General features: G+C 67.1%; 50 protein-coding genes, 3 pseudogenes and 1 other annotated feature (2 of these 54 only partly in view). Of the genes and pseudogenes, 33 read left to right on the top strand and 20 right to left on the bottom strand.

The window, feature by feature from the left end; translation table 11 throughout:
• The 5 genes from ssuD to A3M1_RS0118020 form a co-directional block, all read left to right on the top strand.
• Positions 1-515, top strand: the 3' end of a protein-coding gene (gene ssuD / locus A3M1_RS0118040; RefSeq protein WP_018390394.1) for an FMNH2-dependent alkanesulfonate monooxygenase. It extends 673 nt beyond the left edge of the window; the window shows 515 of its 1,188 coding nt (coding positions 674-1,188); its start codon lies off the left edge, out of view; the stop codon is at positions 513-515.
• A complete protein-coding gene (locus A3M1_RS0118035) occupies positions 512-1,975 on the top strand; it encodes an FAD/NAD(P)-binding protein (RefSeq protein ID WP_018964026.1) in 1,464 nt (487 codons plus the stop codon). Before ssuD ends, A3M1_RS0118035 begins: the two co-directional genes overlap by 4 nt.
• Positions 1,976-2,222: 247 nt before the next feature.
• A complete protein-coding gene (gene tauA, locus A3M1_RS0118030) occupies positions 2,223-3,227 on the top strand; it encodes a taurine ABC transporter substrate-binding protein (protein WP_018390392.1) in 1,005 nt (334 codons plus the stop codon).
• A gap of 189 nt (positions 3,228-3,416) precedes the next feature.
• On the top strand, positions 3,417-4,190 hold the full coding sequence (locus A3M1_RS0118025) for a taurine ABC transporter ATP-binding protein (RefSeq protein ID WP_018390391.1): 774 nt from the start codon (positions 3,417-3,419) through the stop codon (positions 4,188-4,190).
• A complete protein-coding gene (locus A3M1_RS0118020; RefSeq protein WP_018390390.1) occupies positions 4,187-5,092 on the top strand; it encodes an ABC transporter permease subunit in 906 nt (301 codons plus the stop codon). Before A3M1_RS0118025 ends, A3M1_RS0118020 begins: the two co-directional genes overlap by 4 nt.
• Positions 5,093-5,109: 17 nt before the next feature.
• On the opposite strand, the gene A3M1_RS0118015 is transcribed toward A3M1_RS0118020, so the two are convergent.
• Both A3M1_RS0118015 and A3M1_RS27210 read right to left on the bottom strand, forming a co-directional pair.
• Complete coding sequence (locus A3M1_RS0118015) at positions 5,110-5,838, bottom strand: ABC transporter ATP-binding protein (RefSeq protein ID WP_018390389.1); 729 nt, start codon at positions 5,836-5,838, stop codon at positions 5,110-5,112.
• A gap of 241 nt (positions 5,839-6,079) precedes the next feature.
• A pseudogene (locus A3M1_RS27210) lies at positions 6,080-7,273 on the bottom strand (IS3 family transposase).
• Positions 6,834-6,948: a sequence feature (AL1L pseudoknot), on the bottom strand. It overlaps the preceding pseudogene by 115 nt.
• Before the next feature lie 871 nt (positions 7,274-8,144).
• Here A3M1_RS27210 and A3M1_RS0117990 point away from each other — a divergent pair.
• From A3M1_RS0117990 to A3M1_RS0117955, 8 genes are all read left to right on the top strand, one after another.
• Positions 8,145-9,527, top strand: a complete 1,383-nt coding sequence (locus A3M1_RS0117990) for a hypothetical protein (protein ID WP_018964027.1) — start codon at positions 8,145-8,147, stop codon at positions 9,525-9,527.
• Between the two features lie 32 nt (positions 9,528-9,559).
• Complete coding sequence (locus A3M1_RS0117985) at positions 9,560-10,375, top strand: DUF4239 domain-containing protein (RefSeq protein ID WP_018390386.1); 816 nt, start codon at positions 9,560-9,562, stop codon at positions 10,373-10,375.
• Between the two features lies 1 nt (position 10,376).
• Positions 10,377-11,264, top strand: a complete 888-nt coding sequence (locus A3M1_RS0117980; RefSeq protein ID WP_018390385.1) for a hypothetical protein — start codon at positions 10,377-10,379, stop codon at positions 11,262-11,264.
• Between the two features lie 12 nt (positions 11,265-11,276).
• A complete protein-coding gene (locus A3M1_RS0117975; protein WP_245261736.1) occupies positions 11,277-12,194 on the top strand; it encodes a CDP-diacylglycerol diphosphatase in 918 nt (305 codons plus the stop codon).
• 339 nt (positions 12,195-12,533) lie between these two features.
• Positions 12,534-12,815 (top strand): metal-sensing transcriptional repressor, encoded by a 282-nt coding sequence (locus A3M1_RS0117970; protein WP_018390383.1) that lies wholly within the window; start codon positions 12,534-12,536, stop codon positions 12,813-12,815.
• 7 nt (positions 12,816-12,822) lie between these two features.
• Positions 12,823-14,028 carry a nickel/cobalt efflux transporter gene (locus A3M1_RS0117965; RefSeq protein WP_018390382.1) on the top strand — a complete coding sequence of 402 codons (1,206 nt, stop codon included), beginning with the start codon at positions 12,823-12,825 and terminating at the stop codon, positions 14,026-14,028.
• A gap of 3 nt (positions 14,029-14,031) precedes the next feature.
• Positions 14,032-15,351: an MFS transporter gene (locus tag A3M1_RS0117960; protein ID WP_018390381.1), complete on the top strand. Its 1,320-nt coding sequence runs from the start codon at positions 14,032-14,034 to the stop codon at positions 15,349-15,351.
• A gap of 25 nt (positions 15,352-15,376) precedes the next feature.
• Entirely contained in the window at positions 15,377-15,814 is a 438-nt protein-coding gene (locus tag A3M1_RS0117955) for a YqaA family protein (RefSeq protein ID WP_018390380.1), read from the top strand.
• Positions 15,815-16,150: 336 nt separating this feature from the next.
• On the opposite strand, the gene A3M1_RS0117950 is transcribed toward A3M1_RS0117955, so the two are convergent.
• The 4 genes from A3M1_RS0117950 to A3M1_RS25155 all read right to left on the bottom strand — a co-directional run bounded on the left by A3M1_RS0117950 (position 16,151) and on the right by A3M1_RS25155 (position 18,969).
• Positions 16,151-16,573: a cupin domain-containing protein gene (locus tag A3M1_RS0117950; protein WP_018390379.1), complete on the bottom strand. Its 423-nt coding sequence runs from the start codon at positions 16,571-16,573 to the stop codon at positions 16,151-16,153.
• Positions 16,574-16,749: 176 nt separating this feature from the next.
• Entirely contained in the window at positions 16,750-17,649 is a 900-nt protein-coding gene (locus tag A3M1_RS0117945) for a hypothetical protein (RefSeq protein ID WP_018390378.1), read from the bottom strand.
• Positions 17,650-17,887: 238 nt separating this feature from the next.
• Positions 17,888-18,499, bottom strand: a complete 612-nt coding sequence (locus A3M1_RS0117940; protein ID WP_018390377.1) for a YigZ family protein — start codon at positions 18,497-18,499, stop codon at positions 17,888-17,890.
• Positions 18,500-18,585: 86 nt separating this feature from the next.
• Positions 18,586-18,969 (bottom strand): LysR family transcriptional regulator, encoded by a 384-nt coding sequence (locus A3M1_RS25155; RefSeq protein ID WP_018390376.1) that lies wholly within the window; start codon positions 18,967-18,969, stop codon positions 18,586-18,588.
• A 300-nt stretch (positions 18,970-19,269) separates the two neighbouring features.
• On the opposite strand from A3M1_RS25155, the gene A3M1_RS26950 reads away from it, so the two are divergent.
• Both A3M1_RS26950 and A3M1_RS26945 read left to right on the top strand, forming a co-directional pair.
• On the top strand, positions 19,270-19,818 hold the full coding sequence (locus A3M1_RS26950) for a hypothetical protein (RefSeq protein WP_018390375.1): 549 nt from the start codon (positions 19,270-19,272) through the stop codon (positions 19,816-19,818).
• Positions 19,819-20,038: 220 nt separating this feature from the next.
• Positions 20,039-20,092, top strand: a pseudogene (locus A3M1_RS26945) (hypothetical protein); the annotation flags it as partial.
• A gap of 95 nt (positions 20,093-20,187) precedes the next feature.
• Here A3M1_RS26945 and A3M1_RS26940 read toward each other — a convergent pair.
• The 3 genes and pseudogenes from A3M1_RS26940 to A3M1_RS0117910 all read right to left on the bottom strand — a co-directional run.
• A pseudogene (locus A3M1_RS26940) lies at positions 20,188-20,349 on the bottom strand (IS5/IS1182 family transposase); the annotation flags it as partial.
• Between the two features lie 16 nt (positions 20,350-20,365).
• Positions 20,366-21,865 (bottom strand): tripartite tricarboxylate transporter permease, encoded by a 1,500-nt coding sequence (locus tag A3M1_RS0117915; protein ID WP_018390373.1) that lies wholly within the window; start codon positions 21,863-21,865, stop codon positions 20,366-20,368.
• Complete coding sequence (locus A3M1_RS0117910; RefSeq protein WP_018390372.1) at positions 21,865-22,326, bottom strand: tripartite tricarboxylate transporter TctB family protein; 462 nt, start codon at positions 22,324-22,326, stop codon at positions 21,865-21,867. The genes A3M1_RS0117915 and A3M1_RS0117910 overlap by 1 nt, the downstream gene beginning before the upstream one ends.
• 90 nt (positions 22,327-22,416) lie before the next feature.
• Here A3M1_RS0117910 and A3M1_RS0117905 point away from each other — a divergent pair, with 90 nt between their 5' ends.
• The 12 genes from A3M1_RS0117905 to A3M1_RS0117845 all read left to right on the top strand — a co-directional run bounded on the left by A3M1_RS0117905 (position 22,417) and on the right by A3M1_RS0117845 (position 36,111).
• Positions 22,417-23,400, top strand: a complete 984-nt coding sequence (locus A3M1_RS0117905; protein WP_018390371.1) for a tripartite tricarboxylate transporter substrate binding protein — start codon at positions 22,417-22,419, stop codon at positions 23,398-23,400.
• Positions 23,401-23,420: 20 nt separating this feature from the next.
• Positions 23,421-24,752: an LLM class flavin-dependent oxidoreductase gene (locus tag A3M1_RS0117900; protein ID WP_018390370.1), complete on the top strand. Its 1,332-nt coding sequence runs from the start codon at positions 23,421-23,423 to the stop codon at positions 24,750-24,752.
• Positions 24,753-24,782: 30 nt separating this feature from the next.
• Complete coding sequence (locus tag A3M1_RS0117895) at positions 24,783-25,922, top strand: ABC transporter ATP-binding protein (protein WP_018390369.1); 1,140 nt, start codon at positions 24,783-24,785, stop codon at positions 25,920-25,922.
• Positions 25,919-27,652: an iron ABC transporter permease gene (locus A3M1_RS0117890; protein WP_018964028.1), complete on the top strand. Its 1,734-nt coding sequence runs from the start codon at positions 25,919-25,921 to the stop codon at positions 27,650-27,652. Before A3M1_RS0117895 ends, A3M1_RS0117890 begins: the two co-directional genes overlap by 4 nt.
• A gap of 14 nt (positions 27,653-27,666) precedes the next feature.
• On the top strand, positions 27,667-29,226 hold the full coding sequence (locus tag A3M1_RS0117885; protein ID WP_018390367.1) for an FAD-binding protein: 1,560 nt from the start codon (positions 27,667-27,669) through the stop codon (positions 29,224-29,226).
• 8 nt (positions 29,227-29,234) lie between these two features.
• Positions 29,235-30,623: an LLM class flavin-dependent oxidoreductase gene (locus A3M1_RS0117880; RefSeq protein ID WP_018390366.1), complete on the top strand. Its 1,389-nt coding sequence runs from the start codon at positions 29,235-29,237 to the stop codon at positions 30,621-30,623.
• Between the two features lie 23 nt (positions 30,624-30,646).
• Positions 30,647-31,720, top strand: a complete 1,074-nt coding sequence (locus A3M1_RS0117875; RefSeq protein WP_018390365.1) for an ABC transporter substrate-binding protein — start codon at positions 30,647-30,649, stop codon at positions 31,718-31,720.
• A gap of 58 nt (positions 31,721-31,778) precedes the next feature.
• Positions 31,779-33,374: a rhodanese-like domain-containing protein gene (locus A3M1_RS0117870; RefSeq protein WP_018390364.1), complete on the top strand. Its 1,596-nt coding sequence runs from the start codon at positions 31,779-31,781 to the stop codon at positions 33,372-33,374.
• Positions 33,375-33,397: 23 nt separating this feature from the next.
• Positions 33,398-33,937, top strand: coding sequence for an SDR family NAD(P)-dependent oxidoreductase (locus A3M1_RS0117865; protein ID WP_018390363.1), 540 nt, complete (start codon positions 33,398-33,400; stop codon positions 33,935-33,937).
• A 77-nt stretch (positions 33,938-34,014) separates the two neighbouring features.
• Positions 34,015-34,961 (top strand): IS630 family transposase gene (locus tag A3M1_RS25995; RefSeq protein ID WP_085930261.1). Its coding sequence is split into 2 segments (ribosomal slippage): positions 34,015-34,354 and positions 34,354-34,961, totalling 948 coding nucleotides; the frame shifts between segments, so codons are not numbered across the junction.
• Between the two features lie 39 nt (positions 34,962-35,000).
• Positions 35,001-35,216 carry a hypothetical protein gene (locus A3M1_RS27205; protein WP_081620334.1) on the top strand — a complete coding sequence of 72 codons (216 nt, stop codon included), beginning with the start codon at positions 35,001-35,003 and terminating at the stop codon, positions 35,214-35,216.
• A 361-nt stretch (positions 35,217-35,577) separates the two neighbouring features.
• Positions 35,578-36,111, top strand: coding sequence for a GNAT family N-acetyltransferase (locus A3M1_RS0117845; RefSeq protein ID WP_018390361.1), 534 nt, complete (start codon positions 35,578-35,580; stop codon positions 36,109-36,111).
• 142 nt (positions 36,112-36,253) lie between these two features.
• On the opposite strand, the gene A3M1_RS0117840 is transcribed toward A3M1_RS0117845, so the two are convergent.
• The 4 genes from A3M1_RS0117840 to A3M1_RS0117825 form a co-directional block, all read right to left on the bottom strand.
• On the bottom strand, positions 36,254-36,469 hold the full coding sequence (locus tag A3M1_RS0117840) for a cold-shock protein (protein ID WP_013165949.1): 216 nt from the start codon (positions 36,467-36,469) through the stop codon (positions 36,254-36,256).
• Positions 36,470-36,744: 275 nt separating this feature from the next.
• Positions 36,745-36,957, bottom strand: coding sequence for a cold-shock protein (locus A3M1_RS0117835; RefSeq protein ID WP_018390360.1), 213 nt, complete (start codon positions 36,955-36,957; stop codon positions 36,745-36,747).
• A 259-nt stretch (positions 36,958-37,216) separates the two neighbouring features.
• A complete protein-coding gene (locus A3M1_RS0117830) occupies positions 37,217-37,543 on the bottom strand; it encodes a glycine zipper domain-containing protein (RefSeq protein ID WP_038196864.1) in 327 nt (108 codons plus the stop codon).
• 193 nt (positions 37,544-37,736) lie between these two features.
• Positions 37,737-40,016 carry an NADP-dependent malic enzyme gene (locus tag A3M1_RS0117825; RefSeq protein ID WP_018390359.1) on the bottom strand — a complete coding sequence of 760 codons (2,280 nt, stop codon included), beginning with the start codon at positions 40,014-40,016 and terminating at the stop codon, positions 37,737-37,739.
• Positions 40,017-40,197: 181 nt separating this feature from the next.
• On the opposite strand from A3M1_RS0117825, the gene A3M1_RS0117820 reads away from it, so the two are divergent.
• Positions 40,198-42,192, top strand: coding sequence for a hypothetical protein (locus A3M1_RS0117820; RefSeq protein WP_018390358.1), 1,995 nt, complete (start codon positions 40,198-40,200; stop codon positions 42,190-42,192).
• Between the two features lie 143 nt (positions 42,193-42,335).
• Here A3M1_RS0117820 and aspS read toward each other — a convergent pair whose 3' ends face one another.
• Complete coding sequence (gene aspS / locus A3M1_RS0117815; protein WP_018390357.1) at positions 42,336-44,123, bottom strand: aspartate--tRNA ligase; 1,788 nt, start codon at positions 44,121-44,123, stop codon at positions 42,336-42,338.
• A 151-nt stretch (positions 44,124-44,274) separates the two neighbouring features.
• Positions 44,275-44,745, bottom strand: a complete 471-nt coding sequence (locus A3M1_RS0117810) for a DUF992 domain-containing protein (protein WP_018390356.1) — start codon at positions 44,743-44,745, stop codon at positions 44,275-44,277.
• 138 nt (positions 44,746-44,883) lie between these two features.
• Between A3M1_RS0117810 and rnd the strand changes: the two genes are divergently transcribed.
• Positions 44,884-46,077 (top strand): ribonuclease D, encoded by a 1,194-nt coding sequence (rnd, locus tag A3M1_RS0117805; RefSeq protein WP_018390355.1) that lies wholly within the window; start codon positions 44,884-44,886, stop codon positions 46,075-46,077.
• Here rnd and A3M1_RS0117800 read toward each other — a convergent pair.
• The 5 genes from A3M1_RS0117800 to A3M1_RS0117780 form a co-directional block, all read right to left on the bottom strand.
• The gene (locus A3M1_RS0117800) at positions 46,013-47,029 is read right to left on the bottom strand and encodes a hypothetical protein (RefSeq protein WP_018390354.1); all 1,017 of its coding nucleotides are present in this window, start codon (positions 47,027-47,029) and stop codon (positions 46,013-46,015) included. The two genes, rnd and A3M1_RS0117800, sit on opposite strands and share 65 nt — an antisense overlap.
• A 394-nt stretch (positions 47,030-47,423) precedes the next feature.
• Positions 47,424-48,941, bottom strand: coding sequence for a Ppx/GppA family phosphatase (locus tag A3M1_RS0117795; RefSeq protein ID WP_018390353.1), 1,518 nt, complete (start codon positions 48,939-48,941; stop codon positions 47,424-47,426).
• 4 nt (positions 48,942-48,945) lie between these two features.
• Positions 48,946-51,150: an RNA degradosome polyphosphate kinase gene (locus A3M1_RS0117790; RefSeq protein WP_018390352.1), complete on the bottom strand. Its 2,205-nt coding sequence runs from the start codon at positions 51,148-51,150 to the stop codon at positions 48,946-48,948.
• A 103-nt stretch (positions 51,151-51,253) separates the two neighbouring features.
• Positions 51,254-51,991: a DnaA ATPase domain-containing protein gene (locus tag A3M1_RS0117785; protein ID WP_018390351.1), complete on the bottom strand. Its 738-nt coding sequence runs from the start codon at positions 51,989-51,991 to the stop codon at positions 51,254-51,256.
• Positions 51,992-51,993: 2 nt separating this feature from the next.
• Positions 51,994-53,121, bottom strand: coding sequence for an AI-2E family transporter (locus A3M1_RS0117780; RefSeq protein WP_018390350.1), 1,128 nt, complete (start codon positions 53,119-53,121; stop codon positions 51,994-51,996).
• A gap of 200 nt (positions 53,122-53,321) precedes the next feature.
• Between A3M1_RS0117780 and A3M1_RS0117775 the strand changes: the two genes are divergently transcribed.
• The 4 genes from A3M1_RS0117775 to purN all read left to right on the top strand — a co-directional run.
• Positions 53,322-54,062: a trans-aconitate 2-methyltransferase gene (locus tag A3M1_RS0117775; RefSeq protein WP_018390349.1), complete on the top strand. Its 741-nt coding sequence runs from the start codon at positions 53,322-53,324 to the stop codon at positions 54,060-54,062.
• An 80-nt stretch (positions 54,063-54,142) separates the two neighbouring features.
• Complete coding sequence (locus A3M1_RS0117770; protein WP_018390348.1) at positions 54,143-55,291, top strand: benzoate/H(+) symporter BenE family transporter; 1,149 nt, start codon at positions 54,143-54,145, stop codon at positions 55,289-55,291.
• A gap of 200 nt (positions 55,292-55,491) precedes the next feature.
• Complete coding sequence (gene purM / locus A3M1_RS0117765; RefSeq protein WP_018390347.1) at positions 55,492-56,571, top strand: phosphoribosylformylglycinamidine cyclo-ligase; 1,080 nt, start codon at positions 55,492-55,494, stop codon at positions 56,569-56,571.
• Positions 56,572-56,581: 10 nt separating this feature from the next.
• Positions 56,582-56,781: the start of a phosphoribosylglycinamide formyltransferase gene (gene purN / locus A3M1_RS0117760; RefSeq protein WP_018390346.1), read on the top strand. Its footprint extends 454 nt past the window's final position; the window shows 200 of its 654 coding nt (coding positions 1-200); its start codon is at positions 56,582-56,584; the stop codon falls past the right edge of the window.

The raw sequence follows: 56,781 nt of genomic DNA, 5'->3' as shown, positions 1-56,781 counted from the left end.
TCGCCGAGGCTGAGGGCCGAAAGGTCTCCTTCGGCATCCGCCTGCATGTCATCGCCCGCGAGACCGACGCCAAGGCGTGGGAGGCGGCGGAGGAACTGATCGGACATCTCGACGATGCCACCATCGCGGCGGCGCAGAAAGTGTTCTCCCGCCTCGATTCGGTCGGCCAGTCGCGGATGCAGGCGCTGCATGGCGGGCGGCGTGATAAGCTGGAAGTGAGCCCGAATCTGTGGGCCGGCGTCGGGCTGGTGCGCGGCGGTGCCGGCACCGCGCTGGTCGGTTCAGGCGAAACAGTGGCGGCGCGCATGCAGGAATATGCCGATCTCGGCATCGACAGCTTCATTCTCTCCGGCTACCCGCACCTCGAAGAGGCGTACCGGGTGGCCGAACTGGTGCTGCCGCGCCTCAGGCTGAACCATGGCATCGCGCAAGGCCCCACCAGCGTCAACACCGGCCCGTTCGGCGAGACCATCGCCAATGACTACCGGCCGGCCGCCCGCGCTTCTGCCTCATGAGCGGGGCGGACGCGCCGGCGCAGCCAAGCCGCGTGCCAGACCTTCACGTGCCGGTGGCGATCATCGGCGGCGGCTTTTCCGGCGCCGCTGTCGCCTGGCACCTGCTGCGCCTGCGGCCGGCGCTTGAGCGGATCGTCATCATCGAGCCGCGCGCCGAACTGGGGCGCGGCCTCGCCTATTCCGCCGCCGACCCCAGCCACCGCATCAACGTGCCGGCGACGCGGATGTCGCTGATCCCGGACCAGCCGACCCATTTCAACGACTGGCTGGAAGCGACCGGCGCTCTCGACGCCGACCCGGCGGCGCGGCGCAGCGAAGGCCGCAATTTCCCCGCCCGCGCGGTGTTCGGCGCCTATGTCGCCGAGCAACTGGCCGCGCTCGGGCCCCGGCTGGTGCATGTGCGCGCCTCGGCGCAGACGGTGGAAGCAAGCGGCGACGGCTACCGCATCCACACATCGGACGGCGCGAGCGTGGAGGCGGAGATCGTCGTGCTGGCGGTGGCGCATGCGCCGCCAAGCCCGCCTTCCGCCCTCGCCCGCGCGCTCGCCTCCCATCCCAGCTTCGTGCCCGACCCCTGGCAGGCCGGGGCTCTTGACGCCGTGCGGCCGGACGACCGGGTGCTGATCGTCGGCACCGGGCTCACCATGGCCGATATCGTCGCGAGTCTCGAACGGCTCGGCCATCGCGGGGCGATCGTCGCCCTCTCGCGCCGGGGCCTGCGCTCGCGCGGCCATCCGGCGCAGGTGCACGAGCCGTTCGGCGACTTCGCCACCGACCCGGCGCGCAGCGCGGGCGCCCTCGTGCGCCGCATCCGCGCGGCGGTGGCGCAGGCGGAACAGGCGGGCCAAAGCTGGCACTGCGTACTCGACCAGGTGCGGCTGCAGGGCAGCGTCATCTGGCACGCGCTGCCGCCGCCTGAGCGCGCGCGCCTGCTGCGCCATCTGCGCCCGTTCTGGGACGTGCACCGCTTCCGCATCGCCCCGCAGGTGGAAGAGGTGCTCGACCGGCGGATCACTGAGGGCACGCTCGATCTGCGCGCGGCCTCGCTGCGCGAGGTGACGGTCGGGGACGACGCCATCCATGTCACCTTGCGCGCGCGCCGCACGGGTGAGGTGACGCAGGCAGCGTTCGACGCCGTCATCACCGCCACCGGCCCGGCGCATGGGCGCGTCTTCGCCGACAATCCGGTGCTGGCGTCGCTGGAGCGCGCCGGCCTCGCCCGCCCGGACACGCTGCGTCTCGGCATCGAGGTGGCGCCGGATGGGCGGACCATCGGCGCGGCGGGCGTGCCGGTGCCCGGGCTCTTTGTCGCCGGCCCGCTGGCGCGCGGCACGGTGGGCGAGTTGATGGGCCTGCCTGACGTGACGAATTACGCCATCCGCATCGCCGGCGAGGTCGCCGCGCAGCTGGGCGCCGACGAGGTTTTGGGCGGCGCGGCAAGGCCTTACGCCTCTGCGTGAGCGGCGGAATCTAATAATCTACTCATTGAATAGATTTCTATTGACCGCGTGTTCCGGCTCTGCTCAGATGAATGTGCCGACGTTGCCGCAGCGCCTTCCGCCAGCCCGCCAACGTTCCGCAACGGGGGCACTTTCATGACCTGGACCTGTCGACGCCGCTGATCGCGGCCCTCCAGCTTCACCCGATATTTCAACGGCCGACACGCGGGCGCCGCGCGCCCCGACGGCCCGTCTATGGATATGACCGATGACCACTCTTTCCCGCCGCGGCCTTCTCGCCGCCACGGCCGCGCTCGGCCTTTTGATCGCGAGCCCCGCTTTCGCCGCCGATGTCACCATCGGCTACCAGACCGGGGCCGACCCGGCCAAGGTGGCGCAGGCCGAGGGCGCCTATGAGAAGGCGACCAAGGCCAGCATCGACTGGCGCAAATTCGACAGCGGCGCCGATGTGATCGCCGCCATCGCCTCCGGCGCGATCCAGATCGGCTATGTCGGCTCCTCGCCGCTCGCCGCCGCCGCCAGCCGCGAGGTGCCGATCGAGACCATCTATGTCGCCGCCCTGCTTGGCGAGGCCGAGGCGCTGGTGGTGCGCAACGGCGCCGGCATCGCCAAGCCCGAGGACTTCAAGGGCAAGAAGGTGGCGGTGCCCTTCGTCTCCACCACGCATTACTCGCTGCTGGCGGCGCTGAAGCACTGGGGCGTCGATGCCAAGAGCGTCGAGATCCTGAATCTGCGCCCGCCGGAAATCGCCGCCGCCTTCACCCGTGGCGACATCGACGCCGCCTATGTCTGGGACCCGGCGCTGGGCAAGATCAAGGAGACCGGCAAGGTCTTCGCCTCCTCGGCCGATGTCGCCAAATGGGGCGCCCCGACTTTTGATGCCTGGATCGTGCGCAAGGACTTCGCCAAGGCGCATCCCGAAATCGTCGCCGAATTCGTCAAGGTGACGGCGGAGTCTTACGCCGACTACGCCAAGAACGGCGCCAGCTGGACCGCCGCCTCGCCTCAGGTGCTCGCCATCGCCAAGCTCACCGGCGCCAAGCCGGAGGAGATTCCCGAACTGCTGAAGGGCAACAAGTTCCCGCTGCTGGCCGACCAGCTTTCCGAAGGGCTGCTCGGCGGCGGCTCGGTGGAGGCCATCGTCGCCACCGCGAACTTCCTCAAGGAGCAGGGCCGCATCGAGGCCGTGCTCAAGGACTACGGCCCCTATGTCAGCCGCGCCCCGGCCGAGCAGGCGGCCAAGCTGAACTAATCGGCCCTCCTTCTCCCGGCTGATCCCTCCGTTCCCGAGCGTCGTGGTGCGTGAGTTCCTCGACGAACCTAAGGCCCGGTCTCCGCTCCCCCAAGGTGCCGAGGTCGGGCCCCTTTTCCCGTCGCACCCATTGGCCTCATCGGCCTGACTGTTCACCTCATTGGCCTGATCGGCCTGACTGTTCACCTCATGAAACTGACCATCCACCAACTCAGCGTCCATTTTCCGCAGCCGGACGGCGGCGAGGCCCCGGTGCTCGACGGCATCGATCTCGCGATCCCGGCCGGCGAACTCGTGGTGCTTCTCGGCGCCTCCGGCTGCGGAAAGTCGACGCTTCTCAATGCGATAGCCGGCTTCCTGCCGCCGACCGAAGGCGAGATCTGGGTCGAGCAGCGCAGGGTGAGCGGGCCGGGAATCGACCGCGGCGTGGTGCTGCAGACCGACGCGCTTTTCCCCTGGCTGAACGCCCGCGACAATGTCGGATTCGGCCTGCGGCTACGCTCTATCCCCTTGAAAGAACGACATAATCGCGCCGAGGAAGCTCTCGCTCTGGTAGGGCTCAAAGGCAAGGGCGACCACGCGACCTGGCAGCTCTCAGGCGGCCAGCGCCAGCGCGTCAGCCTCGCCCGCGCGCTTGTCGCCGATCCGGAAATCCTGTTGATGGATGAACCACTTGGCGCGCTCGACGCGATGACGCGCGAGCAGATGCAGGACCTCGTGCTCGAGGTGTGGCAGCGCACCGGCAAGACCATCCTCTTCGTCACCCACGGCCTCGACGAAGCGCTCTATCTCGGCACGCGGCTGGTGGTGCTGGCGGGAAAGCCGGGCCGGATCGTGCATGACGAGCCGCTCGCCTTCGGCCGCCGCGCCCTTGAAATCGGTAGCAAGGTCAAGTCCTTGCCCGCCTTCGCCGCCGCCCGCGAGCGGCTGCGCGCGGTGATCTTTTCTGGAGCCCCGACATGAGCTTCCTGTCCCCCCTGCCGGTCGCCGACATCTCCCTGCCGCTGATCGTGCCGGCGGAAGGCTTCCCCTTCGACGACCAGTTGCGCGCCCGCCCGGAGGCCAACCCCCAAGCGCGAAAGGCCGGACGGCGCAGCGGCGTTCCGGCGCGGATCTGGATTCCGCTCGCCACCCTCGCCGGCATCCTCGCCTTGTGGTGGGGGGTGACGGCGTATGGCGCCGTGCCGGCGCTATTCCTCCCCTCGCCGCAGACGGTCGCCACCCGCCTCTGGCGCCTTGTCACAGAAGGGTTTGTCGACGCCACGCTGGCGCAGCATCTGGCCGCCAGCCTCTTCCGCGTCTTCGCCGCGCTGGCGGCGGCGCTCGTGCTTGGCGTGCCGGCGGGCTTCGCCATCGGGCTGTCAACGGTCGGGCGCGGCATCCTCGATCCGATCGTCGAGTTCCTGCGGCCGATTCCCCCGCTGGCCTATCTGCCCCTCGTCATCATCTGGGCCGGCATCGGCGAGAGTGCGAAAGTGCTGGTGATCGCCCTCGCCATGCTGCCGCCGATCATCATCGCCACCGCCGCCGGGACACGGGGGGTGGACGGCAATCGGCTCAATGTCGCGCGGGCGCTGGGCGCCACCCAGGCGCAGCTGCTGCGGCTGGTGGTGCTGCCCTCGGCCTCACCGTCCATTCTCACCGGCACCCGCATCGCCCTCGGCGCCGGCTGGTCGACGCTGGTGGCGGCCGAGCTGGTGGCAGCGACGCGCGGCGTCGGCTTCATGATCCAGTCCGCCGCCAATTTCCTCGCCACCGATGTGGTCGTGGCCGGCATCTTCGTGATCGCCGGCGTGGCCTTCGTGCTGGAGCTGGCGATCCGCCTGGTGGAGCGCGCCCTCGTCGGCTGGGCCGCCCATGCGTGATCGCGCGCCCGCGACGTTCAGATGGCGTGAGCGGCGTAGAGCTCGGTGAGCACGCCCGCTTTCATCCGGGCGAGTTCCGGGTCGCGCCGGTCGGGCGGACGGGGAAGCCCGACAGCGAGCGTATCGCGCACCACGCCGGGATGGGCGCCCATGGTGATGACGCGATCAGCGAGGAACAGCGCCTCGTCGACATCGTGCGTCACCAGAATGAGGGTGATGGCGTGCTGGCGCGCCAGGGCAACCAGAAGGTCCTGCAGCTTCATCCGGGTGAAGGCGTCCACCGCGCTGAACGGCTCGTCGAGCAGAAGCAGGCGCGGCTGGGTGTTGAGGCTGCGGGCGATGGAGGCGCGCTGCGCCTGCCCGCCGGACAGTTCCTTCGGCAGTGCCCGCTCCCGCCCGCCGAGCCCAACCTCGGCCAGCAGTGCCGACACGCGCGGCGCGTTCCCCTCGCTGGCGCCGAAGGCGACATTGGCGGCGACGTCGAGCCAGGGGAACAGGCGCGGCTCCTGGAAGACGAAGCCGATCTCGCAGTTGAGCCCGCTCTGGCGCGTGCCGGCGAACACCACCTCGCCGTCATAGTCGCGGTCGAGGCCGGCGATGATTCGCAGCAGCGTGCTCTTGCCGCAGCCACTGGGGCCGACCAGCGCGACGATCTCGCCCTCGCGGACGGAAAGGTCGATGTGGCGCAGCACCGCCGTCGTGCCGAAGCGCTTGGCAGCCACCCGCACATGTAAGAGTTCGCTCATGTTGATCTCCTCACCCGCGCCGTGCTGACGGCGAGATGGGTGACGAGGCCCTGCTCCCAAAGCTCGCGGAAGGTCTCAAAGATGGCGCTGGGCGGGGCATCAGCCGCTCGGGCACCAGGCCGAAGGCGACCGAGGCCTCCAGCCCGGCCAGCGCCAGCGCCGGCACCAGCAGGCCCCACAGGTTGAGGCCCGGCAGGCGGAGTGAACCGCCCCGGTTTCACCGGAGGCCATTTGGTTTAAGTCACGCCGCCATTTGCTGCTCACCGAGCATGACGTAGTAGCGCTCCTCGGCTTCGGCCGGCGGAATGTTGCCGATAGGCTCCAGGAGCCGGCGATGGTTGAACCAGTCGACCCAGGTCAGCGTGGCGAACTCGACGGCCTCGAAGGATCGCCAAGGCCCCCGACGATGGATGACATCGGCCTTGTAGAGGCCGTTGATCGTCTCGGCGAGTGCGTTGTCATAGCTGTCACCGACGCTGCCGACGGAGGGCTCGATGCCGACCTCAGCCAGCCGTTCGGTGTAGCGAATGCTCACATATTGAGCGGATTCAAGCGGTCGTCGCAACACCTCAATCATGGAGGTGTTTATGGGACGACCCGCGGGGTGGATGCAGAAGTTGACCGGGCGAGGAGCAATGCGCTCGCCAGGTGCGCCGTCGCTTCGGTGTGAGATCGAACGACGATTCTGGGAGCAGATCGCGACCGGGATAACGAGTGAGAGGGCACGGTGCCGACTTGTCCGAGATGGTCGTGCGGACCGACTTGCCGCGGATCACACCGGCCAAGCCCATGCCCTGCATCAGTCGTTCGACGGTGCAGCGCGCCACATCGACCCCCTCGCGCATCATCTGTCGCCAGACCTTGCGCGCTCCATAGACCTCGAAGTTCTCGGCGAACACGCGCTCGATCTCGGGGCGCAGAACCTCGTCCCGTAGCGCCCGTGCCGAGCACTTCGACGGATCAAGCCGCCGGGCGACATGGGCATGATAGGTCGATGGGGCGATCGGCAGGACCTTGCAGATCGGCTCGACCCCATACGCACCGCGATGATCATCAATGAACGCGATCATGTCTTCGACCGGCGGTCGAGCTCCTCTCACCCGACAGGCGAATGCCTGCATTCGCCGATAGGGGCCATGGCGAAATATGCGGATGCCTTGCGCAGGATCTCGTTCGCCTGCCGCAGCTCGCGGTTCTCGCGCTCCAGGGCCTTCAGCTTCGCCGACATATCCATCGTCACGCCGGCCCGCTTGCCGGCATCGACCTCGGCCTTCTTCAACCACTCATTCAGTGAGTGCGCTGAGCAGCCGATCTTCGCCGCAATCGACACGATCGCCTGCCAGCGCGAGGGGTGTTCAGCCTCGTGGTCCAGCACCATCCGCACCGCGCGAGCACGCACCTCAGGCGAGAACTTGTTCGTCGTCTTGCTCGTCATAGCCCCATCCTCTCAGGAGTTGGGGCCTCCGGCAAAGCCGGGGCGGTTCAAAGTGGCAGCGACGGCACGTTAGGCTGCCCGGCGGGCAGGCCGCAACGATCGGCCCTTCCCCCCAAGCCATCCGAGCGGCCAAATAGCTAGTGGCGGACACGCTGCGGTGAGCCGTGCGTCCAAGAGCGCGGACCAGAATGCCGGAGGTAAGCTCGCGGACGCGGCCTTTCGGCTCACGGCTCATGCGATGCAGCAACCGTGCGGTCGGTGCCCGTGGCATGGGTGAGGTGCAGTTAGCAGGACAGCATTTCAGCGTGCACCGCGGCTGAGCCGTTGAGCCCTTTGCCCGCAGGGCACGTCGCTTGTCGACGCCCGGGGCGGGTGTTACCGTACCAACGAATGCGCGGTGTCCAAATGCGCCTGTGACGGGTGGAATCCTGTAACGGGTGGAATCATGGGGCGCTGCGTGATGCGCGACATCATCGCCACACGACTGCCGGCTGTTCAGCCGGCCAGGATTATCTGCCTGATGGGCCATAGCGGGGAGCCGATGGAGGGGGCGACGCCCCATTCCAGCGAGATGGAGGTTGAAGCTGAGACGCGGTACGGGGTCTCTGCCCCTCGCCCTAAGGGTGCCGTGGCCGCCCTTTCCGTACCTTCCGATGCCTGAGGTCGAGCGGCCATCGGATGATGGCGAAAGGAAAGTCCGCGGAACAGGCGAGCCACCCTCGTTCACCCGTCATTGTCGCGGGGCGAACCGCCTCTTCTGCGCAGCATGGACCGTGGCAAGATGGGGCCAATCCGATCCGATTACGGTCGGTCGTTCGGCCCCAGGCCAAGCCAGCACGTCTTTATTACATATCCGGGGCCGGTAGGGGCGATGGGCAGATATTCCAGGGACTTTGTTACGTTTGTCAGGCAATACCTGAAGTATGACCTTCGACGGGAGATTGTCGCCTGGTGGAAGATCGCGAAGTTCTATCTGCCGATCGGCATGGTCATTGCCGCCCTCTTTCTTGCGACCCTGGTGTATATCGAGCCGTTTCCACGGCAGCCAACGGTTCTTGCTATCGGCCAGCGCGGCACGCTGAGCAACCAGCTTGGAGACGCCTTCCAGTCCTATTTCGAGCGCCAGGGTTTGCCGCTCGAGATCCGTAGCCGGTCCGGCCTTGATGCAGTGGCAAAGGACATTCGCGATCCGGGATCGGACATCAATGCCAGCTTCGTCGTGTCGGGGGCGGGGTCCCCGGCGGACTATCCCGACCTCGTCTCCCTCGGCAATGTGGCGATTGCTCCCGCCTGGCTGTTCTACCGGGGCGATACGGTGCAGGTCGACGATCCCTTTCAATATTACCGCGACAAGCAGATCGCCGTCGGCGCGCCGGGCACGGTCAGCGCGAGGCTGTTCTCCACCCTCATGGACCTGAACAACCCGGGCACGGGGGACCAGCCGAATTTCCTCAAGCTCCCGCATATGGAGGCGGTCGAGCAGCTTCTCGCGGGCAAGGTCGATGCGGTGTTCATCGTGGACGGCTTCAGCTCCCCGCTCATTCAGCGACTGCTCGGTGATCCGACGGTCAAGCTGATGAATTTTGCGCTCGCCGACGCCTATGTCCGGCGCCTACCCTTTCTGCGGAAGGTGACGGTTCCACGCGGCTCCATCGACATCGCCGAGGTTCGGCCGGACCGCGACATCGCGCTGCTCGCCTCGTCCGCGAACCTGCTGGTGGAGAAGGACCTGCATCCCGTCGTGCAGTGGACCTTTCTGCTTGCGGCACGCGAGATCAGCCTGAAATCCGATAATTTCTTCCCGGTGTCCGACACTCTGCCGCAATACCGGGACCGCAGCTTTGCGCTGAGTCCTATCGCGAACCGTTTCTATACAAGCGGCGTCCCGGCCATTTTCAGCTATCTGCCGCTCTGGCTTGCGGCCCTGCTGGAGAATGTCTGGGTCGTCCTGCTTGCCCTCCTTCTGCTCGGCCTGCCCGCCTTCAACAAGATCGTCGGATTTCGCGGCTTCGCTTCGCAAAAACTGCTGTGGCTCCATTTCTGGGAGCTTCGCTATCTCGAAGACGAGCTTGTGGCCGCCCGCACCACCGATGACGTCGCATCGGTGATCGAGCGGCTCACCTTCCTCGACAGGAAGACCGCCGAAACCTGGGTTCAGGACGATCAGATGCGGCACTACTTCAATTTGAGACGCAGCATCAGCAGCACGATCCAGGACGCGCAGAAGAAAAATGCCGTGCTGAACAAGCCTTGAACGGAGCGGTGGGCATTGGGGGCCGTCGAACGATGTATCTTTCAGTTCTGCAATACATGTCGGACACCCAGCTTCTTCTGCTGATGCCGGCTCTTTCCTGCCTCGGCCTGCTGCTGGTCGCGCTTGGCGTGCGGTTCATAAACGCGAAGTGGGGCTGGCTCGACTATGACAGCGACATCGTCGATACGGCCACGCAGAACACCATGTCCGGCGCCTATGTGGTGCTCGGCTTCGTTCTCGCGCTGGTCATGACCACGGCATCCGACCTCGACGACAAGGTCTCGCAGGAGGCGCAGGCCATCAAGAGCCTCAACGGACTGTTGATCCTTGACGGCACCCCCCCGGCACTGGACGCGCGCGCGGCGCTTCTCACCTACACCAAGTCCATTATCACCGACGAGTGGGCGGTGCTGCGGCAGGGCCATGGCAGCGACCTCACCTCGAAGGCGCTGTCCGATGTGTTCCGCCAGATCGACCGGATCGAGCCGGAGTCCGGGAAAAGCGTCGCTGTGTTCTCCAAGATACTGGATGCGGCGGACCGCATGGCGCAGGTGCGCAATAACCGCATATTGAGCGTCACCAGCGCCCTGCCGGACATCTTCTATACGGTGAGCCTGCTGAGCATTCTCGGCGTGATCATCATCTGCGGTCTGCGGCTGATCGAGGCGACGCCGGTCAGGGCGATAACGCTGGTGGTCCAGCTCATCATGCTGACTCTCATGCTTGGCGCCATCGCCATCATCGATCTTCCCTATCTCGGCGACACCGCGACCTCGGTCGAAAGCCTGCAGGATGTCTATCGCGGCCTGGAGCTGCAAAACCCGGTTCTCGGCCCGGAGAATCCGTGACATGACACGCGAGACTCGGGAGTTCCTTCAGGGATCCATCACAGGCACGCTGCACCTGAGGGCGGGCGTCGCCTATGTCGCGACTGCCGATGTCCGCATTCGCAGCGGAGCGAAGCTCGTTGTCGAAGAGGGTGTCACCATCCTCATCCTCAACGGCCTTGTCCCGTCGAGCCCGATCGGTCATGCGGCGCTCATCTTCGAGCAGGGTTCGGCGCTCCAAGCGGGGCGCCTCTATATCCGTGCCTGCAACGCCCGCTTTCGTCCGGTGAAAAAGGCCGACAATGGTGGCGTCTGGTTCTTCGGAGCCTATCGCAGCGCCGAAAAGGACGGCCTGACCGTCGCCGCCGGGCCAGCGGGCGCGGCATCCTCCTTCAACGCCGCGTTGATCGCGGCCTACCATCTCGGCCATGGCGACCCCGCCGCGCCGAGCGACAACCCGATGCTGGATGACCGAGACGGGTTTTCCGTGATGGGCGTGGGTCCGCAGGAATGGCGGGTCGTCGAGGTGAGGAGCTTCCACTCCGGAGATGATGGGCTCGATCTCACCAATTCTCAGATCCGGCTGGAGCGCCTTCGCGTGGTGGGGCCTGCCGAGGACGGCATCAATCTCAGCAGCAGCAAGCTTGAAGTGGCGCGCAGCCTTGTGGTCGACGTGGCGATGACGGACGTGGCCGACCGCGACATCTTCGATTTCGAGGTGGATGACGGGCCGAGCTATGTGGAGATCGCCCGGCACTGCCATGTCGATATTCAAGGCGTGTTCGGCGACCAGCTGCATCTCATCAGCCCGGACATGCCGGCCGCCACCGAGGCGGAGGATGTTCCCTACCGCTTCAAGGGCTTCCTTCGACAATCCCCCGCGCTGGTCTATTCGCTGAACGAGGATTGAGGAGGTTGGGGCATGACTGGCGTATGCCATGCAAGACCATCCCGCGCGCGGGCGTTGCGGCCTCTGGCCAGCCTTGCGTTCACCCTTGCTCTCGCTCTGGCATCGGAGGCGGGCGACGCTGCGCAGCCGCGTGTCCAGGCCTGCCCTCTCGACCCGCCCGCGCCGGCGGGCCAGGTGCTGCATTGGGCCTCACCGCCCGAGGCCAACAAGGACGACAAGGCGCCGGCCCCGTGCGCTCCCTGCACCGACCCGGCCAACGCATCGGCTGGCACCTGCGCTGTCTTCCGGCTTCTCACCTCCGAGGCCTGTGCGAGCGGCCGCTGCGCCGATGCGCAGGGGGAGTTCAAACGCCACGGCACTTTCTTCCTGCAGTACGACACCCGTTATCGTGACCCCGATCGCTATCCGCGCGCGCGCGGGGAGAACTGCCGTTTTGTGCTTTGGGCGATCCCGCCCGTGATCGGGATCGAGGACGTGCCCGGCTATGCCGAGCGCAATTACTGGCAGGACGCCTATGTCGCCTCGCAAACCATGGTCGAACCGCCCTTTGCCAGGGACAATCTCGCCTTCGCCATCCAGCCTCCGACGACGCGCGGCCAGCACCAGTTCCACATTCACATCGGAACCTTGAAGCCCGCCTATCGCACCGCCCTGGCGGGGTTGGCGCATGATGCCGCGAGCGTTCGCATCAACGGCTTTCACTTTCACGTCCGCTTCATGGCGGTCCCGGCGGGGCGCGATCCGTTCGCCGGCATCGACATCGCGGCCATCGTCCGCAGCATGCTGCCGCAAGGCGCGGCCGATCTTCCGCTCTATGGCGCGATGGCCGCGCTCATTGATGACGGAAGGGGGATCTGGATCCTGTCCGCCGAACGGTTCGCGCGGTCCGAACTCAATTACATCAGCCCGACCGACTGCCGCCTGCGCTGATCACGCGGATGGAATCTCACTCCGGTGGAGGCTCGGCGCACTCAAACCGTGGCCTGTCCCCTGAAAATTGCTCCTCCGTGAAGCAGGCTTTCGGGCCTTGGCAAGCGCTCCCCGTTTCTAGGCCATCTGGACCTGGAAAATTCCGGTTTGGGGCTCATTCCGGCGGGGATGCCGGAGAGCCATTCATGAGCGCGATCGGCGGCTTGTTGCGATCGCCAAAAATGTGAATCGTTCACAAACCCCAGGTCGTCAACCCCAGGTCGTCCGGCCTGAGACGCAACCGCCTTTATCCCCCTAGGGGGGATCGACATAACCCCTCTAGGGGGATAGGATCTAAAAATGAACGATCACCCGCACATCCATGAGACGCATCCCGAAATCGTCAAGCGGCTGAAGCGCGCGGACGGTCATTTGCGCAGCGTGATCGAGATGCTTGAGGCCGGCCGCAACTGCCTGGACATCGCCCAGCAGCTCCACGCGGTCGAAAAGGCGATCACGCAGGCGAAGAAGACCCTGATCCAGGATCATCTCGACCATTGCCTCGATGAGGTCGTCGCCCCGCTGCCGCGGGACCAGCGCCGTTCGATCGACGATTTCAAGGACATCATCAAATACCTATGAGGACCGCATGACGCCCTTTGCCGAACTACTGCAGCAGGGGGCGGGAAACGCCTGGCTGTTCATCCCGAGTGCCATCCTGCTCGGCGCGCTGCACGGGCTGGAGCCGGGCCATTCCAAGACCATGATGGCCGCCTTCATCGTTGCTGTGCGCGGCACGGTGGCTCAAGCGGTGCTGCTTGGCCTCGCCGCGACCATCTCCCACACCATGGTTGTGTGGGTCATCGCGATCGGCGGCATGTATATCTGGCAGGGCATCGCGCCGGAGACCTTCGAGCCCTATCTGCAGTTCGTTTCGGCGCTGATCATCATCGCCATGGCGCTGTGGATGCTGTGGCGCACCTATGAGGACCAGCGACAGGCGAAGCTGGCGAGCGGGCACAGCCATGGCCATCACGGGGACGATCATGGGCATGACCATCACCATGGCCATGACGCCCATGCCCATCCCACCTCCGATATCCGGCTGATCGACACCGGGCACGGCCTGCACAAGCTCGAGTTGCACGATCACGGCCATGGCGACGCGCATTGGCGCTTCCGGCCGGAGCGCGGCAAGCCCTGGGCGGCCGACGAGGTGAAGCTGACCACCGAGCGGCCCGACGGGCGCGTCCAGACCTTCGCCTTCGCCGAACGCGGCGGCTATATCGAGAGCGTCGCGACTATTCCGATGCCCTTTGACTTCATGGTCCGTCTCGCCCTTGGCCACGGCAACCATTCGCATGATTTCGACGTGTCGTTCCTCAAGAGCACGCAGGGCCACGACCATCTGCACGAGGAAATGCGGGGGCTTGAGCTCGGCACCGACGGCTACCAGGACGCCCATGAGCTTGCCCACGCCAACGACATCCGCAAGCGCTTCGCCGACCGCAAGGTGACAACCTGGCAGATCGTGCTGTTCGGCCTGACCGGCGGCCTCATTCCCTGTCCGGCAGCCATCACCGTGCTGCTGCTGTGCCTCCAGCTCAAGCAGTTCACCCTCGGCTTCGGCCTGGTGCTGTGCTTCTCGATCGGTCTCGCCCTCACGCTGGTGGCGGTCGGTGCGGCGGCGGCGCTCAGCGTGCAGCACGCCACCAAGCGCTTAACCTGGTTTTCCACCTTCGCGCGGCGCGCGCCTTACTTCTCCAGCACGCTACTGATCGCCGTCGGCCTTTATGTCGGCTGGCATGGATGGACAGGCATCATGGCGCTCGCGTCCAACACGCCAGCCGGGTGATATATGCTTGCTGTTCTGGCGAACCGGACCTACCGGCACCTGTTCCTCGCGCAGGTCATTGCCCTGATTGGCACCGGGCTGGCGACCGTGGCCCTTGGCCTTCTCGCCTTTGACCTTGCGGGCGCCGACGCCGGCGCCGTGCTGGGCACTGCGCTCGCCATCAAGATGATCGCCTATGTCGGCGTCGCACCGGTCGCCGCCGCCTTTGCCGAGCGGCTGCCGCGACGGACCCTGCTGGTCTCGCTGGATCTCGTTCGCGCCGCGGTCGCGCTCCTGCTGCCTTTTGTGAGCGAAGTCTGGCAGGTCTACGTGCTGATCTTCGTGCTCCAGTCGGCCTCGGCCGGATTCACGCCGACCTTCCAGGCGACCATTCCCGACGTCCTGCCGGACGAGCGCGACTACACCCGTGCGCTGTCGTTGTCCCGGCTGGCCTATGACCTCGAAAGCCTGGTCAGCCCGATGCTGGCGGCCGCCCTGCTGACGCTGATCAGTTTTCACAGCCTGTTCGCCGGCACCGTCGTCGGCTTCCTCGCCTCGGCCGCCCTCGTGGTCTCGGTGGTCCTGCCGAGCCCGCAGGCGGGAGAGAAGCGGGGCATTTACGACAGGACCACGCGCGGCATCCGCATCTATCTGGCGACGCCGCGCCTGCGCGGCCTGCTGGCGCTGAACCTTGCCGTCGCGGCGGCCAGCGCCATGGTCATCGTCAACACCGTGGTTCTGGTTCAGGCGGTGCTCGACCTCGATCAGAGCGCCACCGCGCTAGCGCTCGCCGCCTTCGGTGGCGGCTCGATGGTGGCGGCCCTCCTATTGCCGCGACTGCTGGAGACGGTTCCCGACCGCACCGCCATGCTCGCCGGCGCCGGGGTGTTGGTCGCGGGGCTTCTCGTCGGGTCCGCGCTCCACAGCTACGCATTCGTGCTGCCGCTCTGGTTCCTGCTGGGACTTGGCTATTCGCTGGTGCAGACGCCCTCGGGCCGTCTGCTGCGCCGCTCCTCGCGGCCGGAAGACCGTCCCTCGCTCTTCGCGGCCCAGTTCGCGCTGTCGCATGCCTGCTGGCTGATCACCTATCCCCTTGCCGGCTGGCTGGGCGCGAGCATCGGCCTGCCGGGCACGTCCGCCATGCTTGCCCTTCTGGCCGGGTTCGCCGTTCTCGCCGCGTTGCGGCTGTGGCCGGCGAGAGATCCCGATGAGCTGGAGCATGTCCACGGCGCGCTGGCCGAGGATGATCCCCATCTGGCTGGCGCTGTTCCCGTTGTCGGCGGCCATCGCCACAGCCATGTATTTGTCATCGACCGCCACCACACGGAATGGCCGCACCCATGATGCCCCCTGCCGGCTGTGGCCGACCATGACGGAGCTTGCGGCCTATGCCGGCCTCTTCTTCTCCGCACTGGTCGCAGCCACCATCCTGCCGATGCAGTCCGAAGCCGTCCTGGTCGGGTTGCTGCTGACGACCGACTACCCGCCCTGGGCGCTGGTGGGGGTGGCGAGCCTCGGCAATGTGCTGGGGTCGGTCATCAACTGGCTGCTCGGCCGCGGCATTCACCGGTTTCGCGACCGGAAATGGTTTCCGGTAAAGCCCGCCGCTCTGGCGCGTGCGGAGAGCTGGTATCGGCGCTACGGCAAATGGTCCCTGCTTCTCAGCTGGGCGCCTGTTATCGGCGATCCGCTGACCGTCATCGCCGGCGCGCTGCGCGAGCCGCTGCCGATCTTCCTCATCCTCGTGACGCTGGCCAAGGTCGCGCGCTATGTCGTTCTTGCCGCCGTCACGCTGGGGCTCGGCTGATCATGGCCTTCTGGCAGCACATTGTCGGGTTCCAGCAGGACATCTATCAGGCCTTCGCCGCACAGATCCGGGGCCGTGTTCCTTTTCGTAGGCGCCTCCGAGGTTGCCGCACTGGCAGTGTGTGCGGCGGCGGGCGTTGGGCTGCAAATGCTGCGGTCTTGATGCTGCAACGCCTCTTACACCTGATTAACTAACGATATTTGGCCTGCTGCCGGTCTCGTGGACGCCGAGACAAGGCCGCTTCGGGCGGCAGCCCGCGGCGGCCAGCACCCCGCGCCCGCGCACCCTAAGGCGTGCCGGCCGATCCGCTCAGAGAGAGCGCTTCAGCGCCGGACGTCAGCCGTCCCGGTTCGGCGTGCCGAGCACATGCGTATCGGGCGGCAGCATCACCTGGTCGAAGGTCTGGGTGAACATGGCAGCCGCGAAGAAGGCCACCGCATGCAGCGTCTCGCTGCCCGTATTGACGATGTCGTGCCGCACGTTCGGCGGCAAGGCGAAGACGCTGCCCGCGCCGATGGTGCGGCTGCCGTCCTCCATCAGGAGTTCGCCAGTTCCGGCGAGGATGTACTGGGTCTCTTCCGTGGCATCGGTGTGCCAGCCCAGGCGTCCGCCGGACGGAATCTCATAGACGATGGTGGAGGACTGGCTCGCACCATGCCCGCCGCAGGTAGCGAAGGCTCCGAGCCAATTGACGGACGGGTCCGTCGCGCCGTGCACATGGATCCGCGCGAGCATGTCGGCGGCAACAATGGGTACCATGACATTCCTCCGATACAGATGCTGCAATCGCCACGGGGCGATGCCGGCCACCTGATGAGCCGCGCGCCACGTCCCGACGCACGGACACTAGAGGCACCAACGTAGGGGCGTTAGGGAACTTTTCGCCTGCATTGGCAAAGAGAAGCGAAAGCGATGCTTTAGGTTTCCATATACCGTCACATCGCTCCAACGGTTGCGATTGGGGCCGCTGCGGCGTCTTCGCCAGGGTGCATGCGTGCTTTCGCCATGCGGTAAATGAGATCATGGCCAGCCATGGTATCGGCAAGGAACCGGTCAAAGTCGGCGCGACACTTGGGGGTGACGTCGACGCTGTTGCCCGACAGCCGCACGAAGCCGAGCTCCGCCGCCGCCTGCAGCAACTTGCGCACGTGGGTGCGGGACACGCCGAAGCTGTCGCCGATCTTGAGAAAGGAGACCTGCGGCGCCGCCTGATCGTCCTGATGGGCGCACACATGCATGAGCTTGGTCAGGATCATGTGGCCGGCCTGCCGGGGCAGGAAGAAGGCGATCACCGGATTGGCCAGGATGAATTGCTGCGCATGCGCCAGGAACGCGGCGCATATATCGCGCGCCACGCGATGAAAGGCCGGGTCGTGGTTGACCGGTTCGGGATATCCGGGGTCCGGAAAGAGGACGTGCAGCGGGTGATAATAGACCCGGAGCGCGCGGCGATCATGGATGAGCATCTTGTCCGTGGGCGCCAGCAAGGTGACGCGGCGATCGTCCGGCGCTCGGTAGGCCGAGATGTACCCCGTATCCGCAAGACGGCGGACGATATCGTGGGTGCGGCGCCCGCTCGCGATGCCATGTGACTCCATCTGCCCTTTGAGCAGTTGCAGGGTCGGCCATGTCGCGCGGTCGTGGGGTCGATGTCCGGCGTCCATGATGATGACGCTCATGAAGATCGTCGCTGTGCCGCCATCGATCAGCAGCCGGTTCTCGGCCGGTTGGTTCTCGTGCAGTTCGAGCATGTCGCGGACATAAATCTCCCGCGCCAGCCCGAAGCGCGGTTGCGCCAGGATGTCGTTCGCCGACAGCAGCGGCTGGATCTCCATCACAGGGATCTCATTCGACGCAGCGCCTTCCCAATCGTCGGCACAGTCTTACTCAAACGGGACCGAATTGGGAGATGCCATGCACAGAGCTGGTTGGGAGCGGCCGGCGCTTGGAAGAGAAGAGCCTGGTAACGCTCCATTGCGCAGAGCAGCAGAGTTTTCAGCAGAACCTTGTTCAAGCGCGGCTTGGGCGGCCATGCCGTATCGGCGCCGGGCGGGCAAGGCCGGGGCGCCATGGCTATTCGGTCCATCGGATTGCCGAACGTCCGCTGGTCAGATCCGTCAGCAGCCGGTCCACCCCACCGGCTTCCGGTTTCGGCACTGACACCGACAGAATCGCGCCGCTGTCCGTGAAAGCGTGAACGCTCATTTGCACGCCCGGGACGGCGGTCAACCTCGCCTGAGCCAGCGCCAGATCACTGAACCCGCATGTGACGGTTCCGGAAACGGTCTCGACGAGCGCCACCTTCTCGGCTTCCCGCAGGCAGAGGGCCGCCGTTCCGCCATAGGCGCGGATCAGGCCGCCACTGCCCAGAAGGATGCCGCCGAACCAGCGCGTGACGACGACGGCGACGCGATCGAGGCCTTGCCCGTCGACGGCGGCCAGGATCGGCTTGCCCGCAGTTCCACTGGGCTCGCCATCGTCGTTGAAGCGGTAGTTCTGCCCCACGCGCCAGGCCCAGCAATTGTGGTTGGCGGCCGGATCCGACCGTGCCGCGATGAAGTCCTTCGCCGCCGCCTCGTCCGCGACGGGACCGGCGATCGCGACGAATCGGCTCTTCTTGATCTCCTGGCGGCGGATCGTGAGGTCAACGAGGGTAAGGCGCTCGACCATGCGCTCGTCTGTCATGAACTCGGTTCCCAATCGTCCATGGCCTGAGGGAATGTCTGCTTCCAGGCAGGGCGCTCACATTAGCTGATGGCGCTCTTCGCCGATCAGCTCCCCACATGCAGGGCTGGATGTTCAGCCTGCAATGCCGCGACGACAGGCAGGACATAGCGCTTGCCGAAGGTCGGGAAGCAGGCAATCCGCAGCATGCCGGAGACCGAACCGTCGAAGGCGGCGACCTCGGCATGGGTATCGGCCAGTTCGTCGAGATGCCGCAAGGCCCGCTCGTGCAGGCGCTGGCCGGCATCGGTGAGCGTGAGCGCCCGCGTCGAGCGGATGAGCAGGGCGACGCCCAGATCCTCCTCCAATGCGTCGATCTGGCGGACGATCACCGAAGGCGTCACCGCGCGCCGGCGGGCGGCACCTGAAAAGCTCCCCGCCCGTACGACATCGACAAAGGTGGCGAGATATTCCGCGAAATGGGGTCTCATCTTTGCGATCCAGGCAAAGCCGTTTGCAGCAGGCTCCGGCTTATCGCCTGTTCCGGACACTCGCATATTCGCGGTGTTCACACAGCGGCGGCGCCCGTTCGCTCGACCACAATCGCCCGTGGCAAGGCGGATCGGCGTTCCATCTCGCAAGTCCTCACGGCGACCATGGAATCTCGAAAGCCCCAGCGCCCGGGCGCCGCGCATAACCCTGTTCGGGATGGCGCAGCCACCGCGCCCCCTCCCCCAGCGCCGACCGGCGAGAAGCCTACCGGCGACACGGCTCCATCGAGAGGCAATGCCATGAAAATCCTCACCGACAAGGTCCTATCGCAGTCCGCCTATACCGCGGAAATCGACATTTCCCTCGAAAAGGTCGACATCGCCGAGTGGCTGTTCACCTTGCCCGAGGCGGAATATCTGCGCTGCTGTCCGCCTGACCATATCGGCTCCGGCGTCACCACGACCGATGATGGCCGCCGCATGGTGATCAATGTCGAGATGATCGGCACCGGGCTGGTGATCCAGCACTATGTGGCCGAGGAAGCCACGGCGAGCTATTGCCGGATGAATTCGATCTCCGACGTGTTCACACCGGTGGGACGCACGCAGGTCAATGTGGTCTGGGAACTGATCGCCGAGGCCGTTGAAGGCGGGCGCACCCGCTACACCAACCGTGTCACCTCGCACCCGACCGAAATGTTCATGGACTTCCTCGCCGCGCACGGCCAGACCTTCGAGCAGGCGGCCATCGCCCGGCAGGAAGCTGGCGGCGACCATAACCGCCGCGAGACGCCGCTCTTCGCCGCCAGCATCGCCCGCCGCGCGGTCGCCAAGGCCGCGGCAAAATGAAAGCGATCCTGTTCGACGATTTCGGCGAGGCGGATGTCCTCCGCCTTGCCGACGCGCCCATGCCGGACGTCCGCGTCGGCGACCTGCTGGTGCAGGTCCGCGCAATCTGCGCAGCCTCGCCCGGGGCGGGCGCCTCGTTCAGGTCGGCCTGCTCGGCGGGCAGGACAGCGCCAGCATTCCGCTCTCGGTCCTGCGGCGCTTTGCGGAAGGCGCGCTGCCGATGTTCGCCGACGGCCGGCTGAAGCCGCTGGTCGGCAAGGTCTTTGCGTTCGCACAGGCCGCCGAGGCGCATGGCGCGATGGAGGCGGGCGGCGGGTTCGGGAAGATCGTGCTGAAGGTGGCGCCGGCGACATTTTGCAGCCGCTACATGAGGAAGTGCGTCGCGCCAATCCTGGCTTTGATCGTGCCGAAGGGATGCTCGACCGTCTTGCGCCGCACCCGCATCAGTCCGGGATCGGCATCCAGCCGGACGTCCTCGATCAGATGCTCATGCTCCCAGCGGGTGATCCGGCGGTCCTTGGCTGTCGCGCATGCGGCATCGCTCTCCTCACTCCACGAACACCTCCTCGCGACGCTTGCGCACCGCGGGCAGGACGGCCACGACCAGCAAGGCAGCCGTCGCCAGCAGCAGCGTCAGGCTGATGGGCTTTTCGACAAACGTCATAGGGTTGCCGTGCGCGACCAGCATGGCGCGGCGGAAATTCTCCTCCAGCATCGGCCCAATGATGAAGCTGAGCAGCAGTGGCGTCGGATCGCAATCCAGCCGCGACAGCGCGTAGCCGAACAGCCCGGCGGCGAACAGCACCAGCACGTCGAAGGTCGAGTTGTTCACGCTGTAGGCGCCGATGCAGCAGAACAGGATGATCGCCGGCACCAGTCGCCGGTAGGGGATGCGCAGGATCGACACCCAGACGGCGATCAGCGGCAGGTTGATGATCAGCAGCATCGCATTGCCGATCCACATCGAGCACACCAGCCCCCAGAAGAGATCCGGGCGCTGCGTCACCACCTGCGGCCCCGGCGAGATGCCGTGGATCGTCATGGCGCCGATCATCAGCGCCGTGACCGCGCCGGACGGCATGCCGAGGGTGAGCATCGGCACGAAAGAGGTCTGCGCCGCCGCGTTGTTGGCGCTCTCCGGCGAGGCCAGCCCTTCGATCGCGCCCTTGCCGAAGCGCTCGGGCGTGCGGGAAATCTTCTTCTCCAGCATGTGAGCGGTGAACGAGGCGAGCAGCGTGCCGCTTCCCGGCAGGATGCCCAGCACGGTGCCGACCCCGGTGCCGCGCAGGATCGGCAGCGCCGAAGCCTTCAGGTCCGCCCATTTAGGCCACAGCCCGGAAATCTTGTTGTTCAGCACCGAACCGTCGCCCGGTGTCTCCAGCGTGCGCAGGATTTCAGAAACGCCAAACAGCCCCATGGCGAGCGGAATGAAGTCGATGCCGTCGCGCAGTTCCTGAATGCCGAAGGTGAAGCGCGCCTTGCTGGTTTCGACATCGGTGCCGATCAGCCCGAGTGACAGGCCGATCAGCACCATCACCAGCCCGTTCAGCACCGAGCCCTTGCCCATGACGATGACCGCGACGATGGCGAGCACCATCAGCGCGACATTCTCCGCCGGTCCGAACATCAGGCCGAGCTCGGACAGCGTCGAGGCCGATCCGGCGATGAAGAAGGTCGAGACCGTGCCGGCGAACAGCGAGCCGATGGCGGCAATCGACAGCGCCACGCCCGCGCGGCCCTGCTTGGCCATCTGGTGGCCGTCCAGCGCGGTGATGATGCCGGAGGATTCGCCCGGCATGTTGACAAGGATCGCCGTGGTCGAGCCGCCATATTGCGCGCCGTAATAGATGCCGGCCAGCATGATGAGCGCGCCGACGGCCGGCAGCTCGAAGGTCACCGGGAGCAGGATGGCGATCGTGGTCGCCGGTCCGATGCCCGGCAGAACACCAACCAGCGTGCCCAACAGCACGCCGATCAGGCACAGCAGAAGATTCTGCCAGGTGAGCGCGACATCGAAGCCGAGCGCGAGATGTCCGAGAAGTTCCATCACAGGAAGTTCGGCAGGATCGGCAGCGGCAGGCCAAGCCCATAGGCGAACACCGCCCCGGCGATGGCAGCGAGCGAGCCCGCAAGCACGATGCGTTCAGCCCAGCCCTCGCCCTGTTGCGCCAGCGAGGAGAAGAACACCGTCGCCGTGGCGCTGGCGAGCAGGCCGATCGGCTGGATCAGCAGCGCGAACGTCAGCACGCCGAAGCTGATGCTGGCTGCCCCACGCCAGTGAATCGGCGCGTCCGGCGCGGCATCGTCTGCGCGGGCGGGCCGGGCAAGCAGAGCCTTGATCAGGATAAGCACGGCCACCGAGAGCAGGCCTATGGCGACGGCACGGGGAATGAAACCGGGTCCCATGCGCACCGCCGTTCCCATCGGGAGATGGCTGCCGAAAGCCAGCAGAGTCAAGGCAAAGGCGGTGGCGAGGCTGGCGGTGAGAACGTCGCGATTTAGGGGCACTGGCAATCTCCAAACTCATTAGTCCACATTTTCTATAGACAATTAGAAATGTTAATTTAGGATCGTGGCGAATTACGGAGGTTCTCAGCGATGAATGGTGTTTTCAGTCTATTAGCCGGCGCCGCACTGGCACTGACGCTCGTCCCCGCTTCCGCCGACGAGGTGGACGTGTCGAAATATCCGCAGTCCCAGGTACGCATCGTCGTGACGTCGGCGGCGGGCGCCAGCGCCGATGCGCTGACCCGGACGGTCGCCCGCGAGCTCGGAAAAATCTGGGGCAAGGACCCCATCGTCGAGAACGTTGCCGGCTCCAACGGCAATATCGGGCTGGAGCAGATCGCGCAGGGCAAGCCGGACGGGCTGTCGATCGTTGTCGGCGGCGACAAGGTCCCGCTCAACGCGATCTTCTTCGGCCCGGAGCTGAAGAGCGACCTGATCAAGGATCTTTCGACCGTCACCAAGGCGGTGTCGAACCCGCAAATCCTCGTAGTCCGCCCCTCGCTCGGCGTGAAGAACCTCGACGAATATCTGAAGCTCGCCCGTGAGAAGAACGGCCAGCTCACCGTCGGCACGCCGTCCAATGGCGGCGCGCATCACATCGGCCATGAACTGCTCGGCCAGCTCACCGGCACCAAATACACCTTCATCCCCTACAAGGGCGGCGCCCCGGCGGTGACCGACCTGCTCGGCGGCCATATCGACGCGGTGATCATCACGCTTGCCGCCGTCACCGAGCATGTGCGCGCCGGCCGGCTGGTGCCCATCGGCGTCAGCACCGCCAAGCGCTCGGCTGCCCTGCCCGATGTTCCGACCTTCCAGGAACAGGGCGTCAAGGACTTCAACATCGAGACCTGGCAGGGCTTCTTCGTCTCCGCCAAGACCCCGCGCCCGCTGGTCGAGAAGATCAACCGCGACTTTGTCGCCGCGCTGAATGCGCCCGAGGTGAAGAGCTTCCTCGAAGGCCAGGGCTTTGCCGTCGTCGCCTCCTCGGCCGAGGAGGGCGATGCCACCGTGCGCCGCGATTTCGAGAACTACAGCCGCGTCATCAAGGCCGCCAACATCAAGCTCGATTGAGCGTTTTCGGGACGACCGTCGTGACCAAGCACATCCATCTCAACGTCTTCGTGCCGACCACCGGCCATCATGAGGCGTCCTGGCTCTACAGCGGATCACAGCCCGAACGCCTGACCGATGTCGATTATTACCGCGAGATCGCGGCGATCGCGGAGCGCGGCAAGTTCGACTCGCTGTTCCTCGCCGACCAGCTCGCCATCGGCCGCAGCGTGAAGCATGTCGCGCAGGGCAAGCTGGAGCCGCTGACGCTGCTCTCGGCGCTGGCGGGTTCAACCTCGCATATCGGCCTGATCGCCACCGCCACCACCACCTATTCCGAACCCTATAATCTGGCCCGGCAATTCGCCTCGCTCGATCATATCAGCGCCGGCCGCGCCGGCTGGAACATCGTGACCTCATGGTCGGCCGAGGCCGCCGGCAATTTCGGGCTCGACCAGCGCAATTCGCACACCGACCGCTACCGCCGCGCCACCGAATATGTCGAGGTGGTGCGCAAGCTGTGGGACAGCTGGGAGGACGACGCCCGCGTGCTGGACCGCACGCGCGGCATCTATGCCGACACCGCCCGCATCCATGCCATCGACCATCTGGGCGAGACGTTCCGGGTGCGCGGGCCGCTCGACATACCGCGTTCGCCGCAAGGCAACCCGGTGCTGGTGCAGGCGGGCTCGTCGGACGAGGGCCGTGGCTTTGCCGCGCGCTACGCCGAGGCCATCTTTACCGCGCAACAGGTGCTTTCCGAGGCACAGAATTTTTACGCCGACGTGAAGCGCCGCGCGCTGGCCTTCGGCCGGGACCCGGACGGCATCAGGATATTGCCGGGCCTGTCGCCGATCCTCGGCTCGACTGAAGCGGAGGCCCGCGCGCTGGAAGAAGAGCTCGACGACCTCACGCTTCCCGTCGTCGGCCTCAAGCATCTCTCGCAGCGCTTTGACGGCTTCGATTTCAGCGTCTTCCCGCTCGACGAACGCATTCCGATCGAGGCGTTCCCGCGCCCCGAGACGGTGCAGGGCGCGCAGAGCCGCTCGCAGGTCATCCTCACCATCGTCGAGCGCGAAAAGCCGACACTGCGCCAGTTGTTGCGCCGCCTCGCCGGCGGGCGCGGCCACAAGGTGCTGGCCGGCACGCCGAACACGGTCGCCGACCACATCCAGCTCTGGGTCGAGCAGCGCGCGGCGGACGGCTTCAACATCATGCCGGCCTTCATGCCGGGCGGGCTCATCGCCTTCGTCGACGAGGTCGTGCCGATCCTGCAGGCGCGCGGGCTGTTCCGCCGCGACTACACCGGCCGGACGCTGCGCGAGCATTACGGGCTGACCCGCCCCGAGAGCCGTTACGCCCGCTCAGCCTGAACCGAGACTGCGCCCAACCGGGATTTCGCCATGAACTTTTATTCCCCCGCCGCCCACATCTTGCCAGCTGTCGAGGCTCAGCCCGCCCGGCTGGAGCTGCGCGACCTGCGAAAGAAGCTCGGCGATACCGCTGCGGTCAACGGCATCGATCTCAAGGTGGCCCCCGGCGAGAGCGTGGTGCTGCTCGGCCCCTCCGGCTGCGGCAAGACCACGACGCTGCGCATGGTGGCGGGATTCCTGCAGCCGGAAGGCGGCGAGATCCATCTCGACGGCAAACTCGCCTCCAGCGCCTCCTTCGCGCTGCCGCCGGAGAAGCGGCATCTCGGCATGGTGTTCCAGACCTACGCGGTCTGGCCGCACAAGACGGTGGCGGACAATGTCGGCTACGGCCTGGTGGTCGCCGGCAAGAAGCGCGCGGAGATCGACCGCGAGGTCGCCGCCGTGCTCGAACTGGTCCAGCTCGGCGATCTCGCCAAGCGCTACCCGTCCGAACTCTCCGGCGGCCAGCAGCAGCGCGTCGCGCTGGCGCGGGCGCTCGCCACCAAGCCGACCCTGCTGCTGCTCGACGAGCCGCTCTCGAACCTCGACGCCTCGCTGCGACAGGAGATGCGCTTCGAGCTGCGCGCGCTGCAAAAGCGCATCGGCATCACCACGCTCTACGTCACCCACGACCAGGACGAGGCCCTGGTTCTCGCCGACCGGGTCGTGGTGATGAACAAGGGCCGCATCGAGCAGGTCGGCACCCCGGAACAGGTCTACCGCACCCCCGCCAGTCGCTTCGTCGGCAATTTCGTCGGCACCGCCAACCTGCTGGAAGGAACCATCGTCACGGTGGATCGCGCCGCCGGCCGGGTGTCGGTGGCGCTCGACGCCGGCGACATCACCACGGCGCGCGCATCGGCCGGCTGGCTCGCCACGGCGGCACCCGGAAAGCGCGCGACGCTGCTGCTGCGCCCCGAGGACATCCGTTTCGACCGGCCGGAAAAGCCCGACCAGCAGACCGGCCTTGATGTCCGGTTCGTGTCGGCAGCGTTCCTCGGCAGCCGCTACGAACTTCAGCTCACCGCCAAGGACACGCCCTTACGCATGCAGTCGCGCACGCCCGGCAGCTTCACTGACGGCCGCGTCCGGCTCTGGTTTCGCCCGGACAGCGCATGGGTGGTGGCATGAGCAGCGCCACCCTCTTCACCGAGGACCCCCGTAATGTATCGGACAGCCCCGCGCTCCTGCAGAGGCTGTCCGGCATCCAGCCGGTGAAGCTTCTCGTCATCGGCTTTGCGATCGTCGTCCTGCTGGCTCTCATCGCCTATCCGCTCGCCTTGCTCATCGGCTACAGCCTCATTGATGCGCAGGGGAACCTGGCCTTCGACACGTTCGAGAAGGCGTTCAACCGGCGCGGCATGTGGGCGGCGACGGTGAACTCCACCGTGCTGGTTGGCCTGGTGACGGCGGGTGCCTGCGCGCTCGGCATTCCGCTCGCCTGGATCGTGGCGCGCACCGATGCGCCCGGCAAGATTCTGGTGACTCTGGCGGCCGGCATCTCCTTCGTCATCCCGTCCTTCATCTCGGTGGTGTCGTGGATTTTCCTCGCCGCACCGAACTCCGGCTATCTCAACAAGCTGGCCGTCGAGTATCTGGGCTTCACCCAGGCGCCGTTCAACATCATGAGCTTTGGCGGCCTCGTCTTCATCGAGATCATTGGCGTCTACCCACTGGTGTTCTTCGCGGTCAGCGCGGCGCTGCATAATGTCGATGCCAGCAACGAGCAGGCCGCGCGCGTGCTCGGCGCGGGCCGGCTGCGCACCACGCTCACCATCACGCTGCCGCTGGTGCGGCCAGCGATCCTGTCCGCCATCATCCTGGTAATGCTGGACGCGCTTTCATCCTTTGGCGCGCCGGCGGCCATCGGCACGATGGCAAACTTCTCGGTCATCACCACCAAGATCTACGACCTGCTGAAATTCCCGCCGCAGTTCAACTATGCCGCGGCGGTGGCGATGCCCATCATGGTGGTCACCGCCGTCAGCCTGCTGATCCAGAAATACGCCGTCCGGGCGGAAAATTTCCGCACCCTCACCGGCAAGGCGAGCTCCGAACAGATCACCACGCTGGGCCGCTGGCGTTGGCTCGCGGCGGGGTTCTGCATCGTCGTGGTCTTTGCTACCGCGGTACTGCCGGTCGGAGCGCTGCTGCTGCTCTCGGTGCTGTCCTCGTTCGGCGCCGACATCACCTTGAGCAACCTCGTCACCAAGCATTACGCGCTGATCTTCGACGCCGATTTCGTCGCGCGCGGTTCCATCATCAACAGTCTGCTGCTGGCGCTCGCCACCGCCACGGTCTGCGCCGGGCTCGGGCTGGTGCTCGGCTGGGTGGTAGAGCGGGTGAAGTTCATCGGCCGCGAGGCCATCACCTTCCTCGTCATGATCGCCTATGGCTTTCCCTCCATCGCCTATGCGGTGGGAATCCTGATGGGCTACGTGAACCTGTTCTACGGCACGCTGACGCTCATCCTCATCGCCTATGCCGGCAAGTTGCTGCCAATCGCCTTTGTGCTGGTGCGCAACGGCATCCAGCAGCTCTCGACCGATCTGGAAGAGGCCGCGCGCATCTCGGGCGCCGGCTGGCTGCGCAGTGTGCGCGACGTCACCTTCCCGCTGGTGCGCGGCGCGGTCGGCGTCGCCTGGGTACTGGTGTTCTCGCTCAGCCTGCGCGAGCTGTCGATGTCCGCCATCCTCTCTCAGGCGGACACGCAGGTCATGCCCACCGTGGTGATCCAGTTCATCGAGGACGGCGCCATCGAGCTCGCCGCCGCGCTTTCCGTCGTCATCGTCACTGTCAGCCTCTCCATCCTCGGCCTCATCCGCTTCTTCTCGCGGAAGAAGACGGCCGTGGTCAGCTAGCCGGAATGCCTGCCATGCCTGTCACCACCTCCACCCCGCCCTTCGACGAAGTCTGGGACGTGCTTGTCGTCGGCTTCGGCTTTGCCGGCGGCGCCTCGGCGATCGCCGCCCATGATGCCGGCGCGCGTGTGCTGCTGATCGAGAAGATGCCCGATCCTGGCGGCATCTCGATCTGTGCCGGTGGCGGTATTCGCACCATCGTCGAGCGCGTCGGCGCCCGCGCCTATCTGCGCGAGACGGTCGGCCCCGACGTGCCGGATGACGTGCTCGATGCGGTCGCCGCCGGCATGGCCGAGCTGGAGCCCTATTTCCGCGACCTCGCCACGGTGAACGGCGCGGAGATCGCCATCCACCGCCGTATTGCCAACTACCCGTTCACGGGCAACGACGCCTTCGGCACGGTGGAGGTGCTCTCCATCCCCGGCTTCGATGCGCGTACTGAGTACCCGCAGGTGCGGGGCCGGCTGCGCGGGCCGAACGTGTTCAAGCTGGTGCATGACAATGTCCGGGCGCGCGGCATCGAGACCCGCCTCAATACCGCCGCCGAGCGCCTGATCCTCGGGCCGGATGGCGAGGTGCTCGGCGCCGTGGTCCGCTCCAATGGCAGGGTGACGCGCATCGGCACACGGCGCGGCGTCATCCTTGCCTCCGGCGGCTTCGAGGCCGCGCCCGATCTGCAGCGTAAATACTGGCAGATCCGCCCGGTCCTGCCGGTCGCCATGCGTGGCAATACCGGCGACGGCATCCGCATGGCGCAGGCCGCTGGCGCCGACCTTTGGCACATGTGGCACTTCCACGGCTCCTACGGCTTCCGGCACACCGACCCGGCCTATCCCTATGGCCTGCGGGTCAAGAAACTGCCGGACTGGACGCCGCAGCTGCAGGAGCCGGACGTGCGCATGTCCTGGATCGTGCTGGATCGCCAGGGCCGGCGATTCATGAACGAGTACCAGCCCTATATCCAGGACACCGGCCATCGGCCGCTCGACCAGTACGACGCGCAGTCGCAGCGCTTCCCGCGCATCCCCGCCTTCCTTGTGGTGGATGAGGATGGACGCAAGCTCTACCCGCTCGGCCAGACCGTCATCAACGACCGCTCGGTCGAGCCCTATGAGTGGAGCGACGACAATCTGAAGGAGGTCGGCAACGGCATCCTGAAGCGCGCCGACAGCATCGAGGATCTCGCCGCGCTCATCGACGCCGATCCTGCCGCGGTCGCGGAGAGCCTCGCGCGCTGGAACGCCTCGGTCGCGGCCGGGAAGGACGGCGACCACAACCGCCCGGCCGGGTCGCTGTTCCCCGTGAAGAACCCGCCCTTCTATGTCGGCGAGCTGTGGCCGGTAGTCAGCAACACCCAAGGGGGGCCCGCGCATGACTCCCGCCAGCGCGTGCTCAACGCGCATGGCGAGCCAATTCCCGGTCTCTACGAGGCCGGCGAGCTCGGCAGCATCTGGGGCTTTCTCTATCTCGGCGCCGGCAATCTCGCGGAGTGCTTCGTCACCGGCCAGATCGCCGGCAAGGACGCCGCCGCACGGCAGGCCGCCGCCCTCCCTTCCGAACTCACAGCCGCCTGAGGTTTCCCATGACCAAGCTGATGGCGCTCGGCGCCTTCCTCTACCCCACCGGCCACCACGCCGCCGCCTGGCGCCACCCGCAGGCGCAGGCCGATGCCGGCATCAACTTCAAGCATTACGCCGAGGTCGCGCGGGCGGCCGAGGCGGCCAAGTTCGATATGCTGTTCCTGGCCGACAGCGCCGGCGCGCGCGGCGAGGACTGGGGCGCGCTGGCGCGCTTCTCCACCCATTATGTCGCGCAGTTCGAGCCGCTGACGTTGCTCGGCGCGCTGGCCGCCGTCACCGAGCGCATCGGCCTCGTGGCGACCGCCTCGACCACCTATAACGAGCCCTACACGCTGGCCCGCAAATTCGCCTCCATCGACCATATCAGCGGCGGGCGCGCCGGCTGGAACCTCGTCACCTCGGGCAATGAGGGCGAGGCCTTTAATTTCGGCCGCGACCACCACCCCCCGCATGATGAGCGCTACCGCCGCGCCACCGAATTCCTCGCCGTCACCGAGGGGCTATGGGACAGCTGGGAGGATGACGCCTTCGTCCGCGACAAGGACAGCGGCGTCTTCTTCGATCCCGACAAGGTCTACAGCCTCGATCATCGCGGCGAGTATTTTGGCGTGCGTGGGCCGCTTAACATTCCGCGCTCGCCGCAGGGTTGGCCGGTACTGGTGCAGGCCGGCTCGTCTGAGGCTGGCAAGGCTCTGGCCGGCGCCTCGGCCGAAGTCGTCTTCACCGCGCAGCAAACCCTTGCCGACGCGCAGGCGTTCTACCGCGACGTGAAGGCCCGCGCCGTCGCTGCGGGTCGCTCCCCGGACGACGTCAAGATCATGCCGGGCATCTTCCCGGTGGTCGGCCGCACCGAGGCGGAGGCACAGGCGAAGTTCGAGGAACTGCAGAACCTCATCCACCCGGATGTGGCGCTTTCCATCCTTGAGCATCGCCTCGGAATTCCGCTGCGCCATCTGCCGCTCGATGGCCCGCTGCCCACCGACATTCCAGTCACCAATGCCGCGCAGAGCCGGCAGGTGCTGCTGCTGGAGCTCGCCCAGCGCGAAGGGCTGTCGATCCTGCAGCTCGGCCTGCGTGTCGCTGGCGCGCGCGGCCACTGGCAGGTGATCGGCACGCCGGAGCAGATCGTCGACAAGATGGAGGAGCGCTTCCTCAACGAGGGCGCCGACGGCTTCAACGTCATGCCGCCCTATCTGCCCGGCGGCCTCACCGACTTCATCGAACTGGTACTGCCCGAACTGCGCCGCCGCGGCCTGTTCCGCACCGACTATGAGGGCCGGACCCTGCGCGAGCATCTCGGTCTCAAGCGCCCTGCCCGTCACCACAAGCACACCAAGGCGATCGACGCGGCGGCCGAGCACACGGCCGCGAAAACCTCCGCTGCCGCCTGACCCTTTGCCCCCTGGAGACTGACATGACCCTCAATAAGAGAACCCTGCTGAAGGGCGCAGCCGCCGCGCTGCTGGTCGCGGGCTCGCTCGCCACCTCGTTCGCCCCCGCCCGCGCCGACACGCTCCCCGAACGCTTCAAGGATCTCTACGAGGCCGCGAAGAAGGAAGGCCAAGTGGTGTTCTACACCTCCTACCGCCAGGAAACGAGTACGGCGGTGCTGGAGTTCTGGCGCAAGACCTTTCCCGATGTGAAACTCAATATCGTGCAGAAGCAGACGCTCGACCTGATCCCCACCATCGAGGCGGAGAAGGCGGCCGGCCGCACCAACCCGGATGTGGTGTTCATCAGCCAGCGCTTCATTCTCGACGACTGGAAGAAGCGCGGCTATCTCGTGCCCTACAAGGTGCGCGACTTCGACAAGATCGGCGGCAACTACAGGGATGCCGAAGGCACCTACCTCGCCACCGCCGCTGCGCTGCTCTCGGCCGCCTACAACCCCAAGGCCTTCCCCGACACATCGGTGCTGCCGAAAAAGATCGCCGACTTCCTCGACCCGAAGTGGAAGGGCAAGATCGTGTTCTCCGATCCGCGCTCGGCCGCCTCGCAGCTCACCTGGTTCCAGACGCTCCTGGCCCACAAGATCATCAATTGGGACACCATCAAGGGGTTCGCCAAGCAGGACTTCCTGTTGACGCGCGGCAATGCGGAATCGGTCCGGCTGCTGGTTGCCGGCGAGCGTGACCTGTCGCCGCTGATCTCGTCGCAGAACGTCATCACCGCCAAGGAGCGCGGCCAAAGCATAGAGGCCTATATCCTCGAGGATGGCGTTGTCACCAACGAGAACTACCTCGCCATCTTCAAGGGCGGCCCGAACCCCACGGCCGCCAAGCTGCTGGAAGAAGTGCTGACCAGCGCCGAAGGGCAGGAGCTCGTCGCCAATGCCGGCTCCTACATCCCGACCCACCCCGACGCGAAGACGCCGGAAGGCCTGCCCAAGCTCGCCGACCTGAAGATCATCGTCTCGGACCAGGATATCGGCGGCGAGGCCTCGACGAAGTTCCTCGAGCAGTTCGACGCGGTCTTTAACCGCCAGTGACCACCCCAGGCCCTTCCGCAGGCCGGAAGGGCCTTTTTCCTGACAGGTCGAGAATACGATGAGCGCCCATTTCCCCCGCATCGACGCGGCCGCCCTCCACGCCACCCTTCTGGGCGACACCGAGATCGCCCTGCTCGACATACGCGAGGAAGGCGTGTTCGCTCGCGCGCACATCCTCACCGCCTCGAACGCGCCCCTCTCCCGCCTCGAGCGCATGGTGCCGGCGCTGGTGCCGCGCCGGGCCACGCCTCTCGTTCTGGTGGATGATGAGGAGACGCTCGCGGCCTGTGCTGCCGAGATCCTCTGCGGCCATGGCTACGAGGACGTCTCCATCCTGCGCGGCGGCGTGCCGGCATGGAAGGCCGCCGGCTTCGAGCTGTTCGCCGGCGTCTATGTGCCGAGCAAGGCCTTCGCCGAGTTCGTGGAAGTGGAATACGGCACCCCACATATCGACGCGCACGACCTGCAGGCCCGCCGCGCCGCCGGCGAGGACATCGTGCTGCTCGATAGCCGGCCTTATGACGAGTACAACTGGATCAGCATCCCCGGCGCCATCAATTGTCCCGGCGCCGAGCTGGTGCTGCGCGCCCGCGAGGTCATTGCGTCCGACGAGACGCTCGTGGTGGTGAATTGCGGCGGACGCACCCGCTCGATCATCGGCGCGCAGATCTTGATCGACGCCAGCCTGCCCAACCGCGTGGTGTCCCTCAAGGACGGCACACAGGGCTGGCATCTGGCGGGCCTCGAAGTCGGGCGCGGCCAGGACCAGATCGCACCAAAGCCCTCTCCCAAGACCCGCGACTGGGCACGCAAGGCCGCCGAGGCTCTGGCCACGCGCCTCAACGTGCCGACCATCGGCGCGGCGACGCTCGCCCGCTTCGAGGCGGAGCGCGACGACATCACGCTTTACCGCTTCGACGTGCGCGGCACCGAAGAACACCGCCACGGCCATCGCCCGGGCTTCCTCTCGGCGCCCGGCGGGCAGCTGGTGCAGGCCACCGACACCTATATCGCCGTGCGCGCGGCGCGCATTGTGCTGGCCGACAGCGATGGCGTGCGGGCCCGCACCACGGCGGCATGGCTCGCACGGCTCGGCTTCCGCAATGTCTATGTGCTTGACGAGAACGCCCCCGCGGGCCGCGTCGAGACCGGCACCTCGGCGGAGATCATTCTCGGCCTTGATGGAGCCAGCGCCGAGACCGTCACCGCCGCCGAGCTCTCCGCGCTTCTGGCGCAGGGCGACATCATTGTGGTGGACCTCGCCACCAGCCGGCAGTACCGCACCGGCCACATTCCCGGCGCCTGGTTCGCCGTGCGCGGCCGGTTGGCGACGGATGCGTCGAAGCTGCCCGCAGCAAAGCTCTACGTCGTCACCTCGCCCGACGAGGTGATCGCGCGCCTCGCGGTGGCCGAGCTGGCGCAGGCGACCGGTGCCGTGGTGAAGCTGCTGGCCGGTGGCACCGACGCCTGGAGCACGGCCGGCCTTCCGCTGGAGACCACGCCGGAGAACCTCGCCTCCCGAACCGATGACGTGCTGCTCAAATCCTTCGAGCGCCGCGAAGACCGTGAGGCGGCGATGCGGGAATATCTGCAGTGGGAACTCGACCTGGTCGAACAAGTGCGCCGCGACGGCACGCTGCAGTTCCGCCTCTGACATTAACGAGCATCGGTAGAGATATGAGTTCGCATCAGCAAAAGCCCCTTCAAGGCAAGGTCGCCCTCGTCACCGGCTCGGCCCGCCGCATCGGCCGCGAAAGCGCGCGGCTGCTGGCGTCAGAGGGTGCCCATGTCGTGGTCCACGCCAAGACGTCCAGGGACGAAATCGAGGCGGTGGCCGACGAGATCCGCGCGGTCGGGGGCAGCGCCAGCACGGCGCTCGCCGACATCACCGATGAGTCGCAGGCGCAGGGCCTCGTCGACGAAATCGTCGCGGCCCATGGCCGTCTGGATATCCTCGTCAACAACGCCGCCATCCGGCGCGAGACGCCGTTCGCGCAGATCAGCCTGGCCGCGTGGCGCGAGATCAATGCGGTGATCGTCGAGGGCGCCTTCCTCGTCACCCGTGCCGCGATCCCGCACATGGTTCGCCACGGCTTCGGCCGCATCGTCACCATTGGCGGCGTCAGTGCGCATTCCGGCGTGTTCCACCGCGTCCATGTCGCTACCGCCAAGGCGGCACTGGTCGGCTTCACCAAGGCGCTAGAGCATCTTCGATGAACGCAGAGTCGGTTTGAGGATTCCCGGGTCGTTCGCTGTCTGATTCATTGCTGCTGGTGATTTGCCAGGAGGTGATGATGACGAGGAGCCTGAGTGGCGACCTTCGCGGTCGGTTGATTGCGGCGATCGAAGACGGGGCTTCAACGCGGGAGGCAGCGCGTCGCTTCTCGATCGGGATCTCGACGGCCGGGGCTTGGTATCGCCGCTATCGCGAGACCGGCGAGATGGAAGCGCGCAAGCAGGGCCAGCCGTCGCGCTCGAAGCTCGATGCACATGAGGCCTTCATTCTCGGCCTCATCGAGGAGGTGCCGGACATCACGCTGGCCGAGATCGGGGAGCGCCTTGCAGCCGAGCGCGGCGTGCGGGCCGCCCCCTCGACGGTGTGGCTGTTCCTCGACCGGCGCGACATCACGTTCAAAAAAAGACGGCGCACGCCGCCGAGCAGCAGCGCCCCGATGTCCTGCGCCGCCGCATAGCCTGGTTTGACGGCCAACTTGACCTCGACCCCGCGAGGCTGATCTTCATCGATGAGACCGCGGCATCCACGAAGATGGCCCGCTTGCGCGGCAGGGCGCCATGCGGCGAGCGATGCCGGGCGGCCGTTCCACACGGCCATTGGAAGACGACCACCTTTACCGCCGGCCTGCGACTGGACGGCATGACGGCGCCGATGCTGCTCGACGGACCGATGAACGGTCCGGCCTTCCTGGCCTATGCAGAGCAAGTGCTCGCGCCCGAGCTTCGCCCCGGCGACATCGTGGTCATGGACAATCTGCCCGCTCACAGGATCAGCGGCGTGCGCGAGGCCATCGAGAAGGTCGGCGCGCGGCTCCTGTTCCTGCCGCCCTACTCGCCAGACTTCAACCCCATCGAGATGGCCTTCTCGAAGCTCAAGGCCCTGCTCAGAAAGGCCGCAGCCCGAACCATCGACGAACTATGGTCCGTCGTCGCCGATTGCCTCTCCGCTTTCACGCCAGAGGAATGTCGGCACTATTTCGACGCTGCCGGATATGACCCGGATTAAGTCGAATCTGCTCTAGCGGTTGAATTCGGCGAACATGGCATCACCGCCAATCTCGTCGTCCCGGGGCGCATCGGCGGCAACCGCTCGGCGACCTCGGGCGCCGGCGGCGCGTTTCCGGGCGGTGGTCATCTGCTGGTCGGGCATGAAGGCGAGCCGCGCAACGTCGCCGAGTTCGTGCGCATCCTCGCTCTGCCGGCCGGTAGCTTTACAAGCGGCCAGACCATCCATGTGAACGGCGGAATGTACCTGCCCTAGGTGTTCGGTCCCGGCATTTGATGGATCGGATCGAGCGTGAATCGTTCCGGCTCTGAAGTCCGGCGCGCTGACGTTACGTAGCCGTTGCGCACCGCCTTCTCTCTCACCCCCGGGTCACTCCGGGGGTTTTCTTTTGAGCGTCTTCCTGAGCCAGCCAAGTGCTCGGCTTCTTGAGCGAACGTCGTGCGACGGAAAGTGCGCAACCGCATGACGAATTTTGTTAAACATAATACATATCAATACTTTAGAGAGAAATGTGAGCGAGATTCAGTGACGCGCAAAGGCAACGGCGCTGAAATAGGAACGGCCAGGGTCAGTCCCGGCCGTTTTCATGTGAGACGGCAACGGCACGGCAGCAACGATGATTCCCACCCTCACCACCGCCCGCCTCACCTTGCGTCCGCACCAGGCCGAGGATTTCGAGGCCTATGCGGCTATGTGGGCGGAGCCGGCGGTGGTGCGGTTCATCGGCGGCGTGCCGTTCACCCGCGAGGCGGCGTGGAGCCGCTTCCTGCGCCATCCCGGCCTGTGGGCGTTTCTCGGCTTCGGCGCCTTCGCGGTGGAGGAGCGCGCCAGCGGCGCCTTCATCGGCGAGGCCGGCTTTCATGATTTCCGCCGCGCCCTCACCCCTTCCATCGAGGGGACGATGGAGGCGGGCTGGGTGTTCTCAGGCGCGGCGCAGGGCAAGGGCTATGCGCGGGAGGCGATGGCCGCCGCGCTCGGCTGGGCGGACGCGCACCGGCCCGGCGCGCGCATCACCTGCATGATCCAGCCCGCCCATGCCGCCTCGCTGCATGTGGCCGGCAAGCTCGGCTTCGTGCCGCTGGCCGATGGGCTGTATAATGGCCAGCCGATGGCGCTGCTGGAACGTCGGCGCGCGACCGGCGCCGCCTGAGCGGCAGAGCTACCGCGACGTCTTGCCAAACTCAAAGCAAAGCCGCCCGCGAATCGAAGGCGCAAAAAGAAAGCCGCCGGCCCGGCGGGACCAGCGGCTTTCCCTTGTTTACGCAAAAGCCGGCACCAGGGCCGGCCTGCGATCAGCCGACGCGGAGATTGACCGCCGAGGTCTTGCCGGAGCGCTGATCGGTCTGCAGCTCGAAGGACACCTTCTCGCCGTCACGCAGGCCCTGCAGGCCCGAACGCTGAACTGCGCTGATGTGGACGAAAACGTCCTTGCCAGCGCCATCGGGCTGAATGAAGCCGTAGCCCTTCTGATCGTTGAACCACTTAACGGTGCCGGTCTGGGTAGACATTAGGATAGTCTCACGTATCGAGGTTGCACATCCGGCGCAGGCACGGCCCCGCCGCTGGGTCGAATTTGGAAGAAAAGCTGAACGTGCACCCGCAGGTGTAACGGCCCAGAGTCCAGCCAAAGTCTGCGCGAGAGACTACCGCGAATGGCCGTGTTTGCAAGAGGCGCGGGCGGTAGAAGCAGTGCTTCCGCGGCCGAAATGTCGTCGCTCCAAGGAACGACGACATTGTATTGAATCTAACCGGACTAAACCGTCCGATTCAAAGCCGCGCCGCGTCAGAGCGGACGCAGATCAACCGCCGAGGTCTTGCCCGAGCGCTGGTCCGTCTGCAACTCGAAGGAGATCTTGTCGCCGTCGCGCAGGCTTTGCAGGCCTGAGCGCTGCACCGCGCTGATGTGGACGAAAACGTCCTTGCCGCCATTGTCGGGCTGAATGAAGCCGTAGCCCTTCTGCTCGTTGAACCACTTAACCGTGCCGGTATCCGCCATCAGAGACAACCTTCGAGACCAGTGAGACACCGGCGAACCCCTGCGGGACCCGCCGAATTGCGCCGAGCACCACCAGCCGGCGGCGCCTTGCGGCACCCTCGTCTGACGAATTCGCGCTGCGGTTAGCTTGGTCAGAAATATGTCATTTCCACGGCAAACGGCGCCACATTTAGGTCATAAAGCAACCGGGAGGTGAAAAAGTGCCGCAGCGTCATTTCCCAGACCCACGGGCGGGAACTCTGCCCGCCCCGGCCGGGTGTTAATAGCAATAGTTCTTGCTGACCTTGATCACCTGCCCGTTGGGGTAGCGGTACAGGCACTTGCCGCCGGACCAGTAGTAATACGACTTGTTCTTGTTCTTTTTCTTGTCGCTCTGGTTGCCGATGATCGCGCCGGCGGTGCCGCCGATTACCGCCCCCGCCACTGCGCCGCCGGCCTTGCCGGTGGTGGCGCCGCCGATGATGGCGCCAGCCGCGCCGCCGAGGAGCGCGCCGGCCGCCGTGTCATTGGCCCGCGCCGCGCCGGGGGCAAAGGCGAGAAGGCCGCCGGCGAGCGCCAGCGTCACAAGCGAGAAAAGGGCACGCATGGGTAAGATCTCCGCTGGGGCGGTGCCGCTCGCCGACACCCGCGCAAGGCCCAGGGACACTGACTTAGCGCTGGAAAACGCCCGCGCGAGTCGGTCCCGGACATTGAGGGTATCATAAGGCCACCCCCGGGCAGAAGCGCGCTCTGGCGCGCGCCTCCGGTCCGTTCGGCCGGAACCCGGGAGCGCGCCGCGCTCAGGCGTGCTGGGCTTCCACCACCGCGATGGCGGTCATGTTGACGATGCCGCGCGCCGTCACCGAGGGGGTCAGCACATGCGCCGGCCGCGCCGGGCCGAGCAGGATCGGGCCGACCGGGAGCGCGTCGCCGAACACCTTCACCATCTGGTAGCCGATATTGGCGGCGTCGAGATTGGGCATGACCAGGATATTGGCCACGCCCTGCAGGCGCGAGCCCGGCAGCACCCGCTCGCGCATTTCCGGCACCAGCGCGCTGTCGCCCTCCATCTCGCCATCGACCATCAAATCGGGGGCGCGCTGGAGGATCAGGTCGAGGGTGCGGCGCATCTTCAGCGCGCTGTCATCGTCGCGGCTGCCGAAGTCGGAATGCGAGAGCAGCGCCACCTTCGGCTCGATGCCGAAGCGCCGCACATGGGCGGCGGCGAGCTGCGCCATCTCGGCCAGGTCCTCGGCGGTGGGATCGGCCTGCACCTGGGTGTCGCACAGGAAGAACGCGCCCTTCTGGGTCAGCAGCATGGACAGCGCCGCCACGTCGCGCACGCCGGGCGCCAGGCCGATAATGGTGCGGATGTGGCGCAGATGCCGGGTGAAGCGCCCCTCGACGCCGCACAGCATGGTGTCAGCGTCGCCGCGCACCACCGCGATCGCCGCGATCACCGTCGGCGTCGTCCGCACCAGCGTGCGGGCGAGCTCGGGCGTCACGCCGCGCCGGCCGGCGCGCTCGACATAGGTGGTGACATAGTCGCGGTAGCGCGGGTCGTCCTCGGGGTTGATGAGGTCGAATTCGCGGCCCGGGCGAATCGAGAGGCCGAAGCGCTGCAGCCGGGTCTCCACAACAGAGGGGCGGCCGATCAGGATCGGGCGGGCGATGCCCTCCTCCACCACCACCTGCGCCGCGCGCAGGATGCGCTCATCCTCGCCCTCGGCGTAGATCACGCGCTTGGGCGCCTGCTTGGCGAGGGCGAAGATCGGCTTCATCACCAGGCCGGAGCGGAAGACGAAGCGGTCGAGCTGCTCCTGATAGGCGGCGAAATCGGCGATCGGCTGCTTGGCGACGCCGCTCTCCATCGCCGCCCGGGCGACCGCCGGGGCGATGCGCAGGATCAGGCGCGGGTCGAAGGGCGAGGGAATGAGCGAGGCCGGGCCGAACACCGGCGTCTCGCCGCCATAGGCACGGGCCACCACGTCCGAGGGCGTCTCGCGGGCCAGCTCGGCGATGGCGTTCACCGCCGCGACCTTCATCTCCTCATTGATCGTGGTGGCGCCGGCATCCAGCGCGCCGCGGAAGATGAAGGGGAAGCACAGGACATTGTTGACCTGGTTGGGGAAGTCCGAGCGGCCGGTGCAGATCATCGCGTCCGGGCGCGCCTCGCGGGCGAGGTCGGGCATGATTTCCGGCGTCGGGTTGGCCAGCGCCATGATCAGCGGACGGTCGGCCATCGCCGCCAGCATTTCGGGCTTCAGCACGCCGCCGGCGGAGAGGCCGATGAAGATGTCGGCGCCGGCGATCACCTCGGCCAGCGTGCGCAGCTCGGTCTTCTGGGCGAACACCCCCTTATAGGGGTCCATCAGCTTCTCGCGGCCCTCATAGACCACGCCCTCAATGTCCGTGACCCAGATGTTCTCGCGGCGGGCACCCATGGAGCGCAGCAGGTTCAGCGTGGCGATGGCGGCGGCGCCGGCGCCGGAGGTGACGATCTTCACGTCCTCCAGCTTCTTGCCGCCGAGGAACAGCGCATTGACGATGGCCGCCACCACGATGATCGCGGTGCCGTGCTGGTCGTCATGGAAGACCGGGATCTTCATGATCTCGCGCAGCCGGGTCTCGATCTCGAAACACTCGGGCGCCTTGATGTCTTCGAGGTTGATGCCGCCGAAGGTGGGCTCCAGCGCGGCGACCACGCTCACCACATGGTCCGGCTCCAGCGCGTTGATCTCGATGTCGAACACGTCGATGCCGGCGAATTTCTTGAACAGGACCGCCTTGCCCTCCATCACGGGCTTGGAGGCTTCCGGGCCGATATTGCCGAGGCCGAGCACGGCGGTGCCGTTGGAGACCACGGCGACGAGGTTCTGCCGGGCGGTCAGTTCCGCCACCAGCGACTTGTCGGCGGCGATCGCCTCGCAGACGGCGGCGACGCCGGGCGTATAGGCGAGGGCAAGATCGCGCTGGTTGGCGAGCGGCTTGGTCGGCTGGATCTCAAGCTTACCGGGACGCGGGTGGCGGTGGTAGAACATGGCGCCAGAGCGCAGGTCGTCGGAGATGTAAGAGGCCATTGTGTTTCCTTCCCCGGAGCTTGGCGCGGGAGCATAGGGATTCTGCTCCGACGCACAACGCCTTTCCCATTTTCTGGTGCTGGACTTTGGGCGGTTGGTTTAAGATAGGCCATCGGCCGGCGCGAGCCTGCCAGCCGTTCGCCTCAAGTCGCCCCCCGGCACGTCCCCAGGTCAGCCTCGCATGCGTAAGCCGTTTCTCGTTGCTCTCAGTGCCTTCGCCGTTCTTGGCGTCGGCGGCTATTTCGGCCTCACCGCCTATGTCAACCATGTCGCGCGCAGCGAAGTCGACTCGGCGCTCGGCACGCTGCGGGCCGGCGGGGTGGAGGCGAGCGTCGGCACGGTGAAGTATGACCTGTTCGCCGGGCGTTTCGAGCTGACCGACCTCTCGCTCGTCGGGCCGGTGCAGGGCGCGCTGAAGATCGGCTCGCTGGTCGCCAACGGTGTCGCGCAGCGCGGCGGGGACCGCGTCTTCGCGCAGACGGTGGAACTGGGCGACGTCACCCTCAGCCCGCCGCTGCTGATCGGCGCGCCGAATATCAGCCAGTATCAGGCGCCGCGCGTGGCCATCACCGCGCTGGAATTCCCGACCCAGGCGCCGGTCGACGGCAGCCCGCCGCAGATCGCCCTCGACTTCTTCCGCGGCATCACCGCCGAGCGCATCGACATCCCCGCCTCCACCGGCACCGGCGCCGTCGGCGTGGGCGACGCGCGTGTCACCAGCGAGGAGACGAATGGCGACATCCGGCTCGAAGGGCTCGCCAAGGGGCGCTTCGCCACCGTGGACGCCGCGCCGTCGCGCTTCACCATCGCCGGCCCCTCGGGCAGCACCGGCCGGGGCTCGATCGGGCGCGTCGACATCAAGGGCTTCGACGTGGCGGGAATGATGATCCTGCTCGATTCCGAGCTGCGCCAGGCCAATGACCAGTTCATCACCATCCATGATTCGGTCGCCATGGAGGATTACCAGATCACCATGGAAGGCGGCGTCGCGCAGCGCATCGCGCGCCTGTCGATGACGGATGTGGCGATCCGCCCCTCCGCCATCCCGGTGGACGAACTCCTCCAGTCCCGCGAGCAGCTGGAGAAGATCGGGGCGGCAGGCACCGAGGCCCCGCCGGCGGAAACGGCCGCGCTCTTCCGGATGGCGGCGGTCATTTATGATGAAGGCATCCGCATTGGCGGCCTCGCCGCCGAAGGGGTGGAAGGCACCGCACCCGGCGGCTTCGCCTTCGGCCTCGGCTCCTTCAGCGTCGGCGCTGTTGATGGCGGGCGGATGGACAGCTTCGCGCTGGAAAAGCTCACCGGCAAGGGGCCTGATGGCGAGGAGTTCCAGATGGGGCGCTTCGCGATCGGCGGCCTGAAGGCCGGTACGCTGATGTCGCTGCTGGCGGACGGCTCCGAGGACCCGCAGAGTGTCGGCCGCTGGCCGGCGCCGTTCTTCAACACCGTGGAGTCGGTGGAGATCACCAATGTGGTGTCCCCGACCGAGCAGGGCTCGCCGCTCAACATCGACCGGTTCGCCCTGACCTGGACTGCCGAGCCGGACGCCCTGCCGACCCGCATTTCCGCCACGCTGCGCATGAGCGGGCCGACCGCCATGATCAATGCCGGCAACGCCGCCTTCGCGCTGGTGCCGGGGCAGATGGACCGGGCCAGCATCGCCTTTGACTTCGGCGCCGCCTGGAACGAGGCCGATAACAGCGTGGTGGTCGACCCCGCCTATCTCGAAGTCTCTGACGCCTTCTCGTTCAATGCCAAGCTGACGCTGAGCGCAGTGGACGATTCCGTCTTCTCCACCGAGCCGGACGAGGCGCTGGCCGGCGCGATGGAGGTGAATCTCGGCGCGCTCGACCTCACCGTCACCGATGCCGGCCTCTACGACCAGAAGCTGGAAGCCGCCGCCAAGGAGCAGGGTCTGAAGCCGGAGGATGTCCGCCAGCTCATCGCCGGCTTCGCCGACCTGCTGCTGGCGCAGGCCGTGACCGACCGGCCGGAACTCGGGCCGGCGGTGGAGGCCTTCGTCCGCTTCGTGCAGAAGCCGATGGGCACGCTCGCTCTGCGCCTCACCCCGCGCCACGAGCCGCTGCCGGTGCTGCTGATCGTCGAGGCGCTGAACAGCGAGGACCCGCTGGGGCTCGTCGACGAGCTCAACGTCGAGACGCTCCCCGCGCGCTAAGCGGGAGGCGACAACCTCGACCTTCCGTCATCCCCGGGCCTGACCCGGGGACCCAGCCCTTGCCCCCTGCCCCTCCGGCATCCCTCTGGGTGGCCGGGTCAAGCCCGGCCATGAGGGTGCGCGTGGGGGCGGCCCCTCGGGCCCTACTTCTCCGGCAGGTTGGTGCGGATGTGCAGCTCGCGCAGCTGCTTCGGGCTGGCCTCGTTCGGCGCGCCCATCAGAATGTCCTGCGCCTGCTGGTTCATCGGGAAGATCGAGATTTCGCGCAGGTTCGTGGTGCCGCACAGCAGCATGACGATGCGGTCGACGCCGGCGGCCATGCCGCCATGCGGGGGCGCGCCATACTGGAAGGCGCGGTAGAGGCCGCCGAAGCGCTCCTGCACCGTCGCCTCGTCATAGCCGGCGATCTCGAACGCCTTCACCATCGCCTCGGGGCGGTGGTTGCGGATGCCGCCGGACGCGATCTCATAGCCATTGCAGGCGATGTCGTACTGGAACGCCTTGATGGTCAGCGGGTCCTGGTTGTTCAGCGCCTCAAGCCCGCCCTGCGGCATGGAGAAGGGGTTGTGCGAGAAGTCGACGCGCTTGTCCTCCTCGCTCCACTCGTAGAACGGGAAGTCGACGATCCAGGCCAGCTCGAACCGGTCATGGTCGACCAGCTTCAGCTCCTCGCCCACCTTGGTGCGGGCAAGGCCGGCGAAGCGCACGAACTTTTCCGGGTTGCCGGCGACGAAGAAGGCGGCATCGCCGGCGCCGAGGCCGAGCTGCGCGCGCACCGCCTCGGTGCGCTCGGGGCCGATATTGTTGGCGAGCGGGCCGGCGCCCGGAATTTCAGAGGATTCTTGGCCCTCGCGCCACATGATGTAGCCGAGCCCTGGCTGGCCCTCGCCCTGCGCCCAGCTGTTCATCCGGTCGCAGAAGGCGCGGGAGCCGCCGCCGGTGCCGGGGATCGCCCACACCCGGTTCTTCGGGTCCTCCAGCATCCGCGCGAACACCTTGAAGCCCGAGCCGCGGAAATGCTCGGAGACGTCCTGCATCTCGATCGGGTTGCGCAGGTCAGGCTTGTCGGTGCCGTATTTCTGCATCGAGGTGGCGTAGGGAATGCGCGGCCAGTTCTTCGTCACCGGCTTGCCCTCGGCGAACTGCTCGAACACGCCCGTAATGACCGGCTCGACGGCGGCGAAGATGTCTTCCTGCTCGACGAAGCTCATTTCCAGATCGAGCTGGTAGAACTCGCCCGGCAGCCGGTCGGCGCGCGGGTCCTCGTCGCGGAAGCAGGGGGCGATCTGGAAGTAGCGGTCGAAGCCGCTCATCATGATCAGCTGCTTGTACTGCTGCGGCGCCTGCGGCAGGGCGTAGAACTTGCCGGGGTGCAGGCGCGAGGGCACCAGGAAGTCGCGCGCGCCTTCCGGCGAGGAGGCGGTGAGGATCGGCGTCTGGAACTCGAAGAAGCCCTGCCCCTTCATCTTCGCGCGCATGGCGTCGACGATGGCGCCGCGGGTCATGATGTTCTTGTGCAGCTTCTCGCGGCGCAGGTCGAGGAAGCGGTAGCGCAGCCGCGTCTCCTCCGGGTACTCGACATCGCCGAACACCGGCATGGGCAGCTCGGCAGCGGGGCCCAGCACCTCGATCTCGGTGGCGTACATCTCCACCTGCCCGGTCGGCAGTTCGGGGTTCTCGGTGCCGGCGGGGCGCGAGCGCACCCGGCCATCGACCCGGATCACCCACTCGGCGCGGACCGTCTCGGCCAGCTTGAAGGCCGGGCTGTCGGGATCGACCACCACCTGCGTCAGGCCGTAATGGTCGCGCAGATCGATGAACAGCACGCCGCCATGGTCGCGGATGCGGTGGCACCAGCCGGACAGGCGCGCGGTGGAACCGACATCGCTGGCGCGAAGGGCGCCACAGGTGTGCGAGCGATAGCGGTGCATGGCGTCTTCCCGGAGTTGGTGCCGCCGAAACGGGGCGGACATAGCAAAACACCCCTCACGCGGGGCGCGCGGAGGGGTGCATGCGAGGGTCGGCTTTGTCAAGAAGGACAGGCGACCGCCCTGTGTTGAAGGCGGCGCCGGCCGGAAGCGATCAGGGCACGTAGCGCAGGCTGAGCCCGCCGACGCCCAGCGCCAGCGACGCGCCGACATTGCCCGAGACCGAGATCGGGTTGAGCGCGAAAGACTGGTCGGAGCCGACCAGCACATTGGCACCGACGCCGACGCCGAGCGCGATATTGCCGGTCACGCCGCCATAGCTGCCGGCGAGCGCGCCGGGCAGAACCGACTTCGTCACCGCCAGCACGCCCCAGGTCAGCACGCCGCCGCCGGTCACGCCCAGCTCGACGCCGATATTCTTGATGGTGCCGGCATAGCGCTGTTCCGGGCCGTTGTCGGCGGGGGTGAAGGTGCAGGTCAGTTCCTGCTTGGACTCGATGAGCATGCCGATGCTGGTGCCGGCATTGCACACCAGCACGCCGGCATCGACCCGATCGGCGGCGGAAGCGGGCACGAAAGACAGCGCCAGTGCGGCGGTGGCGAGAGCGAAGGCGGCCTTTTTCATCGATATCCCCCAGTCATGGCGGGCATGCCGCCGGAAAGCCTTTGCGACTCGTAGCCGCGAATGGTTAATCCTTTCGTGCAATTGCGGCATGTTTCGGGGTCGAAACGGCGCTCCGACTCCGATATGAAAAAAATCAACATGAACATGATCACCAGCACAGACGAACTCGCCGCGGCCTGCGAACGCCTCGCCCGCCATCCGTTCATCACCATCGACACCGAGTTTCTGCGCGAAACCACCTTCTGGCCCAAGCTCTGCGTCGTGCAGCTCGCCAGCGTGGACGAGGCGCTGGTGGTCGACGCGCTGGCGGAGGGCATCGATCTTGCCCCCCTCTTCGCGCTGATGTCGGACGCCAATGTGCTGAAAGTGTTCCATGCCGGCCGGCAGGACATCGAAATCGTCTGGCACCTCGCCGGCATCATCCCGCATCCGGTGTTCGACACCCAGGTCGCGGCCATGGTGCTCGGCCATGGCGATTCCATTTCCTATGACCAGCTGGTGCAGCGCATCACCGGCGAAATCCTCGACAAGTCGCTGCGCTTCACCGATTGGTCGCGCCGGCCGCTCTCCGCCGCCCACATCGCCTATGCCGAGGCCGACGTTACCCATCTGCGCGACGTCTTCCTCAAGCTCGACGCCGACCTGAAGAAGCGCGGCCGCGCCGACTGGGTGGGCGAGGAGATGGCGGTGCTCACCTCCGCCGACACCTACCGGCAGGAGCCCGAGCGCGCCTGGGAGCGGCTGCGCTCGCGCGCCCGCAAGCCCAAGGACCTCGCCGTGCTGATGGAGGTCTGCGCCTGGCGCGAGCGCGAGGCGCAGAGCCGCGACATGCCGCGCTCGCGCATCCTCAAGGACGACGTGATCGGCGAGATCGCCTCGCAGCACCCCACCTCGATCGAGAAGCTCGGCCAGCTGCGCGCCATCCCCAAGGGCTTCGAGCGCTCCCGCGCCGGCGAGATGATCGTCGAGGCGGTCAAGGCGGGCCTCGCCCGTGACCCGAAGACCCTGCCGCGCATCGAGCGCGACCGGCCGCTCTCGAACGGTGCCTCGGCGACGGTGGAACTGCTGAAGGTGCTGCTGCGCATGACCTCCGAGCAGCACGGCGTCGCCGCCAAGATCATCGCCACGGTGGACGATCTGGAGCGCATCGCCTCCGAAGACGAGCCGGATGTCGGCGCGCTGCGCGGCTGGCGTGGCGAACTGTTCGGCGATCGCGCCATGGCGCTGAAATCGGGCCGGCTGGCGCTGGCCATGCAGCGCGGCCGCGTCATCGCGATCGAGCGAACCGCGCTGGAGCGGGCGGCTCAGGAGCGGGCGAACCCGGAGGAGTGAGCACGGCGCCCGGCCGGCGCGCCGCGCGCAGCTCCACCAGCAGCGCCCGCAGCAGCGCCGGCTCGTCCCACGGCACCGCCTGCCAGATCGCCCGCAGCGCCGCGTCGGCCGGGCCGGGCATCAGCGCCTGCGGAAACAGCGCCACGCGGGCCTCGTCCCGCACGGTCGCGAGTGGCCCGGCGCCCTCCCCGCAAGGCGCCTCGGCCAGCGCCGTGAGCCACACCCCCACCAGATCCAGCCCGGCGCGCGCGCCGAAGGGCAATATCGGCGTCGGCTTGGCGTTGCATTCGAGCAGCCAGGCGTCGTCATTACCGTCGATCAGGAAATCGAACGACACGAAGCCGGAGGCGCCGAACGCCGCCACCAGCGCGGCCGACGCCGCGACGAGATCGGGGCGCGCGACATAGGCCAGCACATCCGCCGGCAGAATGTCGCGCGCGCGCCGCTCCGCCATCGCGCTCAGCACGCCGAGCGTGCGCCCCTCGATCGCGGCGGCGCAGGTCACCGCCAGCCGGCCCTCGATATAGGGCTGCACGCTCAGCTGCAGCGGCGGCGCCATCCAGTCGCGCTCGCGCAGCCGCGTCTTGAGCCGTCGCCACAGCGATGTCGGCCGCAGCCAGAGCGCGCAGGCCTCATCAAGCTCGGCCGGCGTGCGGCAGATACGGACCCCGCCACCGCCGCAGCTGCGCGGCCGCTTCACCACCACGGGAAAGCCGATCTGCCGCGCCGCCGCCCGCGCCTCGTCTGGGGTGGTGGTGAGAATGTCCTGCGGCGCCCGCACCCCGATCGCGCTGGCGAAGCGCTGGGTCAGCGGCTTCAGTGTCCGCGCCGGCAGGCTGTCGAGCCGGCCGAGCGAGCGAGCGAGGCAGGCCGTGAGGCCGGGGGAGAGCGCCGCGAAGCCGAGCCGGCCGCCGCCCGCGCGAATGGTCGAGAAACCACAGCGTGTGCTCATCACAGGGCACCAGCACATCAGGCGCGAAGGCGGCGACGGCGTGCTCCAGATGCGCCAGCAGGTGGCGGGCGTTCAAGGTGTCGGAAAGCGTAAAGCGCGCGCCGACATGGCGGGAGCGGAACATCAGGCTGTCGGCGTCGGCCAGCGCGCCGATCTCGGCGCCGGCAGCGGCGAAAGCGGCCGGCAGCCGGCAGCTGGAAATATGCCGGCCCTCCAGCGCGACCATCAGCACCCGCACGGGCCGGCCGCCGCCGGCCGGGGTGGCCGTCGAATCATGGAAGCACTCACGCACGAAACGGCCCCCGCCGACGCAGCCACGCTGCGCTCACCGGCGGTTCCAGCCGTGTCGGCGGCCCGAATCCAGACGGGTGGACGGTACTCTTTTCTTCCCGCCCTACCCCGAGAGCACGGTCGATTCGCGGCCGATCAGCCGGCCGAGCGTGCGCAGGCGGCTGGCGATGCGGTCGCCGCTCAGCGGCGCCAGTTCGCCGCGCAGCTGCAGCGCCAGCTTGCCGCGCTCCACCATCAGCGGCGTCAGCGGCAGCGTGCCCGGCATGGCGGCGGAGAGGATGTAGCCGACCCGCATCGCCGCGCCGAGAATGCGCGCCCGGTCCAGCAGCCGCGCCGAAACCAGCTCGCGGATGCGCGGCGACAGGTCCTCGTCGATCAGCCCCATATGCCGGTAATAGATGGCGAGCGCGAGGAAGGCCCGGCCGGGATGGTCCACCCCAATGAAGGAGGCGTGGGCGATGAGATTGAGGCTCTGCTCGCCGCGGTAATCGGGGTGCGCCCGCCAGCTGATGTCGGAGAGAAGGCAGGCGGCATGGCGCAGCCGCTTTTCCTCGACGCTCTCGTCAATGTGGCTGCTCTTCATGAACTGGTCGGTCCAGTCGATCAGCTCCCAGCCATGGGCGGGGGAGCGGGCGCGCACCTCGTTCAGCTCGGCGGCAGCTGAGATCAGCGGGTCGTGCTGGCGCTCCTCGGCCTCCAGCAACTCATAGAGCAGCCCCTCGCGCACGCCCTGCGCCGAGATGAAGACATTGGCCGGCTTGCCGATGCGGATCAGATGTTCCAGCACCAGCGCGCCATAGGGCAGCAGCGGCCGGCGCACGTCGGAAACGGTGTCGATGCGCGAGAGCGTGTCGATCGGCACCCGCCGCACCAGCCGGCAGAACTCCAGCGCCTCGCGGGCGGGGATGATGTAGCCGTGCATCACATGCAGCGGATAGCCGCGCTGGAACATGTGCAGCCGCGCCAGCGCGCGCCAGGTGCCGCCGACGGCGTAGAAGGTGCGCCCCCTGAGATGTTCGAGGTGCGGATCCTTGGTCAGCAGGTCCTTGACGATCTTGTCGGCCTTCTTCAGCGAGCGGCCGGACGTGTCCTGCAGCGCGAGGCCGCCGAGCGGGAAGGTCACGCCCGCCCCGATGCGCTGGCCTTGCAGATCGGCAAGCTCCAGCGAGCCGCCGCCGAGATCGCCGACCACGCCATTGGCGTGATGCACGCCCGAGAGAATGCCGAGCGCGGAAAGCTGCGCCTCGCGCTTGCCGGAGAGCACCTCGACCTCGGTGCGGCAGATTTCCGTGCAGGCGGCGACGAAGTCCGGCCCGTTGGCGGCGTCGCGCGCGGCCGCGGTGGCGAGCACATAGACCTTGCCCACCCCCATGCGGTCGCACAGCACCCGGAAGCGGCGCAAAGCGGCCAGCGCCTTCTCCACCGCGTCCGGGTTGAGCCGACCGGTGGTCAGCACCTCGCGGCCGAGCCCGCAGGAGGCCTTCTCATTGAAGATCGGCGTCGGCGAGCGCGACAGGCGCTCATAGACGACGAGGCGGACGGAGTTGGAACCGATATCGATGACGGCAACCGACATGCCGGACAACAGGCCGTGTCCGGCATCACGCAAGACTTCGCTCATGCGCTCACGTCCGATCGCGACGGCGCAGGAGGTTGCGGGGCGAGGATTCCTTGAGCGACTTGCCACGTCCCGACAGGCTCGGATTGGTCATGAAATATTGCTGGGCGTTGAACTTTTCCTCGCCCTCGCCGGGCACTATGCGCTGCGAGGAGCCATCGGGCAACACGCTCCAGCTCTGCTGGTTGTCCTGCAGATTGGCGACCATGATCTGTTCGAGAATCTGCATGTGCACGGTCGGGTTGGTGATCGGGCACAGCGATTCCACCCGCCGGTCGAGATTGCGCGGCATCAGGTCGGCGGAGGAGATGTAGAGCGCCGCCCCGGTATGGGGCAGGCCATGGCCATTGCCGAAGCAATAGATGCGCTCATGCTCCAGGAAGCGGCCGACGATCGACTTGACGCGAATATTCTCCGACAGGCCCGGCACGCCGGGACGCAGGCAGCAGATGCCGCGCACCACGATCTCGATCGGCACGCCGGCCTGGCTGGCGCGGTAGAGCGCATCGATGATCATCGGGTCGACCAGCGAGTTCATCTTCAGCCAGATCGCCGCCGGCTTGCCGGCCTTGGCGAACTCCATCTCGGCGTCGATATGGTCGAGGATCTTGGTCTTCAGCGTCAGCGGCGCGATCGCCAGCTTCTCCAGCCCCACCGGCTCGGCATAGCCGGTGATGAAGTTGAAGATGCGCGCCACGTCGCGGCCGATCGCCGGGTCGGCGGTGAAGAAGGACAGGTCGGTGTAGATGCGGGCGGTGATCGGGTGATAATTGCCCGTGCCGACATGGCAGTAGCTCGCCAGCGCCCCACCCTCGCGCCGCACCACCAGCGAGAGCTTGGCGTGGGTCTTCAGCTCCAGGAAGCCGAACACCACCTGCACGCCGGCCCGCTCCAGATCGCGCGCCCAGCGGATATTGGCCTCCTCGTCGAAGCGCGCCTTCAGCTCGACCAGCGCCGTCACCGACTTGCCGGCCTCCGCCGCCTCGGCCAGCGCCTTGACGATCGGGCTGTCGGAGGAGGTGCGGTAGAGCGTCTGCTTGATGGCGACGACATTGGGGTCGCGCGCCGCCTGGCGCAGGAACTGCACCACCACGTCGAAGGATTCATAGGGGTGGTGGACGACGAGGTCCTTCTCGCGGATGGCGGCGAAGCAGTCGCCGGCATGGTCGCGGATGCGCTCGGGGAAGCGCGGATTATACGGCTTGAACTTCAGGTCCGGCCGGTCGACGCCGACCAGCTGGCTGAACTCGTTCAGCGCCAGCACGCCGTCGACGAGGAAGATCTCGTCTTCCACCACGCCCAGCTCCCGCGCGACGAAGACACGCAGTTCCTCGGGCATGGAGGCGTCGATCTCCATCCGGATCACCTGCCCCAGCCGGCGGCGCTTCAGCGCCGTCTCGAACTGGCGCATCAGGTCCTCGGCCTCTTCCTCGACTTCGAGATCGCTGTCGCGGATGACGCGGAAGCCGCCCTGGCCCTTCACCTGGTAGCCCGGGAACAGGCGGCCGATGAACAGGCCGATCATCTGCTCCAGCGTGATGAAGCGCTGCACCCCGCCCTCGCCATCCGGCAGGCGGATGAAGCGGTCGATCTTGGCCGGCACGCGGATCAGCGCGTTCATCCTGCGCCCGTCATGGATGCGCGAGAGCTGCAGCGCCAGCGAGAAGCCGAGATTGGGGATGAACGGGAACGGGTGCGCCGGGTCGATGGCGAGCGGGGTCAGCACCGGGAAGACATGGGCGAGGAAGAAGTCGTCGAGCACCGCCCGGTCGGCCTTCTGCACATCGGCGCCGTCCACCAGCACGATGCCGCAGCCGATCAGCGACTGCCGCAGCCCGCGCCAGCGCGCCTGCTGGTCCTCGGCAAGTTCCGCCGCCGCCACGCCGATGCGCGCCAGCTGCTCGATCGGGTTCAGTCCGTCCGGGCTGCGGGCGGTGTAGCCCTCGCGCACCTGCTCCTTCAGGCCGGCGACGCGGACCATGAAGAACTCGTCGAGATTATTGGCCGAGATGGAGAGGAAGCGCAGCTGCTCCAGCATCGGGTGCTCGGTGTTGGCGGCTTCCTCCAGCACCCGGCGGTTGAACTCCAGCCAGGAGAGTTCGCGGTTGATGAATCGCTCGGGCGCCTTCATCAGCTCGTCTTCCAGCGGACGGGGCGGCACCGTCGGCTGGATCGGCATCTCGGTCAGTTCGACACTCGGCTCGACCTGCATTTCCGTCTCGCTCACCGTCGCCACTCCATCCTTTTTGCGGGGGGCCCGCTTCGTCCGGCGCGAAGGTCGCCGGGCATCGTGACGGCTGGATGACATGTCGCGTTTAACCTATGGTCAAGTCGTTGAGGACAATTTCGCCGGCCGCCGGTTCCGTCTCGTCGGACGCATCCGCCCGCCCGCGCAGCAGTTCGGCGGCGAGGGCCCGGGTGAGCGGCCGCTTGCGCGCCAGCGCCTCGCGGTCGAGTTCGGCGACGACATCGCGCAACCCGGCAATGGACCGTTCGACGCGGGGCAGAAGGTAGGCCAGCAGCGCCTCGTCGGGAAGGATCTGCCGGTCGGCGAACAGCTTCACCGCCACCGCCGCCAGCAATTCCTCATCAGGCGGGCCGAGCCGCACCACCGGCAGCACCCGCAGCCGCGAGGCGAGATCGGCGGTGGCGAGCGTTTCCGACAGCGTCGAGGGCAGCCGCGCCGAGGTGATCAGCAGCCCCGCCTTCTGCTCGCCCACCAGGTTCAGCAGGTGAAACAGCGCCGCTTCCGGCACCCCGCCCTCGCCCAGATCCTCCACGACAAGCGCGCCGCTGGCCAGCAGGCCGGGCACGGCGGCGATGTCGAGCGCCGACGCCGGGATGAGCTTCGCGCCGGAAGCCTCGGCGAAGATGGCGGCGAGATGCGACTTGCCCGAGCCCGCTGGCCCCACCAGCGCCACGGCGCGTGCCGGCCAGTCCGGCCAGGAATCGATCAGCGCCAGCGCCGCCTCATTGGCGAGGCCGGGCAGGAAATCGTCCCGCGACCGGCTGTCGGCATGGGGCAGATCGAGGGCAAGCTGCCGGCTGGCCATGCTCAGCGCGCCCGGCTCTCGGGAAAATACGGCACCGGCGCGGGGGCGCTGTGCAGTTCCGCCTCGCCCTCCCCGGTATAGAGCGGACTTTCCAGATATTGGTTGATGGCGAAGCGCACCAGCACCCCCACCGCCGCCGCCAGCGGCACCGCCAGCAGCAGGCCGAGGAAGCCGAGCAGATAGCCGAAGGCCAGCAGGGCGAACATCAGCCACACCGGGTGCAGGCCGACACTATCGCCCACCAGCTTGGGCGAGAGGATGTAGCCCTCGATGAACTGGCCGAACACGAAGATGCCGATGACGATGGCGATCATCGAATAGTCGGGGAAGAACTGCACGATGGCGACGCCGCCCGCCAGCACCAGCCCGGTCAGCGAGCCGACATAGGGGATGAAGGTGATGATCCCCGAAACGAAGCCGATGACGAAGCCGAAATTCAGCCCGGTCATGGTCAGGCTGATGGCGTAGAAGCTGCCGAGGATGAGGCAGACCAGCGACTGACCGCGCACGAAGCCGGCAATAGCGCCGTCCATCTGGCCGGCAAGGCCGCGCAGGGTGGCGCGGTGGCGCACCGGCAGCCAGGAATCCACCTTGTGGACCATGCTGTACCAGTCGTTGAGAATGTAGAACGCCACCACCGGGGTGATAACCAGCAGCGAGAACACCGAGAGCAGCGCCTGCCCACCGGTCCACAGCCCCTGGATCAGGGTGAGCATGTAGGTCGCGCCCTGCGACACCAGCTCGTTCAGCCCGGTCTGCACGCTCGGCAGCCGGTCGCCGACGAACTCGCGCAGCCACGCGGCCTTTTCGCCCTCGCCGGTCAACAGGTTCTGCAGCTTGCCGATATATTCCGGCAGGCGCTGGATGAAGGCGGCGAGCTGCGAGCCGAAGATCGGCACCACAAGCAGCATCAACAGGATCGCCAGCAGCAGCGTCAGGGTGATCGTCACCAGCGAGGCCACCAGCCGGTTGACGCCCCAGCGCTCCAGCCGCGTCGTCACCGGGTTGAGGAAATAGGCCAAGGCCAAGCCGGCGACGAAGGGCAGCAACACGCTGCTCAGCAGCCATGAGGCAGCAATGAACAGACCGAGCACGGTCAGCCAGAACATCACCTGCTTGTGCCACGCCATTCGACAACCGCCTCTCGCCCGGGCCCGCGCCTGCCGGCGTCGCCTCGCGCACATAAATACAGGAAAACGGCGCGCGTGCGATGCACAAGCCGCAGCGCCGGTCCACTCGCCCCCGCCATTCACAGAACCTTCCCCAACGCGACATGGCCGTGGACGTTCCGCCATGGCAGAAGGCAGAACGCCGGCAGGAGGAGCGCGTGATGGAAGACCCGCTTTATACCGATGCGTCCCTCGTCGCCTTCTACGACGCCGAGAACGATTGGGGCATGGACCGCAGCTTCTGCGCCGACCTTGCCCGGGATGCGGACTCGGTCCTCGATCTCGGCTGCGGGACGGGGGCGTTTCTCGCGGGACTGTCCAACCCCGTCCGGGTCGGCGTCGATCCGGCAGCGGCGATGCTCGACATAGCCCGTGCCCGCCCGGGCACGGAGGGCGCGCAATGGATCGCGGCCGATGCCCGCACGCTGCGCCTTAGCCGGCGGTTCGATCTCATCGTGCTGACCGGGCACGCCTTCCAGGTGTTCCTCACCGACGACGACCAGCACGCCGCGCTCACGACCATCGCGGCCCATCTGGCGCCGGGCGGGCGCTTCATCTTCGACAGCCGCAACCCGGCCGCCCGGGAATGGGAGGAGTGGCAGCCACACAATTCGCGCCGGTGGGTCGATCATCCCGCCCATGGCCGGGTCGAGGCCTGGAACAACGCGACCTGCGATGCCGCCTCGGGAATCGTCACCTACGGCACCTATTATCGCCTGGACGACGGGCGCACCCTGAGCGCGCAGAGCCGCATCCGCTTCACCCCGAAGACCGAGCTTGAACGGCGAATCACCCAGGCCGGGCTGAGCGTGCAGCGTTGGCTTGGCGATTGGGCCGGCGGGCCGGTTGGAGAGGCGTCCCCCGAGTTCATTCCCCTCGGCGGCCTCGCTTCGCCGGCGTGAGCCACCCCTGATGACGGCGCCGGCCGCGCGTGGCAAAAGGCGTCGTCGCGCCGGCCCGGCGTGCTGTTCGGATCTGCCGCATGCGTTCCTCTGTCGTCACCTCAGGCATCGTCGCCGCCCTTGTCGGCTTTGGCGGCACGCTCACCCTCATCGTCGCGGCGGCGCAGGCGCTCGGCGCCACGCCGGGGCAGATCACCTCGGGCGTCATCGGCCTGTGCCTGTCGATGGCGGCGACCTCGGCCTGGCTCGGCTGGCGCCACCGCATGCCGATCATCACCGCCTGGACCACGCCCGGCGCGGCGCTGATCGCCGCCTCGCACGGCCTCACCATCGAGCCGGCGGTGGGCGCGTTCATCGTCGCCGGCGTGCTGATCCTCGTCACGGCGGCGGTCAAGCCGCTGGGCGCGCTGGTGCAGCGCCTGCCGGTGGCGATCGCCGCCGCCATGCTGGCGGGCGTGCTGTTCCGCTTCTGCACCGGCGTGTTCGCCGCCGGGCAGGTCGACCCGCTGCTGGTGCTGCCGCTGGTGCTGCTGTTCCTGGTCGCCCGGCGGATCAGCCCGTTCGGCGCCGTGCTGGCGGTGCTGGTGCTCGGTATCGCGCTGGCCTTCATTCTCGGCCGCGTCGGCCCGCTGCCCGACGGCGTGCCATGGCCGACCGTTGAACTGATCGTGCCGCAGTTCGACCTGCAGGCGATGATCGGCGTCGGCATCCCGCTCTACATCGTCACCATGGCCTCGCAGAACCTGCCCGGCTTCGCCGTGCTGCAGGCGGCCGGCTACAAGCCGCCGGCGCCCTCGATCCTCGCCTCCACCGCCATCGCCTCGCTGATAACAGCGCCGATCGGCTCGCTGACCAGCAACCTCGCCGCCATCACCGCCTCGATCTGCACCGGGCCGGACACCCATCCCGACCCGGCCAAGCGCTGGCTGGCGACGCCGTTCTATGCGCTGAGCTACCTCGTGCTGGCCGGCTTCGGCGCCGGCGCGGTGGCGCTGATCGCCGCCCTGCCGCGCGAACTGGTGGCGACCTTCGCCGGGCTCGCGCTGCTCGGCCCGCTGGTCAATGCGCTGGGCTCGGCGATGGGCGACGCGGCCAAGCGCTTTCCCGCCGTGCTGACGCTGGCCGTCACCGCCTCGGGCCTGTCGCTGTTCGGCCTCGGCTCCGCCTTCTGGGGACTGGCCGCCGGCCTCACCGCGCTGGGCATCGAGCATGCCGGGCGCCGGGGCTGAGGCCGCAGCGTGCGGGGGAAAGCCGCCCGCGACCTTGCCCGCCGCGCCATAAGCGGCTAGAGCACGCGCCGATCAGCTTGCACGCAAGCTGATCGGATCACGCGTTCTCTATCAACACTTTAGAGAGCGATTTACCGAGCCGATTGATTCAATCGGCTCGGATCGCGCTCTAAGCCGCCACCATTCCTAGAGGGCATGCGATGACCGGTACGGACAAGGGCCTCAGCTATCGCGATGCGGGCGTCGACATCGACGCCGGCAACCGGCTGGTCGATCTCATCAAGCCGCTGGTCAAGGCGACCCGCCGGCCGGGCGCCGATGCGGACATTGGCGGCTTCGGCGGGGTGTTCGACCCCAAGGCCGCCGGCTTCAAGGACCCGCTCATCGTCGCCACCACCGATGGCGTCGGCACCAAGCTGAAGATCGCCATCGAGACCGGCCGGCACGGCACCATCGGCATTGACCTCGTCGCCATGTGCGTCAACGATCTCGTGGTGCAGGGCGCCGAGCCGCTGTTCTTCCTCGATTATTTCGCCACCGGCAAGCTGGCCCCCGAGGTCGGCGCCACCATCGTCGCCGGCATCGCGAGGGGCTGCGTCGAGGCCGGCTGCGCGCTGATCGGCGGCGAGACGGCTGAAATGCCGGGCATGTATGCGGAAGGCGACTACGACCTCGCCGGCTTCTCGGTCGGCGCGGTGGAGCGCGGCGAGCTGCTGCCCTCGCCCAATGTGCGCCCTGGCGACGTACTGCTCGGCCTCGCCTCCTCGGGCGTGCATTCCAACGGCTATTCGCTGGTGCGCCGCATCGTCGAGCTGTCCGGCCTCGGCTGGGATTCGCCCGCCCCCTTCGCCCGCGGCCTCACTTTGGGCGAGGCGCTGCTCATCCCCACCCGGCTCTATGTGAAGTCGGCGCTCAGTGCCATCCGCTCCACCGGCAAGGTGAAGGCGCTCGCCCACATCACCGGCGGCGGCCTCACCGAGAACCTGCCGCGCGTGCTGCCCAAGCACACGATCGGCCGCATCGACCTGGACGGGCTCACGCTTCCCCCCGTGTTCCGCTGGCTGGCGCAGACCGGCAATGTGGCGCCGGAAGAGATGCTGCGTGCCTTCAATTGCGGCATCGGCATGGTGGTGGTCTGCGCGCCGGAAGACGCCGAGACCGTGGCCGATGCCTTCGCGCAGGGCGGCGAGGAAGTGGTGCATCTGGGCGTCATCGAGCCCGGCGAGGGCGCGGCGCACACCGTCTATGACGGCACGCTCACCCTCGACACGCCGCTCTGAGCCGGACGCCATGACCAAACCCCGCGTGGCCGTCCTCATCTCCGGGCGCGGCTCGAACATGATGTCGCTGATCGAGGCGGCTGCCGCCCCGGACTTCCCGGCGGAAATCGCCGTGGTGATCTCCAACCGCCCGGACGCGCACGGCCTCGCCCGCGCGCAGGCCTGCAACATCCCCACCCGCATCGTCGACCATAAGGCCCATGCCGACCG

The organism is Ancylobacter sp. FA202 (genome assembly GCF_000380205.1).
GTDB lineage: Bacteria > Pseudomonadota > Alphaproteobacteria > Rhizobiales > Xanthobacteraceae > Ancylobacter.
Note: the sequence above shows the minus strand (reverse complement) of the source record. Positions and strands in the feature narration are given on the sequence as shown.

Bases quoted from the DNA above. Each gene is read 5' to 3' on its own strand.
- A3M1_RS0118035 (WP_018964026.1), top strand. From the start codon at position 512: ATGAGCGGGGCGGACGCGCCGGCGCAGCCAAGCCGCGTGCCAGACCTT.
- tauA (WP_018390392.1), top strand. From the start codon at position 2,223: ATGACCACTCTTTCCCGCCGCGGCCTTCTCGCCGCCACGGCCGCGCTC.
- A3M1_RS0118025 (WP_018390391.1), top strand. From the start codon at position 3,417: ATGAAACTGACCATCCACCAACTCAGCGTCCATTTTCCGCAGCCGGAC.
- A3M1_RS0118020 (WP_018390390.1), top strand. From the start codon at position 4,187: ATGAGCTTCCTGTCCCCCCTGCCGGTCGCCGACATCTCCCTGCCGCTG.
- A3M1_RS0118015 (WP_018390389.1), bottom strand. From the start codon at position 5,838: ATGAGCGAACTCTTACATGTGCGGGTGGCTGCCAAGCGCTTCGGCACG.
- A3M1_RS0117990 (WP_018964027.1), top strand. From the start codon at position 8,145: ATGGGCAGATATTCCAGGGACTTTGTTACGTTTGTCAGGCAATACCTG.
- A3M1_RS0117985 (WP_018390386.1), top strand. From the start codon at position 9,560: ATGTATCTTTCAGTTCTGCAATACATGTCGGACACCCAGCTTCTTCTG.
- A3M1_RS0117980 (WP_018390385.1), top strand. From the start codon at position 10,377: ATGACACGCGAGACTCGGGAGTTCCTTCAGGGATCCATCACAGGCACG.
- A3M1_RS0117975 (WP_245261736.1), top strand. From the start codon at position 11,277: ATGACTGGCGTATGCCATGCAAGACCATCCCGCGCGCGGGCGTTGCGG.
- A3M1_RS0117970 (WP_018390383.1), top strand. From the start codon at position 12,534: ATGAACGATCACCCGCACATCCATGAGACGCATCCCGAAATCGTCAAG.
- A3M1_RS0117965 (WP_018390382.1), top strand. From the start codon at position 12,823: ATGACGCCCTTTGCCGAACTACTGCAGCAGGGGGCGGGAAACGCCTGG.
- A3M1_RS0117960 (WP_018390381.1), top strand. From the start codon at position 14,032: ATGCTTGCTGTTCTGGCGAACCGGACCTACCGGCACCTGTTCCTCGCG.
- A3M1_RS0117955 (WP_018390380.1), top strand. From the start codon at position 15,377: ATGACGGAGCTTGCGGCCTATGCCGGCCTCTTCTTCTCCGCACTGGTC.
- A3M1_RS0117950 (WP_018390379.1), bottom strand. From the start codon at position 16,573: ATGGTACCCATTGTTGCCGCCGACATGCTCGCGCGGATCCATGTGCAC.
- A3M1_RS0117945 (WP_018390378.1), bottom strand. From the start codon at position 17,649: ATGGAGATCCAGCCGCTGCTGTCGGCGAACGACATCCTGGCGCAACCG.
- A3M1_RS0117940 (WP_018390377.1), bottom strand. From the start codon at position 18,499: ATGACAGACGAGCGCATGGTCGAGCGCCTTACCCTCGTTGACCTCACG.
- A3M1_RS25155 (WP_018390376.1), bottom strand. From the start codon at position 18,969: ATGAGACCCCATTTCGCGGAATATCTCGCCACCTTTGTCGATGTCGTA.
- A3M1_RS26950 (WP_018390375.1), top strand. From the start codon at position 19,270: ATGAAAATCCTCACCGACAAGGTCCTATCGCAGTCCGCCTATACCGCG.
- A3M1_RS0117915 (WP_018390373.1), bottom strand. From the start codon at position 21,865: ATGGAACTTCTCGGACATCTCGCGCTCGGCTTCGATGTCGCGCTCACC.
- A3M1_RS0117905 (WP_018390371.1), top strand. From the start codon at position 22,417: ATGAATGGTGTTTTCAGTCTATTAGCCGGCGCCGCACTGGCACTGACG.
- A3M1_RS0117895 (WP_018390369.1), top strand. From the start codon at position 24,783: ATGAACTTTTATTCCCCCGCCGCCCACATCTTGCCAGCTGTCGAGGCT.
- A3M1_RS0117890 (WP_018964028.1), top strand. From the start codon at position 25,919: ATGAGCAGCGCCACCCTCTTCACCGAGGACCCCCGTAATGTATCGGAC.
- A3M1_RS0117885 (WP_018390367.1), top strand. From the start codon at position 27,667: ATGCCTGTCACCACCTCCACCCCGCCCTTCGACGAAGTCTGGGACGTG.
- A3M1_RS0117880 (WP_018390366.1), top strand. From the start codon at position 29,235: ATGACCAAGCTGATGGCGCTCGGCGCCTTCCTCTACCCCACCGGCCAC.
- A3M1_RS0117875 (WP_018390365.1), top strand. From the start codon at position 30,647: ATGACCCTCAATAAGAGAACCCTGCTGAAGGGCGCAGCCGCCGCGCTG.
- A3M1_RS0117870 (WP_018390364.1), top strand. From the start codon at position 31,779: ATGAGCGCCCATTTCCCCCGCATCGACGCGGCCGCCCTCCACGCCACC.
- A3M1_RS0117865 (WP_018390363.1), top strand. From the start codon at position 33,398: ATGAGTTCGCATCAGCAAAAGCCCCTTCAAGGCAAGGTCGCCCTCGTC.
- A3M1_RS0117845 (WP_018390361.1), top strand. From the start codon at position 35,578: ATGATTCCCACCCTCACCACCGCCCGCCTCACCTTGCGTCCGCACCAG.
- A3M1_RS0117840 (WP_013165949.1), bottom strand. From the start codon at position 36,469: ATGTCTACCCAGACCGGCACCGTTAAGTGGTTCAACGATCAGAAGGGC.
- A3M1_RS0117835 (WP_018390360.1), bottom strand. From the start codon at position 36,957: ATGGCGGATACCGGCACGGTTAAGTGGTTCAACGAGCAGAAGGGCTAC.
- A3M1_RS0117830 (WP_038196864.1), bottom strand. From the start codon at position 37,543: ATGCGTGCCCTTTTCTCGCTTGTGACGCTGGCGCTCGCCGGCGGCCTT.
- A3M1_RS0117825 (WP_018390359.1), bottom strand. From the start codon at position 40,016: ATGGCCTCTTACATCTCCGACGACCTGCGCTCTGGCGCCATGTTCTAC.
- A3M1_RS0117820 (WP_018390358.1), top strand. From the start codon at position 40,198: ATGCGTAAGCCGTTTCTCGTTGCTCTCAGTGCCTTCGCCGTTCTTGGC.
- aspS (WP_018390357.1), bottom strand. From the start codon at position 44,123: ATGCACCGCTATCGCTCGCACACCTGTGGCGCCCTTCGCGCCAGCGAT.
- A3M1_RS0117810 (WP_018390356.1), bottom strand. From the start codon at position 44,745: ATGAAAAAGGCCGCCTTCGCTCTCGCCACCGCCGCACTGGCGCTGTCT.
- rnd (WP_018390355.1), top strand. From the start codon at position 44,884: ATGAACATGATCACCAGCACAGACGAACTCGCCGCGGCCTGCGAACGC.
- A3M1_RS0117800 (WP_018390354.1), bottom strand. From the start codon at position 47,029: ATGAGCACACGCTGTGGTTTCTCGACCATTCGCGCGGGCGGCGGCCGG.
- A3M1_RS0117795 (WP_018390353.1), bottom strand. From the start codon at position 48,941: ATGAGCGAAGTCTTGCGTGATGCCGGACACGGCCTGTTGTCCGGCATG.
- A3M1_RS0117790 (WP_018390352.1), bottom strand. From the start codon at position 51,150: ATGCAGGTCGAGCCGAGTGTCGAACTGACCGAGATGCCGATCCAGCCG.
- A3M1_RS0117785 (WP_018390351.1), bottom strand. From the start codon at position 51,991: ATGGCCAGCCGGCAGCTTGCCCTCGATCTGCCCCATGCCGACAGCCGG.
- A3M1_RS0117780 (WP_018390350.1), bottom strand. From the start codon at position 53,121: ATGGCGTGGCACAAGCAGGTGATGTTCTGGCTGACCGTGCTCGGTCTG.
- A3M1_RS0117775 (WP_018390349.1), top strand. From the start codon at position 53,322: ATGGAAGACCCGCTTTATACCGATGCGTCCCTCGTCGCCTTCTACGAC.
- A3M1_RS0117770 (WP_018390348.1), top strand. From the start codon at position 54,143: ATGCGTTCCTCTGTCGTCACCTCAGGCATCGTCGCCGCCCTTGTCGGC.
- purM (WP_018390347.1), top strand. From the start codon at position 55,492: ATGACCGGTACGGACAAGGGCCTCAGCTATCGCGATGCGGGCGTCGAC.